Origin of the sequence: Collinsella sp. LCP19S3_B6, from assembly GCF_052121815.1 — a bacterium.
Classification (GTDB): domain Bacteria; phylum Actinomycetota; class Coriobacteriia; order Coriobacteriales; family Coriobacteriaceae; genus Collinsella.
This window is the reverse complement of record NZ_JBQKDN010000015.1, coordinates 1-54,030: the sequence shown is the minus strand read 5'-3', so window position 1 is coordinate 54,030 and position 54,030 is coordinate 1. Positions and strand designations below refer to the sequence as shown.

The following is a 54,030-nucleotide window of genomic DNA, read 5'->3' as shown; positions in this document are numbered from 1 at the left end:
CAGCAGGAGCGGCGGCCTCGCAAACGAAGACGACGCAGATGATGGTCGAAATGACCGTCAGGAAGGAAAGCTTTTTCTTTCCGTCACTCATATTTAATCCTTTGCTCAGTCTTGGACAGATTCGAGGCCCTAAGGTATTAAGGCAATTGCTTGGGCCTCGGTGAGCGGGCGACAGGAGACGAGCATCCACCGCCCGCAAACATGCTTTTAGAAGCCTTGAGGCTTAGAGCTGCTCGAGAGCCTCGAGAGCGGCGTGGAGCTCAGCCTTGGCGGAGTACTCGACACCCTCGTCGTTGAGCGGAGTGCGCTTGCCCAGGGCGGCAAGGAGAGCACGGATGGAGTGCTTGCGGTTCTCGGCCTCGACCCAGCACAGGGAGCGCTCGGGATCGTCCATGACCTCGTCGACGACTTCCTCGCCACGGGTGGCCGGCAGGCAGTGCATGAACTTGGAGTTGGGGCCGGCGAAGTTCATCATGTCCATGGTGACCTGATACTTGGGATAGAACACGTCCATGTAGTTCTCGCCCGAGACCTCCTCGTCGTACAGGCCATACCACACGTCGGTGTAGATGAAGTCGGCGCCCTTGATGCACTCGATGTCGTCAGAGATGACAACCGAGCCGCCGGAGACCTTGCAGTTCTCCTCGGCGATGGCCATCATCTGCTTGCCGAACTCGGCGCGCTCCTCGACGGTGCCAACGTGCAGGCCGCCGTCGGGGATCTGGTGGCCCTTAGGTCCAAACTGGACAAACTTCATGCCGACCTTGGAGGCGATGAACATGAGGGAGACGCAGACCTGGGTGGCATCGCCGATGAAGGCCAGGGTGCAGTCCTCGATCTTCTTGCCCTCGGGGAGGTTCTCGAGCATGGTCATGAGGTCGCCCATCTCCTGCGTGGGATGGTTGAACTCGGACATGCCGTTGATGACGGGCACAGCGGAGCCCTCGGCGAGGCCGACGACGTCCTTGTGACGGTCAACGCGAGCCATCATGATGTCGAGCAGCGAGCCCATAACGCGAGCGGTGTCGCCCAGAGACTCGTGACCGCCGAGCTGGATGGTGCCAGGGCCATAGAACTGAGCATGGCCGCCGAGGTCGGTCATGGCGGTCTCGAAGGAAAGACGGGTGCGGGTGGAGACCTGCTGGAAGATCATGCCAAGGCTCTGGTTGCGGAGCAGGTGCGGATAATAACCGTCAACCTTGATGGCCTTCTTCATTGCCAGGCCAAGATCCTCGATAGCCAGGATCTGCTCTTTGGTGAAGTCGTTGGTGTCGATGAAATCCTTAGGCAGTGCCATATCGATTTCCTTTCCGCCGGTCTTGCCGACTTATTTACTGTGAGGCGCTCGTACATCACACCTCGTGTTGACAAGACCATCATTCACCCGTGTGCAATTTTTACCTAGTTTATTCGGGATTAAAGACCGTTCACGGAGTTACACCCTCTATAAACCAATATAAACCCGCAGGCAGCGGGCTTGCAGGGGGTTTACCGTCTGGAACCGCGAACGGTATACGGCTATGCTATGTCTGGCGTCTAATCCGCAATGGAACGACCGGCTGAGACAAGTATACCCGTGGGATATAGCGGGCTCCATAAGAGTTTAAATGAGGCAGGACGGTGACAAATGGACACGCTCATGTTCTTCTATACCTTAGCGATACTCGTAATCTGTATTGTGACGGCAGTGCTTTCGCTTGCCGCCTACGCCTCGTCCCATCGACGCTTCTTTATCTATGGCAGCGGCGTTTTTATTTGCTACGCCATCGAGATGACCGAGATCTTCTTTTTTGAATACACGTTGCAAAACGAGACTTTTCCGGCCAGCGACTATTACGCAATTACCATGCCTGCGTTTCGGACCCTTGTGGCGACCACTTCACAGGCTTTTATTTGGCTGATTGCCATGGACTTGCTCGATAAGCATTCAAAAAAGCAGTTCACTATCCCCGTCTTAACGTTTTTGCTGTTAGAGTCGCTGACTATCGTCGCTGTCCCCTCCGGCCCCATGCGTCAGTGGCTCTACTACACGATGCGTCAGGTATTCCTTGTCTTTGTGGGACTGTATATCTTTTGGACGGCTCATAAAAGTACGGAGGTTGAGCTGAAGGCACGCGTTAACAACCAGCGAAAGCACCTGATTATCGGCGCTATTCTGGTCGGTTGCATCGTTGCCGAGGATTTCTACAACATCCTTGTCATCCCCATGAGTCTGGCACCCTCTTGGCTGCAGCTTTATCTATCCGAGCGCAACTTTAGCGAGAACGTCTTTGCGTGCTACTTTGCGATTCTGCTGATCATCTACTCATACCACGTGCTTTCAATTCGCATGGAGAAGGCGCCCGAGGAAAAGAACGTCAACGATCTTGATCGACACATCGAAGAGCAAATGCCCTTCTATCGCAACGCCTACAGGCTCTCCAACCGCGAGGCCGAGGTTTTGCGTCTGGTTGTGCTGGGCAAGTCGAACCAAGAGATTGCTGACGAGCTATTCCTTGCCGTGGGCACCGTCAAGACCCACATCCACAACATCCTGGTCAAAACCGAGCAGCAAAACCGAACCACGCTCATCCTCCACTTTTGGAAGCGTTAACCTGCCAAAAAGGGACAGGTTTATTTTGGTAGGTTTTATCTGGGCAAACGCCATCCGCCGCAAGAGAGCTGCTTTCCCTTGCGGCGGTCTTCTAGCAGTAAGACCAAGTGAGTAGACTTTTTGCAGGAGGCCGAGCACAGCCCTAAACGCCGCGGCTCTGACCTGCGATTTTATTGAACATTTGTCGCGATGTGCTCGGCATATCTAAATAAGTCTACTCACTTGCATCCGAGACGCACCAGATAGGCAAATAACCGCCGCGAAGGAAGGGTTACGCGGTTTTACCAAACCGCGTAACGGCTCGACGCTGCAAGCGCCCCTGAGCGAGCAATCTGACGTTCAGTCGTCGGTCGCGTACCGAAGTACGCTTCCCTCCTCTTTCACGTCACTTTACTCGCTTAGGGACGCTTTCGCTGACTTATGCTCAACCTACAATGATTCCAAACTGGATGAGTTACTCGCTGTAGCGGGTGGCTATGGCAGCTCGCACCATTCCGGTGCCCATGAGGTAGGTCACCAGGAAGTAGCCACCGTATGCTGCTAGGAAGATTGCACAGGTGAGGCCCACGGTGCCGCCGATGCTCATATTTCCGAATATGCTCACCAGCTCGATAATCACCTTAAGTGCCACAAAGGAGTGCGCCAGACCCACTGCCAGCGGGAACAGGAAGAATACCGCCTGCTGCGCCATCACCGAATGGCGAATCTGGCGGTCGTCGCAGCCGATCTGTGCCAGCACACGATAGCTGCGGCTGCCGTCGGCCGCGTTGGAGAGTTGCTGGATCGACAGAATCGCCGCGCATGCAACGACCAATACAAAGCCGATGTAGATGGCTAGGTAGCTAATAAGACCGTTCATTTGCGCTGCTTGCGTGTACATCTCGGAGCGTGTGATGAAGATTCCCCACGATCCCGGCTCCTTGCCGTCGACGAGCAGATTGTCGAGCACAGTGTATTCAATGCTCTCGTCTGCCTCGGTCGTATCCATCCCCTGTTTGTAGTTAACGAGCAGGCTACTGGAATACGGCTGCAGATTAAGTTGGGACAACAGCTCGTCGGCAACGACGACGGTACCCGGATTACTGCCCATCGCCGAGTTGGCGATGGCCGCCGTGTCCTCGTCCGACTTATCGGTTGCGGGCTTGAGCGTATGCCCGCCCAAGGTAAGGGCATGGCTGCCGGCCATATACTTGGTGTACAGGTCGATCAGCTCACCGCCCATATCACACGTAAGCAAGTACTGGTCGCGGCCAATGCTCACCGGCTCCTCGCCCATCATCTGACGCAGCTTGTTGTACTGGCTCGCCGGCGTCACAAACAGACCTATCGCATCGGGCTTGCTACCCCCGAACGCCTTGGGAAGCTTTTCGCCCATGGTCTTGCACATCTCACCCGCAGACACCGAAGGGCTCGAACCGCCAAACGGGTAACTTAGATACGAATCGATCTGCACATGCTCACCGGCAACATCGGCGATATTGACCTTCTTGCCGGTCTCGTCGTTGTTGTCCGCCGACTTGTCCTTACCGTGCCATGCGGGGTACAAATCGACCGTTGTATCGGCCAGCACCATGCGATCGGCCTCAGACGGATTGACATACTCTTTGTAGTAGTCGAGCGTATCGGGCGTGTAATAGACATACGTCTGCGACATATCGGCCGGCGTATAGCGCTCCAGATTCTCGTTCATCACATTGGCAATCGACATACCGCACGTCACCGAGGTGATGGCCAAAAACAGGAGCATCGCGATGACGCCCATCGAAAAGCACACCGTGTTGACCTTGGCCGCAAGCTGGCGCACGATAAACATGTTGAGGCCGCGCCAATACACGCCGCGCAGGCTCTGCAGCAGCTTGATAAGCATGCCCGAGAGTCCCCAGAACAGGGCAAAGGTGCCCGCGGTAACCATAGCGGTCGTAATGCCAAACTGGTTCATGGCCTCTTGCAGCTTGCTGTCCGTCGCGGTTAGCGGGAACCCATCACGTAGCAGACGGTAATAGGCCACGCCCACAAGCACCACGCCCACGGCAAAGATGGCAATCGCGATCCAGGGGTTGCGTGTCTTGATGCTCTCGTTGCGACGCTCGGCACCCATAAGCTCGATGAGTTTGGTACGACGCACGGCGCGAAGGTTCAGCAGTAGCGTGAGCACAAACATTACGAGCATGCAGGCAAGGGTCAGGTTGAACGCATGCACCGAGAAAAAGAAGTGGAAATTGGCGATCTGTGTCTTAAAGAGCGAGGCCGTAAAGAACGTCATGAGCTGGGAGAGTCCCACACCCAGCACAATGCCGGCGACAAAGGCCACAACCGATACTATCACGGTCTCGAGCGCCATGATCGTGGCGACGCGCCCGCGCCCCATACCGAGCACCTGGTACAGGCCAAACTCCTTCTTGCGGCGTTTCATGATGAAGTTATTGGCATACACCATCAAAAAGGCCATGACACCGGCCAAAAAGTACGTCAGGTAGCCGAGCATGCTGCCCATAACCTGCGCCAAGCCCTCTTCATCGATTCCGGCGATGTCGACCTGCATCGAGATGGTGTTAAAGGCATAGAAGACCGTGACGCCCAGGGTGAGCGTCAAAAGGTAGACGAGGTAGTCGCGGCCGGCGCGGCGGACGTTGCCCCAAGCGAGTTTACAGAGCATCGGAGCCCTCACCGCCCATCATGGCAACGACCTCCATAATGCGGTCGAAGAACTCGCGGCGGTCGGTGTCTCCGCGGCGCAGCTCGGTGAAGATCTTGCCGTCGCGAATAAACAGCACACGGCTCGTGTAGCTGGCGGCAAAGCTGTCGTGCGTGACCATGAGCACGGTGGCGCGCAGGCGGCGGTTAAGGGCCTCCAGGCTCTCGAGCAGCAGGCGAGCGCTCTTGGAATCGAGGGCGCCGGTGGGCTCGTCGGCCATGATCATGGTGGGGTCGGTGACGAGCGCGCGAGCCGCGGCAACGCGCTGCTGCTGACCGCCGGACATTTGGTAGGGATACTTGTCGAGCACCTGACTGATGGACAGGCGCGCTGCCACATCCTGCACGCGGGTCGAGATCTCTGCCGAGTTTGTGCGGGCGATGGTGAGCGGCAGGGCGATGTTCTCGCGTGCCGTGAGCGTATCGAGCAGGTTGGAGTCCTGGAAGATAAAGCCAAGCTCCTCGCGGCGGAACTGCGAAAGCTTAGCCTGCTTCATGCGCGTCACGTCCTGGCCGTTGATGCGGATCGCGCCACTTGTGGCACTATCGATGGTCGACACGCAGTTGAGCAACGTCGACTTGCCCGAGCCCGAAGCGCCCATGATGCCAACGAATTCGCCGCGGTTGACGGTAAAGCTGACGTCGTTGAGCGCGCGGGTCACGTTGCCCAGCGCTCCGTATACCTTTTCGAGATGCACGACTTCCAGTACCGGAGTCGCCATGTGCGTGGTTTGCATACCGAGTCCTTTCTTGCGATTAGTCTACGGCATCTATAGTCGCAAGAAGCCGAGTCGGCTACCATCGATATCGCTTACGCTTGCCTTACCGTTGCGTAAGGTAGGGGTAGTCTTTTTGGGACGGGGCTTTTTTAGCTACCCTATGTCAAATGCGGCCTCATGCTTCGAAGGCTACGGATAGGGTAGCTAAAAAAGCCCCGTCCCAAAAAGACTACCCAAATGAGCTGCCTTGTCATGTGTTGATGCTGAGAGAGGACTCCTGTTGAAGACTGTTCATGTTGCCGCTGGGATCATTCGCAAGGAAGGATCCGATGAGCTGCTTGCCGTGCAGCGCGGCTACGGCGACATGCAGGGACTTTGGGAGTTTCCCGGCGGCAAGCTCATGCGCGGCGAGACGCCCGAGGACGCCGTACGCCGCGAGCTCATGGAAGAGCTGCAGGTAAAAGTCACCAACCTGCGCGATTTTTACACCGTTGAATATGACTACCCCGATTTTCATCTCTCAATGGAGTGTTACTACTGCTCGCTGGCTAAAGAATCCGATGAGCCCCAGAAGCACGACCGCCAGCTCGATATCCGCTGGATTCCGCGCACCTCGCTTGCCACGGTGGAATGGATGCCCGCCGACAAGGGGCTTATCGATGCTCTGATTGAGTTGAAGGAAGATCGGCTTGAGGCCAACGGCGCCGCCGATGACGCCACGCCCAACACGGCCGACAAACCCGCCACCAAGCCCAAGCGCGCACCTAAGCGCCGCAGCAAAAAGCGTCCCAAGCCCGGCCTACTCGACGGCATCGATACCTCGGACCTCTCCGCTGACGAGCGCGAACTGGTGCGCCGTCGCGCCGCTATAAAAAAGTCCATGAAGGGCAACAAGCGCGCCAACACCAAACCCGAGCTGCTCGTTCGCCAGCGCCTGCGGGCAGCGGGCCTTACGGGATACCGTCTGGAATGGAAGGTACCCGGCAAGCCTGACATCGCCTTTCCCGGGCGCAAGATCGCCATTTTCGTCAACGGCTGCTTTTGGCATCGCTGCCCTAAGTGCAATCCGAGCCAGCCCAAGCGCAATGTTGAGTTTTGGGAGGCAAAGTTTCGCCGCAACGTCGAGCGCGACCGAGCCGCCATCGACGCGCTTACCCAAATGGGCTGGACGCCCATCACCGTCTGGGAATGTGAGCTCAAGAAAGACCGCATTGACGCCACCATGGAAAAGGTCATCGAACAGGTACGCGCCGCCGCACCGCAGCGCTAACAGCGATCATTCACACGCTCCGCACGTCCGCGCCACATCCGAGCCGCAAACCTTAGAAAGCCCTTAAGCTCAAAACCTTTCAAGAGTGTTATTCGATACCTTTGACCTGCGGTTTCATTGTTATATCAAACCTGATTAAGCCTTTCTTTAGTGCTTCTTTGCAGCAGCCGCGGCATAATACTGCCAACGCACGGGACCTAGCAGCACACCCCGTGCGCAACCTTTTGGTGGACATCGAGGAGGCCGCATAAGCATGCATTCTTCCAATGACGCAGCGCAGCAGCCATCCCTAAAACATGCAGACCTTTTCTCCTTCCCCCCGACACAGAGAAACGGCCTCCTCGACTCCCCCACCACAAAAGCCAAACGCTCAACCGATCAGAATCTCAACTTGCGAATATCCTTCGATAAGCTCCAAGCATCCCTAAACAAGTCATTCCCAAACCAAGCCCGGGCATACTAACCCCCACCAACAAAGAAGCCCTAACGCCCCACCAATTTCCGCCCCAACGCCACAAGGGCGATCGAGCAGGGCCGTCTGGAAACGGAAAAGGGCCTATCTCTCAGAACATTCCGCAGGACGGAGGAAGCCCCGCAGCGCGTAGCGCGCAGCGGGGCTTCCGACATATCCGAGGACGTTCTGAGAGATAGGCCCTTTTCCGTTTCCGGACGGCCCGGTGGGATCAGAGTACCCTTGCTGTTACTCTGCTTTGCCCACAGAGTTGAGGTTGGTCATGCGGATCTTAACCAGCTCGGTGATCTCACGCATGCCCTCCTTGGCCGGCTTCTTGGGATCGAAGCAGGCGGGGTTCTCGGCCATGTAGGCCATGAAGCCCTTGGTGTAGGCCTGACGCAGCTCGGTAGCGTAGTTAACCTTGCAGATGCCGTTCTTCACAGCCTCGGCAACCTGCTCATCGGGCACACCGGAAGTGCCGTGCAGAACCAGCGGCACGTCGACGGCGTCGCGGATGGCCTTGACCACGGACTGCTCGATGTGCGGATCGCTCGTGTACACGCCGTGGCTGGTGCCAACGCCAATGGCCAGCGAGGTGCAGCCGGTGCGCTCGACGAACTCCTTGGCCTCGGCAGGATCGGTGTAGGGGCTCTCGCCCTCAACCGCGGGACCGTCGTCCTCCTTGCCGCCAACCTTGCCGAGCTCGGCCTCGACGGGCACGCCCATGGCGCGGCCAGCGTCGGCGACGGACTTGGTCAGGGCAATGTTGTCCTCGAAGGACTCGTGCGAGCCGTCGATCATGACGGAGGTGTAGCCCGTGCGGAAAGCCTGCATGCAGCGGTCATAGCCATCGCCGTGATCGAGGTGCAGAGCGACGGGCACGGAAGCGCGCTCGGCAGCGGCCTTCACCATGCCGTAGAAGTAGTCCAGGCCAGCGGTCTTGATGGTGCCCGGGGTGGTCTGCATGATGACGGGGGACTTGGTCTCCTCGGCAGCGGCCAGAACGGCCATAACAAACTCGAGGTTCTCGACGTTGAACGCGCCGACGGCGTAGTGACCGGCCTGAGCGTCCTTGAGCATCTTTTCGGTGGTAACAAGTGCCATGAGCGTTTGCTCCTCTCCCTCGCCCGCATCTGGACATCGGGCGTAGTTGTTCACAAGGCGTTTTACCTTGCGTTTTACTGCGTTCATTGTATGAAATTCAGCGGCTTTGCACGTGCGAGATATTGAGTCCATGCAGGCCAATACAGTCGTTTTTGAAAAGTAAACGGAAGGAATCGGAACCGAGTGGGCGTGTTCGATATTGAATTTTGAGCGTTTAGCGTCTTTCTTTTATAGAAAAGATAAGTAATCGAAAGTTGTTTTCTTACTCAAAAAGAAAATGAACGAAAATAGAGTCAACACAATTCCTGCAAATATAGCCGAGAATGGAGCAAACATGGCCCAAGCTACCAACCGTGCTTTTGCTGACGAGCGCCGTACCGCCATTATGGAAATACTCGAGCATAACGCCTCGGTGCAGGTAGCAGAAATCGCCCAGACCTTTGGTGTGTCCTCCGTCACCGCCCGCGCCGACCTAGACGCGCTCGCCGAAGCAGGCAAGCTGCGTCGCACACATGGTGGTGCCGTATCGCTCCACAAACGCCTGACCGTCTCCACGCAAGATCGCCGCATCAATGTCAACGTCGCCGCCAAGCAGGCCATCGCGCAAAGCGCCATCGAGCTCGTTAATGACGGCGACACGCTGCTCGTCGACTCGGGCACCACGGCGCTCGAATTCGTCCGGCTCCTCGATCAGCGCGACGGCATCACCGTTATCACGGCCGACATTACCATCGCCGATTATATTGACGAGAGCATGCCCTCGGTCGATGTCGTCATGCTGGGCGGGGCACTGCGCAAAGGCCATCGCTATCTGTACGGCCCACTTACCATGCAGGCGCTCCAAATGGTCCACGCCGACCTTGCCGTCATGTGTCCTGGCGCTTTTGTTCCCGGCTGCGGCTTTACGACCGACTTTCCGCAGATGGCCGAGACCAAAGCGGCTATGGTCGGTGCCACCCGTCAAAGCGTCGCCCTCATGGATGCCAGTAAGGTCAACGGACGCGGCATGTACCGTTTTGCCGAGCTTGCCGACGTCGACATCATCGTGATGGACAGCGACCCCGACGCCGCCGTCGCCACCTCAATCGCCGAGGCCGCCGACAGCGCACGTCCAGCCCTCATCATCGCCGGCGCTTAAACAAAAACCACCACAAAGGGCCTGTCCCTTTGTGGTGGTTTTGCCCGTTAAAAGCGAAATATCGCTACTTGGAAAGCTCGTCGGCGAGGGCCTCGATCTGGGCGCGCGATGTGTCGTTGAGCGATCCCAGCACGGTCACCTTGTTCTCCGCCAGGGTGATGTCCTTCATGCCCTCGAGCTCCTTGGTCATAACCTTGGCAGCGGCGGGCGCCCAGGAACCGGCCTCGACGAGCGCCACGGTGCGGTTCTGGTAGGCATGCTCGGCAAGCGTGTGGATAAAGGTGCTCATGAACGGGAAAATCTCGCCCTGATAGGTGATAGAGGCGAGCACCAGGCGGTCATAGCGGAACGCATCCTCAACGGCCTCGGCCATGTCGTCGCGAGCCAGGTCAAAGACGGAAACCTTCTGGCCGCGAGCCTCGAGCGCTGCGGCGAGCTCCTCGACAGCGGCCTTCAGATGGCCGTAGACACTCGCATAGGCAATCGTGATGCCCTCGTCCTCGGGCTGATAGCTCGACCAGGTGTTGTAGGTGTCGAGGTAATAGCCCAGATTCTCGGTAAGGACAGGACCGTGGAGCGGGCAGATGATCTGGATATCCAGATCATCTGCCTTTTTGAGCACGGCCTGCACGAACTTGCCGAACTTACCGACGATGCCAAAATAGTAGCGGCGAGCCTCGCAGGCCCAGCCCTCGGGATCCTCGATGTCGTTGGCGCCAAACTTGCCAAAGCCGTCGGCGCTAAAGAGCACCTTGTCGGTGGCCTCATAGGAGAAGAGTACCTCGGGCCAGTGAACGTTGGGGGCGCCGATAAAGGTCAGGCTGTGGCCGCCCAGGTCGAGCACATCGCCCTCTTTGACAACCATTTTGCGCTCGGGGAAGTCGGTGCCAAAGTAGTTGACCATCATGCGGAAAGCACCCATGCTGGCCACAATCTGCGCCTGGGGATAGCGCTCCATAAAGGCGGCGATACCGGCGGAGTGATCAGGCTCCATATGATGGATGACCAGGTAGTCGGGCGTACGGCCATCGAGCGCGGCCTCGAGGTTGCCGAGCCACTCGTCGACAAAACCACCGTCGACCGAATCGGCGACAGCGATTTTATCGCCCAAGATAACGTAGCTGTTGTATGCCATACCGTTCTCGGACACATCGTACTGGCCCTCGAACAGGTCAATGTCGTGATCGTCGACGCCAATGTAGCGGATATCCTTGGTGATCTCCATCAGGCAAAGCCTCCTAGATAGACAAAATAACCTGTCTATCATAGCACTTGGCAGCATTCCAACTGTTATCTGCCGGCATCCTTACCGATTGTTATTAAAATACGATAAATCGCCGTTTACCTGCGCAAACTATGAGCGTGGCATCGCCGTGCTATGTCGAATAATGAGCTGGCCGGGAATACGAATAGCAACGGTTTTGCCCGCCGTACCCGCCTCGGGAACCGCGTGCTCAAACACCTCGCGTCCACGCTGATGTAAATCGAATCGAACGGTCGTGAGCTCGTTATGCGCGACAAAGTCGTCGAGCGAATCGTCGACGCCCACCACGCTTACGTCCTCGGGCACGCGCAGGCCGCTATCACGCAACGCGGCAATCGCGCCATTTGCCATCTGGTCGTTTGCCGCATAGATCGCCGTCATGGTGCGATCGTGCTCGGCCAGGTACCTGCCGGCCTCGTAGCCGCTGTTGGCAGACCAGTCGCCCTCGAGCGGCGCCTGCGGCTTAATGTGCTTATGCTCGAGCGCATCCTGCCAGCCGGCGCGACGAAATTGCTCGTCGACCGAGAACGACGGGCCGCCAATATAGCGAATTTGCTCGTGCCCCAGCTCAAACAGATGATCCATAAGCAAGAGCGAGCAGCCGTAATGGTCGGAATCGACCGTGGTCACGCGCGGATGCGCGTACATGGTAACAATAACCGTGCCAATGCCCAGCAGCGGATCAAACGTCTCAAAATCGGGCGCCATGCGGCTCATGCCGATGATGATGCCGTCCACCGGCAGCGCAGCCATACGACGCGTGGCCTCGGCAAGCGAAAACTCCTCGGTCTTGGACATCTCGACCAGCGTGATGGCGCAATTATGCTCGCGAGCAGCGCTGGCGATGCCGTCGATCATTGAGAGGTTGCCAAACTTGGTGATATCGTTGACGCACAGACCGACCGAATGGTAACGGCCGTCGCGCAGCGAGCGGCCGGCATAACTCGGACGAAAACCGAGCTCTTGCATAGCGGCCTGCACGCGCTGGCGCGTCTGCTCGTTAACGTTGGGCAAGCCGTTGGCGACGCGCGAAACCGTCTGCTGCGAAACACCGGCAGCGCGGGCGACGTCGGCCATGGAGACCGGACGCGTACCTGTATCGTTGGACGAGTGCCTTGCCACAGAATCACCTTCACCCTTGCGAGATCTGAATAGCGTGCATGCCGGCCCGGGCAGAAATACACCCCGCGCCGAGGCCCGCTATCGTCGGACGCATGTTAACGTACTCTACTTTTTCTATCTGCATCTCTTCTGCTTTATAAGTCCATACGGCGGTACCGTTCACGGCTGTAATTCTACCGACTACCGGATTCTCAAAAAGTGGCAAGCGTTGTGTTATGAGTACGTTAACATAGCCCGTAACGTGCGGCATCGTGAACACTTGTTTCATGCCGCTTCAAGTTGTTAACGTACTCATAGCGACGCAAAACTCACCCGTGCGCGCCAAGGAAAGGACTCCCATGACCACCCCCGACGAAAAGACACTCACCATGCTCACCAGGCTGTTTGAGGAGGAGTTTGGACCCATCGGCGACCGCCAGGTGCTCTACGTGCACGCGCCCGGCCGTTCCGAGATCAGCGGCAATCACACCGACCACGAGGGCGGCCATGTTATCGCCGGCTCGCTCGATGTCGCCGTTGACGGTATCGCCGTGGCAACCGACTCCAACAAGATCCGCGTCGCCGACGAGGGCTATCCTACGTTTGCGATCACGCTCGACACGCTGGATATTCAAGAGCCCGAGAAGGGCACGTCCGCTAGCCTCGTCCGCGGTATGGCCCACGAAATCGCTGCTCTGGGCGTTGAGCCCCAGGGCTTCGACTTCGCCTTCACCTGCTCCGTTCCCTCGGGCGGCGGTCTTTCGAGCTCCGCTGCTGTCGAGGCGGCGTACGGTCGTGCCATGGAGGCGCTCTGGGGCGCACCCGCCATCGAGCCCGTCGCGCTCGCCCAGATGAGCCAGCGCACCGAGAACAACTACTATGGCAAGCCCTGCGGTCTTATGGACCAGGCCGCCGTTTGCTTGGGCGGCCTCGCCTACATGGACTTTGAGGACCAGGCTCAGCCTAAAACCCAGAAGCTCGAACTCAACTTTGAGGATCACGGCTATGCGCTCGTGCTCGTTAAGGTTGGCGCCGACCACGTGGCCGCCACCGACGACTACGCCGCCGTTCCGCGCGAGATGCAGGACGTCGCCGCCGAGTTTGGCAAGACACGCCTGTGCGAGGTAAACGTGGCGGATTTTGACGCCAAGCTCCCCGAGCTACGCGCCAAGCTGGGCGACCGTGCCTGCCTGCGCGCCGTTCACTACTGGTACGAGAACGGCCTGGTCGATAAGCGTTGGGCAGCCCTTAGCGCCGGCGACATCGACCAGTTCCTGGTCCTGACGCGCGAGTCCGGTGCCAGCTCTGCCATGTACCTGCAGAATGTCGTCGCCAAACTGGGCTCCGAGCAACCTTCCATGTATGCCTTGGCGCTGGCCGAGCATGTGCTCGACGGCCGCGGCGCCGTCCGCATCCACGGTGGCGGCTTTGGTGGCACTATCCAGGCCTTCGTGCCGCTCGACCTGGTCGACACCTTCATCACCAAGATGAACGGCTGGCTGGGCGAGGGCTCTGCCCGCCACTACGCAATTTCTGACAAGGGGGCTTATGCGGCATGGCTGTAATGACTGATGTGCGCGAGGCCGCGCAGGGCCTGATTGAGTATGCCATCCATCGATCCATGATCGGACTGGATGACCGCATCTGGGCCTACAACACCATTCTCGAGTGCATCGGCGCCACGGGTCCTGCGCTCGACATGGCTTGGGCGATGCAGAACGAGAAGCTCTCGCTCTTGCACCCCGATACGCTCCCCAATTTTGACCTGGAGGGCACGCTTGCCGCGCTTTCCGAGGACGCCGTTGCCAACGGCGCTGCCGAGGACACGGCGTCGGGCCGCGACCGCATCGCCATGCGCATCATGGGCGCGCTCATGCCGAGGCCTTCGGTTGTAAACGAGGAGTTCAACGGACGCATGGGCGTCAACGAGCCCCGCGCCGCAACCGACTGGTTCTATGGTCTGTGCTGTGACGCCGGTTACGTGCGCCGCGCCGCCATCGCGCGCAATATCAAATGGAGTACCCCCACCAACTGGGGCGACCTGGAAATCACCATCAACCTGTCGAAGCCCGAGAAGGACCCACGCGACATTGCCGCGGCCGGCGCCGCAAAGAACACGGGCGAGAAGTATCCCGCCTGTCAACTGTGCATCGAGAACGAGGGCTACCCTGGACGCTCCGCCGCAGCCGACGGCGGCGCCCATCCCGCTCGCCAGAACCTGCGCGTTATCCCCATCCAGCTCAACGGCGAGCGCTGGGGCTTCCAGTACAGCCCGTACGCGTACTTTAACGAACACTGCATTGCTATGAGCGCCGAGCATCGCCCGATGCACGTCGACCGTAAGGGACTGACCTGCCTGCTCGATTTTGTGGACCTGTTCCCGCACTACTTTATTGGCTCCAACGCCGACCTGCCCATCGTGGGCGGCTCGATTCTGTCGCACGACCACTTCCAGGGCGGCGCGCACGAGTTCCCCATGATGCATGCCACCGAAGTCTCGAAGTTTAACGTGTCCGGCTTTGACCAGGTCAGCGGCACCGTGTTGCAGTGGCCGCTTTCGGTGCTGAGACTGCGCTCGCACGACCGCGCCCAGCTGCTCGACGCCGCCGAGAAGATTATCCTCGCCTGGCGCGAGTGGACCGATGAGTCTGTGGGCGTCATCGCACACACGGCCGACGGCGTGGCCCACAACACCGTGACGCCCGTCATCCGCCGCGTCGACTCTCGCGGCAATGCCGGCGGCGCGATCTACGAGGCCTACCTAGCGCTTCGCTGCAACATCACAACCGACGAGCATCCGCTGGGCGTATTCCACCCGCATGCCGAGTACCACCACATCAAGAAAGAGAACATCGGCCTGATCGAGGTCATGGGCCTGGCCATTTTGCCGCCGCGCTTGGTTCCCGAGCTCGGCGCTGTCCGCGAGCACTTGCTGGCAGCCAAGGTCGATGCCAGTTACGACCTTGCCGGCGCGCTCGAGGGCGACGACCTTTGCCGCAGCCACGCCGCATGGGCCAAGGATGTCTTTGCCCGCCGTGCCGACGAGCTTACGGTGGATAACGCCATCGATATCCTGCACGAGGAGGTCGGCATGGTGTTTGGCCACGTGCTCGACAACGCCGGCGTCTTTAAATGGGACGAAGCCGGTCGCGCCGCCCAGCAGCGCTTTATCGACTCGCTGTAGCATGCGAGCTCGAACGCACGCACTCAACAAATAGCTCTACACGACAACGGCGCCCGCCGGCAACATCGCCGACGGGCGCCGTTTTTGAGTGCTCGGTGTCGCGACTCCTAGAGTTCAGTCACGACAACGCTGTTGTAGACCTCGTCCCAGCGGTCCATGACCAGGTGGCCGGTCTTGGGATCCATGGCGTTGAGCTTGCCGCAGGTATTGGCGGTCTTGAGCACCGTGACGTCGTCGGCACCAGCAGCAATGGCATGCGCAAAACCGGCGATGGTCGAGTCACCGGAACCCGTCGCGTTTACAGCCGCAATCGCGGGCGTCTTGGCGCGGAACGCGCGACCCTCATGGAAGCCAACCGAACCGGCAGCGCCCATCGAAACGACAACCCAGGGGATACCGGCAAAACGGTCATCGGCGGCAAGCGCCTCGCGCAGGGCATCGACATCATCGGTCGTAAAGGACGTACCCAGTAGGCCGTTAATCTCGGTCAGGTTGGGCTTTACGAGCTCAGGCTTAGCGTCGGACTCCAGCGCGGCCTCCAGCGATGCACCCGAAGTGTCGAGCAGCACCTTGGCACCCGCCTCCTCGGCGATCTTGACGAGCTCGGCATAGTAGCCGGCATCGACGCCACGCGGCAGCGAGCCCGAAAGCGTCACAACGTCCGCCTTCGCTGCAAGCTCGGCAAACTTGGCCGTAAAGGCCTCGAGCTCGGCCGGAGCGATCTGCGGGCCGCTCTCCAGCAGCTCGGTCTGATTGCCCTCGTGCAGAATATTCAGGCAAATGCGCGTCTCGCCGGCAATGGGCACAAAGTCGTTCTTGACGCCGTCGGCATCCATAAGCTCGGCCATATAGGCACCCATGTGACCGCCAAGCAGGCCAGTCGCGAGCACGTCGTCGCCCAGCTGCAGCAGCACGCGGCTCACGTTGAGGCCCTTGCCGCCAGCGGTCTTTTCGGGCGTCACACGGTTAACATCGTCGATGACCAGCTTATCGAGCTGATAGCGCGTATCAATCGACGGGTTCATGGTAACAGTCAAAATCATATTGAACTCCTGTTTCCGGGGCACGACACGCGCGACCCCAAACATACGATAGCTCGTTAAAGGATCTCGATCTCAAAGCCGCGGGTGACGGTCTCCCCCGGCTTGGCCACCAGGCAGCCGCGCTTGTGCTCCAGAATATCGTCCTCGTCGGAGCAGGTGGACAGGCCGCCCCACGGTTCCACGGCCACAAAGTCACCCTCGGGCTTGCTCCACACAATCAGGTACGGCATATCGGGGAACGTCAGGCGCACGCCCTTGTCCTCGGTCTTCTTGGTCAGCGTAACCACGCGGCTCTCGAGCACGTCAAAGATGGTCTCCGCAAAGTCAAAGAGTTCGTGGGTCAGCGGCAGGTCATGGCCAACCATCGGGTTCTTGCTGCGATGCTCAACATCAATCAGGCCCGTCGAGGGAACGGCAGTGCAGAGGTCGGTGGCCTCACGCTGCTCAAAACGAAGCTCGTAGTCGTCATAGGACTCGCCCTCGTCGAGCGGGCACTTAAAGCCGGGGTGACCGCCCACAAAGAACGGCATGTCCTCGGTGCCCTCATTGGTCACCTCGTACGACACGGCAACCTTTTCCGAATCGATCGTGTAACGAGCAACGATCTTAAACGGATACGGGTACTGCTCGAGCAACTCGGCATGGTCGGCAGAGCTTAAGCTCAGCGCAACCATGTTGTCGCTCTGTTCCTCGAGCTTCCACTCCTGCTTGCGCGCAAAGCCGTGGCGGGCGAGCTTTACCTCGCGGCCGCCCATGGTCATTGCGTGGCCGTCACGAAGGCCACCGCAGATCGGGAAGCAAATGGGGGCCTGGCCCGACCAGACTGCCGGATCACCCTGCCACAGGTACTCACGGCCGTTGGCCGCAATAGAAGTGAACGACCCGCCCGCCGTGCTCAGTGCCACGCGGATAGAACCGTTATCAAGAACAAACTCCATAGGAGCCTTCCCTTTCTTACGACAGCCCACCAAGTCAATAGGGCAGATAGAAAACCGGCCCGCGCCCCCTCACAGAAACGCGAGCCGTCAATTGAAAAGCTGCAGAATGCCGGGTACCGCCAAGAGCGAAGCACTCAAGCCAAGCAAGCAAACGTGTTATCGGAGCAGCTAGCCCGCCAGATGGCTTCGCAGCGTCGGCCGGTCCGGCGTTCGGCAGAACGCCGGAATCTCCTTAGTCGTGGTATTCGCCGCGGTCCCACTTCTCCAGGAACTCGTCAAAGAAGTGTGGGTCAGCCTGAGCCTCGGCGTCGGCCTTATTGCAGGCATCGATCTTGGCGATCAGGGCATCGTGCTCGGGGGTCTTCTCGTAGGGCTCCTCCAGGAAGGCAAGCATGATATCGGCCATCAGGAACTCACCGGTGATCTTGCCGCCAAAGCCCACGATGTTGGCGTTGAGCTCGCGACGGGCATACAGGGCAGAGGTCATGTCGCGAACCAGGGCACAGCGGGCGCCGGGAACCTTGTTGACGGCGTTGGTGATGCCGATGCCGGTGCCGCACAGGGCCACGCCAAAGTCGGCCTTGCCGCTGGCAACAGCCTCGCCCACGGCCTTGCCGTAGATGGGATAGTGCGTACGGGTGTGGCTGTAGGTGCCGCAGTCGAGCACCTTGTAGCCAGCCTGCTCCAGGCGGTCGGCCAGATAGATCTTCTCGTCCGTAACGATATGGTCGCAACCGATTGCGATGGTCTTCTTCATCAGAACGTCCTTTCGTCTGAATTCACAAGTTGAGGTAGAAGTTCGAGTTCTCGGTGGCTCTCGTTAGGCCATCTTGTTGAGCATGTCGACACGGATCTGGTGACGGCCGCCGGCGTACTGTGCACGCAGGAACTCGCGGGCGATCTTCTTGGCGACCTCGGTGCCCACAACGCCCGGGCCCATGGTGACCATGCGCGAGCCGTTGTGCTCGCGGGTCATGTAGGCGGAACGCTCGTCGGAAATGTTAGCGACGACCATGCCCTTGATCTTGACGGCGGCCATATAGGAGCCGACACCGTACTTATCGAATGCGAAGCCCTGGGAATCCTTGTGCTCCAGCAGGTCCTTGGCAACGGCGGTAGCGGAATCGACAAAGTCCGCGGCAGGGGTCTCGGAATAGTCGACGACCTCGTGACCATCGGCGATGAGCATCTCCTTGATGGACTCCTTCATCGACATGCCGTCGGCATCGGAAGCGATTACAACCCTCATGACATCCTCCTTGAGAGATACGCAGGTGCGTTGTTTCTGTTTGGAAGTGTTGAATCTCGTTCAGGTCCGGGCATCTGAATGTGCGATTCTTCACTGTTCATGTTTATTTGAACACATTCGAACAGTAACTGCAACAACTTTTTGTTTATCTTTGTTCTTTTTTGAACAAATACCGTTCACGGATGATTGCTGACCGTTTGGACCGGGCGCGGGCGTAGCGACCATGTGTTCAACAAACAAAAGGGCGGCCGAGAACGTGTCTCGGCCGCCCTTCGGCGGTATTCCCCGGTATATACAGCTGTTTTAGCTACTAGGACTGCCCGCCCTTCTTGGCATGCTTGGACGGAGTGCCCAGAAAGCGGCCCGTCAAATAATTCGTCGGCCCGGAAATATCAATCCCCAGCAGTGTGTGCCCCAGCCACAAAAACGCCGCGAGCACCAGCAATGGGATAACGCACGAGGTCACTATCATCACAATGACGCCTTCGATCAGATCGGTCACCTGCTGCACAATCTCATCGGTCATCTGCTTGGCGCCGCTGGTCACCGTCGTGACGAGACCCGAGGCACCGTCGGCAAGCTGTTCAAGCACGTTCTTGGACTCTGCGGACTCAGTCTTTTTCTTGTTTGCTTTGGAGCTATCGCTATCTGCCGCACTCGCAGCGTCAGTCGCCTTTTGCTCGGCCGCCTCGATGCTCACTCGATACGTTTCATCAACCTTCTGCGACACCCATACGCTCGCGGGCACCAACACCATGCTAATTATGGCGACCACCAGCACACGCGTTGCCACGCGACGAATGACCGTGCTCGTGCTCCAGCGTCCGTGAATGCCAAGCGACGCTGCAAAGAGCACCAGCGCAAACGGGATCAGGATGCCCAGGCCAACCGACCACAAAATCGTGAGTAAATATTTCTCTAGGTATAGCACGGCAAGCACGATACCAAGATTACCCGAAAGCTGAGCGAGCTGCTCAGCAACCGGCGTTCCCGTATCGCCCGGCAGCGCAGTGATACCCGCAGATAGGGCGACGCACGAGGTCGTGAGCGCCAATACATTGCCCTTCTTTTGATCGATGACCTCGATGGTAGAGTCCCAAGTCTTGGTATCGGCAAAATGCGGACGAGCCACAAACCCCGACAGCAGCGCCAGTGCCACGAGCGCAACGATGAGGCCAATCTGCAGTTTTTTGTTTGCGCACACGACATCGGATAGGCTGGGCTGCAGCTCGGTCACCGTTGTTTGCTCGGTTATCTGGACAGGACGCCCATGAGCCATCTCGCTCGCGTCTCTCTTTTGAATCGATCCGTTGTCCGGCATTTGGATACCTCCTCATTCCGGCCTGTATTGCGGATGGAAGTATACCCACCCAGCGAAAAACCGAACGGCAAGAGGCGCAACAGACTGCTGCATGGCCTGCCCGCCATGAAATGGGCCCATCTACTACGTTTAACCGCCTATCTCCGACCATGCCCCGTGGCGTAAAAACAAAACCACAGGTAGAACGCTTGCAGTTTTTCATGAAACGCAGGTGTGTTCGGGGGTATCGGGTTAAACGTAGTAGATGCGCCAGTTTCGTGGCGACGCTGCTAACCGATCCCCTGGGGACGGAGGAGAACGGATCATTTTGGGCCGTCAGCCCCTATTTCACCGCAACTTGGAGGAGGACAGAAAAAGCCCTGCTGCGGGTAGCGGCAGGACTTTTGGAAGGGGCTTGGTTGTGAGGGCTCGTTAGGCGAGCTTGGCCTCGAGCTCGGCGATGCGCTTGTAGGCATCGATGGTAAAGCGGGCCTGCTTCTCCAAGATCATAGTGGTCATGAGGGTGTCCTGAGCGTGAGCCATGATGAAGGTCATCTCCATCTCGCCGCCGCCGGCCTCCTGCGAAAGCAGCTTGGTCTGCGTGTCGTGGGCGCCGATAAGTGCATCGCTGGCATCCTTGTGCAGCTGTTCGGCCTTCTCAAAGTCACCCTCGCGAGCAGCATCGAGCGCTGCAAGCAGATCGGTCTGGGCGTCACCTGCGTATGCGACAATCTCGAATCCAACCATCGAGATTTCTTCTTTGGTTGCCATATTGCGTTCCTTTCACATATGAACCAACGGAGAGCATCGCGTCCGGGCATCCGCGCTGCGCTGTGTATGACAGAAACATTAACATTCAAACAATAAAGAACAATACAAAACGTAATTTCGAGCTATGAACGGTCACTTTTAACCCGCGAACGGTTTCCAAACCATTTCGAACAATATCAAACATGATTATCGGAAACCCAAACAGGACCGCGCCCTAACGCAAATCGCGCACCGTATCGCCCTCTACGAGCACGCCGGGGATCAGCATGTGCTCCACGCCAGACGCAACTCCCTCGGCGCCGGCGATCTTGTCGACTGCCCACATGCCGACACGCTTGTTGTCAAAGCGCACGGTGGTCAGGCGACGATCGGGCACGATGTCGCCCAGACTATCATCAACCCCCACCACGCTCACGTCCTCGGGCACACGCCTTCCGCGCGACTCGAGTCCGCGAATGCAGCCGTAGGCCATGGCGTCATTGGAGGCATAGATGGCAGTACAGGTCGGATCGTCCGCCAGAGCCTGGCCTGCGGCATATCCACTCCGCGCCGTCCAGTCGCCACGGATGAGTCGCGGCAGTTCAATACCATGCGCGCGCAATGTCTCGCGCCAGCCCTCCTCGCGCTGCATGCCCGAAAGCGAGCGTTCGGGACACGAGATAAAGTGCACGGTCTTGTGCCCCTGCCCCAGCAAGTACTCGACAACCTGGCGCGAGCAATCGAACTGATCGTTATCGACCGTCGAGCACAGCGGGTGCTCCAGCATGGTAACGAGCACCGTCTGCATACCAGGCAGCGGCTCAAAGGTGCCAAAGTCCGCCGGCATGCGATTCATGATTACGACCATGCCATCCACCGGCAGTGCGCTCATGCGCGACGATGCGCTCTCGAGGGTATACGGATGTCCATCTACTTTAGTGAGGGTAATGGCGTAGCCGTGCTTATCGGCGGCGGCGGCAAAGCCCTCCATACGGTCGAGGTTGCCGGTACCGGTAATGTTGAACATGGCGACGCCGACGGTCTTAAACTTGCCGCGGCGCAGCGATCGACCGGCAAAATTGGGGCGATACCCCAGCTCGCGCATGGCGGCACGCACGCGCTCCTTGGTCTCGGGGCGCACGCTGGGTGAATCGTGGACGGTGCGCGAGACCGTCTGTTCTGAGACGCCCGCGAGGAGCGCCACATCCTTAACGGAAACCGATTTTTTAACAGCGGCCATAGGTCGATCTTTCTATGTCAACGATGCCATTGGTGGCACCCTACGCAGTCAAATGAAACGTCTTCAAGTATATCTAACGCCTCCCCCACCATACGCTCACCACCCAAAACCTACCGTTCACCGACATTTTTGCTTCGCCGAACGGCTTTTATCGCCCAAATGTTAACGTTGCCATTGTGCAAACACAGAGCCACCGGGCGGCTCAAACGTTTGCGCGCAAGAAATCGACGGTCCGCAGGCACAGGGGCCATCGGTTCGCGTCTTATTTTGTGTCACAAAATGGCAACGTCAACATTTTGGCAACCAAACGTCAAAAGCTGCTATCGTTGCTAACCCACCGACTCTTAGGAGCTTTGCATGGAGCAACTCATCGCCACCATCGAAAAGGGCCAGCCCTTTTTCAACGCGATCGCCCGCAACAAGTACCTCAAGGCGATCCGCGACGGTTTTATCTCCGTCATCCCCATCATCATCTTCTCGTCCATCTTCTGCCTGGTAGCCTCGGTCCCCAACATCTGGGGTTTCTACTGGCCCGATGACATCAACAACGCCCTGTGGAAGTGCTACAACTACTCCATGGGCATCCTGGCCATCGCCTGCGCCGCTACCACGGCCAAGCATTTCGCCGACGCCCAGAACCGCGATCTGCCCAAGAATAACCAGATCAACTTTATCTCGTGCATGTGCGCGGCCATCATCGGCTTCTTGCTCCTTTCGAGCGACACCATCGCCACGGATGCCGCCAGTGGCTTCAACACCACCTACCTTGGTTCCAAGGGCCTACTGACCGCCTTCATCGCTGCGTTTGTGACCGGCATCATCTACAAGTTCTTTATCAAGCGCAACATCACCGTCAAGATGCCCGAGCAGGTTCCGCCCAACATCTCGCAGACCTTTAAGGACATCATCCCCTTCTCCGTCTGCATCACCGTCTTTTGGGTCTTTGACATCGTCTTCCGCGCTGCCTTTGGCTTCTGCTTTGCCCAGGGCGTCATCCAGGTGTTCCAGCCCCTGTTCACCGCTGCCGACGGCTACATCGGCCTTGCTGTGATTTACGGCGCCATGAGCCTGTTCTGGTTCGTGGGCGTCCACGGCCCCTCGATCGTCGAGCCCGCCATCGCCGCCGCCCTCGTTTCCAACATGACCGACAACCTGGCTGCGTTCCAGGCCGGCCAGCACGCTTCCGCTGTCCTGACCCAGGGTGCCCAGTACTTCGTCGTCTGCATGGGCGGCACCGGCGCCACGCTCGTCCTGGTCTTTATGTTCTGCTTCCTGGCCAAGTCCCAGGAGATGCGCGCTGTCGGTAAGGCCGCCATCGTCCCCGTGTGCTTTGCCGTCAACGAGCCGCTGCTGTTCGCCGCGCCTATCGTGCTCAACCCCGTCTTCTTTGTCCCGTTTGTCTTTGCCCCGATCGCCAACATCTGGATCCTCAAGATCTTTATCGACTTCTTGGGCATGAACGGCTTTATGTACACCCTGCCTTGGACCGTCCCCGGCCCCATCGGCACTATCATGGGCCTGGGCTTCCAGCCGCTCGCCTTTGTGATGCTCGCCCTTATCCTGGTCGTCGACTTCGTTCTGTACTATCCGTTCTTCCGTGCCTATGACGCCCAGAAGTGCGCCGAGGAGGCCGAGATTTCCCAGGAGGAGCTCGCCGCCAAGAACGCCGAGAAGGCCGCCAAGCTCAACGATGCCTTCCAGGGCAAGGCCGACGCCAAGAGCGTTGCCGCCGGCGCTGCTGCCGAGGCCGTGGAAGCCGGCGCTCCCGCCGCTTCCGCAGCACCCGCTGCCGAGGCAACGGCCACCAGCGACCTCAACGGCAAACGCGTGCTCGTGCTCTGCCAGGGTGGCGGTACCTCGGGCCTGCTCGCCAACGCGCTGGCCAAGGCCGCCAAGGAGCGCGGCATCAATCTTGAAACCGCTGCCGAGGCCTATGGCAACCACGTGGACATGCTCCCCGACTTCGATCTGGTCGTCCTGGCCCCGCAAGCCGCAAGCTACCTGGCCGACCTGCAGAAGGACTGCGAGCGCGTGGGCAACAAGTGCGTCGCCTGCCGCGGTAAGCAGTACATTGAGCTTTCCCAGAACGGCGATAAGTCTCTCGCCTTCGTAAGCGAGCAACTCTCGAAGTAAGTAACGCACAGGGCCAGCCGACCATCCAAGACCGGCTGGCCCTTCGATTTAGACGATTGGATCATCATGTCCGTTAACCCTGCTAGCGTCACCAACCCGCCTGCGCAGTTTCCCGAGGACTTTGTCTTTGGCGGCGCCACTGCTGCCTACCAGGTAGAGGGCGAGACCCGCACCCACGGTAAAGGCAAGGTTGCCTGGGACGACTTCCTGGAGGCCCAGGGGCGCTTTTCCCCCGATCCCGCTTCGGACTTCTACAACCAGTACCCCGTCGATCTGGAGCTGTGCGAGGAGTTCGGCATCAACGGCATTCGCCTCTCCATTGCCTGGAGCCGCATCTTCCCCAACGGCACCGGCGAGATCAACCCCGAGGGCGTGCAGTTCTACCACGATCTCTTCGCCGAGTGCCACAAGCACCACGTTGAGCCGTTTGTCACGCTGCATCACTTCGACACGCCGCTTGCCCTCTTTGAGAAGGGCGACTTCCTCAACCGCGAGACCATCGATGCCTTTGTGGACTTTGCCACCTTCTGCTTTAAGGAGTACGCCGACCAGGTGACCTACTGGTTCACCTTTAACGAGATCTGGGCCGATGCCTCCAACACCTACATCGAGGGCACCTTCCCCGGCGGCGTCAAGGCGCATCTGGCCGAGGCTTTCCAGTGCGAGCACAACATGATGCTCGCCCACGCCAAGGCCGTACTGGCCTTCCACAACGGCGGTTTTAAGGGCAAAATCGGCGTCATTCAGTCGTTGGAGTTTAAGTATCCGCTCAACGAGAACGACCCCGCCGACATCAAAGCCGCCAACAACGAGCACGTGTTGCAGAACCAGTTCTTGCTCGACGCCACCTTCCGCGGCGACTACGCGCCCGACACCCTCGAGTGCGCCAACCGTCTGGCTGCCGTCTCGGGCGGCACCATCGAGATCCTGGACGAGGACCTCGAGATTATGCGCGAGGCCGCGCTCTACAACGACTACCTGGGCGTCAACAACTACCAGTGCCGCTTCTTGAAGGCTTACGACGGCGAGAACGACCTGCACCACAACGGTACGGGCGAGAAGGGCACCGGCCGCTGGCGCGTTAAGGGTATTGGCGAGCACGTGAACAAGCCTGGCATCCCCACCACCGACTGGGACTGGATCATCTATCCCGAGGGCCTGTTCGATCTGCTCGTCTACATTAAGCAGCGCTACCCCAACTACAAGCAGATCTTCATTACAGAAAACGGCATGGGCTACAAGGACCCCTACAAGGACGGTTTTGTGGACGACCAGCCGCGCATCGACTACATCGAGCAGCACTTGCGCTGGCTGCTCAAGGCCATGGAGGTGGGCGTCAACGTGGGCGGCTACTTCCTGTGGAGTCTGCAGGATCAGTTCTCCTGGACCAATGGTTACAACAAGCGCTATGGCTTCTTCTACGTTGACTTTGAAACCCAGAAGCGCACGCCCAAGGCAAGCGCCTACTGGTACAAGCACGTGGCGCAGACCCGTCGTCTGGACTAGCGGCTGGCGACCGGCGGAATTGCCCCGCTCACATAACCTGTCCCCATTTCTCAGCCGGGGGTGGCACGTCACACGGCGCGCCGCCCCCGGCCTTTTGTTTTGTTCGGCTGGGGGGCCGTTTGTCTCGATCTGTAACATCTAGCCGAGTTTTTGGTCCCTAGCTGTTACAAATCAAGACAAACCGGGAAGACGGGGCCGTTTGTCTAAATCTGTAACACTAAAACCGGTTTTGGACGTCTGGTTGTTACAGATTGAGATAAACGCACAGGACAATCCTCTCAATCTCGATCTGTAACATCTAGCCGAGTATTTCGGTCCTACCTGTTACAGATTGAGATGAACGAGCTGAGCACGTCTACGCCCGCAGGTCTTTCACGCTGGAACGCTCGATCAGCACGCCCGACACAAGCGTACGGCTTCTGGAGCTCGGGGCTTCCAGACCTGCGACGACCTCGTTAAGTGCACGGATGCCCAGCTCGCGGTGGCGAAACTTCACCGACGTCAGAATCGAGTTGGGAATCGTCTTGTAGAGCTCATCGTCGAAGCCGATCACGGACACGTCGTCGGGCACACTCAGACCCTTGTCACGTAGAGCCATCATAACGCCGTTTGCCATGCAGTCGTTAGCAGCGAGGACCGCCGTGCAATCGGGTTTATCGGCAAGCACAAGGCCCGCGGCATAGCCACTATCCGCATTCCAATCGCCTTGCAGAGGCTCGGGCGGCTCAATGCCACGCGCCTCGAGTGCCGCACGCCAGCCTTTCATACGGCACTGGCTCGACAGCGCCTCTTTCTTACCAGAGACGAAGTATACGTTCTTGTGCCCACGATTTAAGAAGTACTCGCACGCCATGCGCGCACCACCCTCTTGATCGTCACTAACGGTAGAGCAGGTAGGATGTTCCATCGGTGTGATAATCACCGTCTTGAGGTCCTTCGGCGCCTCAAAGGTATCAAAGTCATCGACCATCTGGCGCAGATTGAAGATCATGCCATCAACAGGCAGCTGCGACATCCTGCGCGCGGCTTCGGCAAGGGTCATCTTCTCCCCCGCCCGCTTTTTGATCATCGTAAGAGCAAAGCCGCGTTCTTCGGCGGCATCGGCGATGCCGTCAATCATGTCCACGGCGCCGCCCGACAAGTGGAACAGCACCACGCCGATGCACCCGTAACGGCCCAGCTTGAGCGAACGCGCGGCAAAGTTGGTTCGAAACCCGAGCGCCTCCATTGCGGAATGGACCTTATTGCGTGTCGACTCTCGCACGCTATCGGGCTCGTTGATCACGCGCGAAACCGTCTTGAGAGAAACACCCGCGGCAATCGCCACATCGTTCATCGAAACGTTTTTCTTGTCCATCGTTGCCACTACTTCTCCAGTCGGTTTTTCATCGCTTGTTTTTGCGTTCTAGCATACACTACCTGCCCGACTGATAAATCAGCCGTTTATCGGACGATATCGACCGTTCACCTGTAAATCCTTGTTGCTCTTCCAAAAATGTCTTACGTTGTCATTAACGAAATGACAACGTTGTCATTTCACAATGCCTTCCTTAAGCAGGAAGGTTTCCGGGCAGTCCTGACCATCCATCGACGACCAGTTCCATCCACATGCATCGCGCATCAAGTAGCAAAGGAGCTCTATGGACGCCATCGTAAAGATGCTCGAAAAGCATCAACCGTTCTTTGAGAAGATCTCGAGGAACATCTACCTCCAGGCCATCAAGGACGGATTCCTTGGGTGCATGCCCATTGTCCTCACCTCTTCGATCTTCCTGTTGATTGCCACCCTTCCCGGCGTAGTTGGCATCACGCTGCCCCAGCCGCTCATCGACTGGTGCAACAAGCTGTACAACTTCACCATGGGCGTCATGGGCATCATGGTCGCCGGTACCACCGCCAAGAACTTTACGGCTTCCATGAACCGTCGCATGCCCGCCGGCAAGGTGCTCAACGACGGCTCCACCATGGTGGCCGCCCAGTGCAGCATGCTTTTGCTCGCCGTTACGCAGTTCACCACCAAGCTCAACGGCTCCGAACTTTCGGTCTTCGACTGCACCAGCATGGGCACGCGCGGTCTGTTCTCGGCCTATATCGCCGCGTTCATTACCGTGTGGGTCTATAAGTTCTGCGTCTCGCGCGATCTGACCATTAAGCTGCCCAAGGAGGTCCCGGGCACCATCGCTCAGAACTTCCGCGACATTATCCCCTTTGGCGGCGCCGTCATCATCTGCGGCATCATCGATGTCGTCGTGCGCAACCTCATGGGCGTTCCGTTCTCCGAGCTGCTCATCAAGCTGCTCTCCCCGCTCTTCACTGCGGCAGAAACCTACCCCGGACTCATCCTTATCCAGGCAGCCACCGCGTTCTTCTGGTTCATCGGTGTCCACGGTCCTTCGATTGTCCAGCCGGGCATCGACCCCATCCGTCTTGCCAACCAGGCCGAGAACCTGCAGGTTCTGCTGGCAGGCGGCCACCCCGCCCACTCCCTCACCTTTAACATGTCGCTCGTGGGTGAGTTCGGAGGCACCGGCGCCACGTTCATCGTGCCGCTTCTGCTGATTCTCTTTATGAAGTCCAAGCAGCTCAAAGCCGTCGGTAAGGCCTCGATCGTACCGGTCGCCTTTGCTGTCAACGAGCCGCTGCTCTTTGGCGCGCCGATGATCCTTAACCCCTACATGCTCATCCCCTTTGTTGCCGCCGGCTGCGTCAACGTAAGTGTTGCCAAGTTCTTTATCGATAACGTGGGTATGAACGGCTTCTCCTTCGTGGTGCCTTGGGCCACCCCCGCCCCCATCGGCATTTTCATCACCACGAACTTCCAGCTTATCGCCCTAGTATTTGTCGCGATTATCATCTTGCTGGATGCCATCATCTACCTGCCGTTCTTGAAGGCATACGATAAGCTGCTCTGCGACCAGGAGGCCGAGCGCGCCGCCGAGCTGGGTCTCGAGTCCGACGGTGCTGCCACCATCGCCGCCAGCACCTCTGAGCCCGCCGTCGAGCCGACCGCCGCTGCCACCGACAGCAAGCCTGTCGCCGATCAGCCCGAGCCCGTCGTCGAAGCATCCGCCAAGAAGGATGTCGATGGCCTGAAGGTCCTCGTCCTGTGCGCCGGCGCCGGCACCTCTGCCATGCTTGCCAACGCCATCAAGGAAGGTGCCGCGCAGACCGGAGAGAACATCGCTTCCTCCGCGGGCGCCTATGGCCAGCACACTGCCATCATGGATCAGTACGACGTTATCGTGCTTGCCCCGCAGGTTCGTAGCTACTACAACGACATGAAGGCCGACACCGATCGCCTGGGCATTAAGCTGCTCGCCCCGCGCGGTAAGGAATATATCGACCTTACCCGCGACCCCGCTGGCGCCATCAAGTGGCTCCGCGAGAACCTCGACTAGTTCCTCCCTCTGTTGGTGCCCGGATCCCCAGTTCGGGCACCTCTCCCTATTCGTATCCCACAGAAAGGATGCCTCATGAACAACCCCATGCAGTTCCCCGACGGCTTCGTGTTTGGCGGTGCCACCGCCGCTTACCAAGTTGAGGGCGAGACCCGCACGCACGGCAAGGGCAAAGTGCCCTGGGACGATTTCCTGGCCGCTCAGGGTCGCTTCTCCCCCGATCCCGCAAGCGATTTCTACAACAAGTACCCGGTCGATATCGACCTGTGCCAGCGCTTCGGCATCAACGGTATCCGCGTCTCCATCGCTTGGAGCCGTATCCTCCCCAACGGCACCGGTGAGATTAACCCCGAGGGTGTTGCCTTCTATCACGAGCTCTTTGCCACCTGCAACAATGCCGGCGTTATCCCCTATGTCACGCTTGATCACTTCGATACGCCCGAGGCCTTTTACCAGAACGGCGGCGAGGGTTTCCTGACGCGCACGACGATCGACGCCTTTGTCGAGTACGCCAAGTTCTGCTTTGCCGAGTTCACCGAGGTCAAGCACTGGTTCACCTTTAACGAGATTCCCGCGACCGCCGAGGGCAGCTTTATCGTCGGCAACTGGCCGCACGGCGAGAAGTACCGCCTGGACAAGGCCTTCCAGCTCATGCACAACATGATGGTGGCCCACGCCAAGGCTGTCGTCGCCTTCCATGAGGGCGGCTTTGAGGGCGAGATCGGCATTGTCCAGAACCTGGAGCCCAAGTATCCCCTCGATCCCAACAGCGCTGCCGACTGCGAGGCAGCTCGCATGGCCGACGTCATCAACAACCGCTGGGTACTCGATGCCACCTTCCGCGGCCACTATGCAGCCGACACCATGGAAGCCGCGACCAAGCTTGCCCATATCGCCGGCGGCGAGCTCGACGTTCGCGACGAGGACATCGCCGCGCTGACCGCCGCACTCCCCTACAACGATTGCCTGGGCGTCAATACCTACAAGTGCCAGTTCCTGCGTGCTGCCGAGGGCGAAAACGACATCAACCACAATGGCACCGGCGACAAGGGCTCCTCGCGCTGGTTCCTCAAGGGCGTGGGCGAGGCATGCGTGCGCGAAGGCGTACCCACCACCGATTGGGACTGGATCATCTACCCCGAGGGCCTGTACGACCTGCTGCTCCGCATTAAGAACGATTACCCCAACTACAAGAAGATCTACATCACCGAGAACGGCATGGGCTATAAGGACGACTTCGAGGATGGCTTTATCGATGACGCCCCTCGCATCGACTATATGCGTCAGCATCTCGCATGGATCCTCAAGGCGATCGACGGCGGCGTGAACGTCGACGGCTACTTTGTGTGGTCGCTGCAGGACCAGTTCTCCTGGACCAACGGCTACAACAAGCGCTACGGCCTGTTCTACATCGACTTTGAGACCCAGAAGCGCTATCCCAAGGCGAGCGCGTACTGGTACAAGAACGTCGCGGAGACCGGCCTGCTCATGGCCTAGTTTCCGCCGCATATCCCCTGTCGGCCGCATACGAATCCCTCCACGGGTTCGCATGCGGCCTTTTTGTTTTGGTGGGCCCGAGCAGGTCGTTTGTCTCGATTTGTAACATCTAGCCGAATATTTCGGCCCTAGCTGTTACAAATCGAGACAAACAGAACGCCCGAGCAGAAATATCTCAATCTGTAACATCTAACTCGCTTTTAACCGTCTAACTGTTACAGATCAAGACAAAGGTGATGGCTGGATAGACAAAATCTCGATCTGTAACACCTAGTCGAGTTTTTGGGTCCTAGCTGTTACAGATTGAGACAAACGGAATAGGCCGGGCCAAAAATCTCGATCTGTAACATCTGACTCGCTTTTGGCCGCCTAGATATCACAGGTTGAGACAATTTGATAGCGAAGTCCCCATTTGCGCGTCATATCGCATAGCGCTGACGCGCCGATTCCCCACAATGGCAGGGGGGGCAAAAGTCCTCACACAGCGCTTACTAGCAATCCTGCAGCGCTAGCTAGCAGATGATCTGCGTATGCTCCTCGATGGCGGCGCGATCCTCGGCGGTAATACCCGGCTCGCACACCACGGCATCCAAGCTGTCCAGGCGGCAGAAGGTGTAGAAGTCGCGCTTGCCGATCTTGCTGGAGTCGGCGATCAGATAGCGCGAGTCTGCCTTGCTAAAAGCGAGCTGCTGGATACGGCCCTCGTCCATGTTGGACGTAGATACGTCACCGTCCAAGATGCCGTTGGCGCCGATAAACGCCGCATCGATCCCCAGTGCGCGCAGGGTATCCTCGGCCGTTGGTCCCACAAAAGCGGCGGTGCGGCGACGATACATGCCGCCCACGAGGCACAGGTCGCAGTCTTCGCGCGCCTCGAGCAGGCTAAACACCGAAAGCGAGTTGGTCACAATGCGCAGGCGAAACGCCGGCAGCATCGAGGCCATCTGCTCCACCGTAGTACCCGTGCCCAAAAAGATGGTCGAGCCTTCCTCGATAAGCTCCACAGAACGGCGCGCAATCTGCAGCTTTTCCTCGGCATGCTTGGTGCGCTTTTCGCTGTGCGAGTACTCGTGGCGCAACATAGCGTGGGGACGACCCTGCGCACTGCGGGCGCCGCCGTGCACGCGCTCGATCTCGCCCAGGCTCGCAAGCTCCTCAAGATCACGGCGGATCGTCATATCCGAGACGCCCAGTGCATCCGAAATCTCCTTGACCGAGACCGTGCCCTGCTCCTCGAGCAGCTGACGAACCTTATCCTGTCGCTCCGCTTTAATCACGATGAATCCTCGCCGTTCTTTGTGCGCATATCATTCAAACAGTAACGAACAAATTGTATCAGACTCGCGCGCGTCAAAAATGAACGCCCGCACGGCTCCAATCATCACTTTTTTGAGAAAAATACCCCCTGCTTTAGTGGGGTGTAGTGATAATCTCGCCTGTTCGCGCTACAGTTTGTCGGAAATACCTCGATGTTAGGAACCAAATGATCACTTCTGAGCTTTTCGGCACCGCGCCGTGCGGTACCCCCGTTCATCGTTACACCCTCAACGGGCCCGAGATCTGCGTTCGCATTATGGACTATGGCGCCACCGTGCTGGGTATCGATGTGCCCGACATTCCCGGCAACGTGCGCGATGTGGTGCTGGGCTTCGATAAGCTCGAGGATTACTTTGACAACCCCGCCTGCTTTGGCGCGACCATCGGCCCCGTGGCAAACCGCACTGCGGGTGCAACGATCACCATCGACGGTACGGACTGGCATATGCCCGCCAACGAGGGCGCCAATAACCTGCACAGCGATCTTGAACACGGCCTGCACAAGCGCGTGTGGGATGTTGAGCTCGACGAGGCCGACAACGCCGTGCGCATGACCACCTCACTTGAGGATGGCGAGTTGGGCCTGCCCGGCAACCGCACCTTTACGGCCGTGTTTACCGTGACGCACACCGGCCGCTTCCGTATCGAATATGGCTGCGAGAGCGACCGCGCCACGTACGTGTCCATGACCAACCACACGTACTTTAACCTTGCCGGCCATAACGCCGGCATGGACTGCGAGCACTTCTTTGTTGCCAACGCCGCCCACTACCTTCCCATTGACGACCAGAACATTCCTACTGGCGAGATTACTCCGGTCGAGGGAACACCGTTTGATTTTCGCGAGTTACGCCCCATCGCGCCTGGCATGGAGGCCGACCATCCGCAGATTAAGCAGGCACGCGGCTACGATCACTGCCTGTGCATTGGCGGCTATCAGTACGGCCGCAATCTGCGCCGTGCCCTGCACGTCGAGGAGATGTGGACCGGCCGTGAGCTGGACTACTACACCACCGCCCCGGGCGTGCAGCTCTACACCGGCAACTGGCTGGGCGACGAGCACGCCAAGGACGACGCCAACTACGGCTGGGGCGCCGGCTTTGCCCTCGAGGCCGAGATGTACCCCGACACGCCGCACCAGCCGCTGTTCCCGCAGGGCATTGTGGGCCCGGGTCACCCCTACAGTAATGTGATCGAGTACCACTTTATGAGGCACTAAGCCTGCAACGCGACATATCGCACAGCAACGCCCGCCGGCACACCGCCGACGGGCGTTTTTCTACCTAGTTGTAGGCAACCAGGCACATCCCGGCTTGAGTGATTAGTGCATTTAACGTGAGAAAAGCCGTCAGAACACTTGCGCGGATTTGCGATGTCCCGTATCATAGACAGCCGTTGACGCCTCAGCTGCGTCACCACATGGTCGCCAGCGTAGCTCAGTTGGTAGAGCACCGCTCTCGTAAAGCGGGGGTCACCGGTTCGAGCCCGGTCGCTGGCTCCATCGCACAAGACAGCCGCCTTCGGGCGGCTTTTTTGTTTTCGATTTTGAGTGCGCGCGCCCACCCACGCATCGCAACAGCGTCAGCTCCCCTATTCAAAAACAGAAACCCCGTTAATCGTGATTCCCCTAGGGAAAACACGATTAACGGGGTCGTAGCGTGCTTCCCTTAGGGACAACACGCCAGCATACGAACAGCTCAGTCGGGCAGTTCGCTACTCCTCCCAGTAAGCGTCTGCAAGCAGCTTAAAGCAGATCTTCTTGACCGGCTGTGCGCCATCGCCCGGGAACTCGAGCGTGGGTATGTGAGGCTCGCCGGCAACGAACAGCGCAAACTTGTCGTCGGCAAGATCGCCGGCGATCGAGGCGTCGGAATCGACCAGGTCGTAGTCGTCCTTCTCGTCAAACTCCTGGACCAGCGTCAGGCTGCCCGTAGCAACCTTAAAGGCCTCGCGACCCTCGACGTCGATCTGCAGGTCGTGATAGCGCTGATGAGTCTCATAGTGAGCCTCGGCCTCGGGACGCGTCGTGGGAGCCATGACGTTCGCAAAGACCTTGTCGCCCAAAATCGGATGGCTGCCGACCTCGAGCTCCGCCGGGTCGTTCTCCTCGAGCCAGTCGATCAGCACGTCGAGGCCCTTAAGCATTCCGCGATACTCCTCGATATCGCCCAATGCACCGTAAATCATCTAAATCCCCTCTCGAATCGTTTCTTTGGCGGCTACTCGGCAAACGCGTTACCGACGCTGTTGCCACCCACATACGTCTCGACCAGGGTAAGGTCGGGATTGAACACGACAAAATCGGCATCGCGGCCAGGCATAATGCTGCCACATTTATCCTCGACGTGAGCAGAGCGCGCGGGCACCTCGGTCGCCATGCGAATTGCGATATCGGCGCTCGCGAGACCCCAGTCGACAATGTTCTTGACACCCTGTGCGAGCGTGAGCACCGAGCCGGCGATAGCAGAGCCATCGGCAAGCCAGCAAAGGTTGTCCTTCATAATGACATCCATGCCACCGCTGGTGTACTTGCCCTCGGGCATGCCGCCGCAACCCAGGCAGTCGGTGATCAGCACTGTGTGCTGCCAGCCCTTGGCCTGCAGCAGCGCCTTAATAGCAGCAGGGTTCACGTGTTTGCCGTCGCAAATGATCTCGGCATAGGTGTTGGGCGTGGTCATAGCGGCCCCGACGACACCGGGCTCACGGTGATGCAGACCGCGCTGGCCGTTGTAGGTATGCGTAAAGCAGCTGGCGCCAGCATTGATGGCGGCAGCACACTCATCATAGGTGGCATCAGAGTGGCCGATGCAGGTCACGACGCCCTTTGCGCTCAGAGCCGCGGCGTAAGCGGCGGCGCCGTCACGCTCGGCCGCCATAGCGCTCTTGACGATTCGACCGCCGGCGGCCTCCTGCCACTCGTCAAAAACTTTCTCGGACGGACCGATCAGATAAGCAGGGTTCTGGGCGCCCACATGCTTCATGGTAAAGAACGGACCCTCCAGGTAGATGCCCTGAATACGAGCACCGCAGAACTCAGGTCCGCGCTCCTCGTCCGCCTGTGCAATGGCAGCGCAGGCGTCCTTGATCTGCTCCACGCCGTCGGTAAAGGTCGTAGGCAGCCAGCTGGTGGTGCCACGACGAGCGAGCTCGGTCGAGCTGATGTTGATACCCTCGGCATCATTATCAGTCGTGGCATGGTTATAGAAGCCATGAATGTGGGTGTCCACCATGCCCGGCGCAATCCATGTACCCGAATAATCTTTGATCTCACAAGCGGGCTCATCGGCCTGCCAAGTGCCAAAGACGCCATCTTCGACCATGAGGTAGCCGCCCAGCTGCGGCCCCGCCGGCAAAAAGAACTTGTCGGCCTTGATAGCATACGTGCTCATCTATGCTCCCGTACCCGCAGTGCGTTTTAGGGCGGATCAAAAACCACTGCATTGTTAATTCGAGCGATTGTTCGTTGCCTTCTACCGCTTGGCGCATTTTGCACCCGCCGCAAAACATACCAAGCCGTTTATACCCAATAACTCTAGACTGCGCGGTTGTGGTAGACCTTGTATTTAAACTGGTCGGCGCGCGCAACCGAACGCGTATACTCGATAACCTCGTTGTCCATGTTGTATGTGGTACGAATCAAATCCAGGACCGGTGCGCCTTCGGCAATCTCGAGCAGACGGGCGTCGGAATGGCGGGCGATACTCGCGTAGAATTCTTCCTCTGCCACGCGAACTTTCTCGTGAAAGTCCTGCTCGATCATGTCGTACAGCGATTTGTTCTCGATCATGGGGCGCTTAAGCGCAAAGAACTTGCGACTCGGCAGATATGTACACTCAATCATCAGCGGCACACAATCGGCAATACGCAGGCGCTTGATCTTGTACAGACGCTCGCCAAGACGCGCGTTCATCTCTACGGCAATATTCTTGTCAGCCTCGACCTCGGTAAACTCAAGAATCATCGTCTTGGGCACACGGCCGATCGCCTTCATCTGCTCGGTAAAGCTATAGATTTGCGAGAGGTTTGCCGTTTGCAGAGAGCGGTCGCACACCATGGTTCCACGGCCGCGCTGACGAACCACCAGGCCCAGGCGCTCAAGCTCCTGCAGGGCAAGGCGAACCGTCGTACGCGAGAGCCCGTAGCGTTCCGACAGTTCACGCTCGGACGGCAAATAGTCGCCGGGTCGAAGTTCGTGATCGATTTTATCGGTCAGCAAATCGACGAGCTGATCGTACAGAGGCTGTTTGCGCGCTCCCATTGCCATGATGATACCTGCCGGATAAATGACTCGAAATTGGTTGCAACCAGACACCACGTACTATAGCAGTTTTAACGGAATAACAGCAGGTCAACCAGCACATTGCAATATTGTTTGCCGGTTATTTGCCCGTGTACTGTAATACCAATCGCACCGCCTCATCAAGTATCGAGGTAGCAAAAAGGGCCGCCCCCGCGGAGCGGGACGACCCTTTGCAAGACACGTACGTCTCTAAGGCTTAGAGAAGCTTCTTGAGCTCCTCGGCAACAGCCTGGACCTGCGTACCGATGATGACCTGGGTAGCACCCTTGTCCATCTTCATAACGCCCAGAGCGCCAGCCTTCTTGCAGGCAGCCTCGTCGACCAGAGCGGAATCGCCGAGCTCGAAGCGAAGGCGAGTAGCGCAGCAGTCAACGGTCTTAACGTTCTCCTTGCCACCGACGGCAGCGAGAACAGCGGCGGCCAGAGCGGCGAACTTGTCGTCGCCAGCAGCGGCGGAAGCGGAGGTTTCCTCGACATCCTCATCCTCGCGACCAGGGGTCATGAGGTTGAACTTGGTGATGGCGAAGCGGAACACGAGGTAGAAGACCAGGAAGGCAGCGATGCCCATCGGGATGATCATCCAGGTGTTGGCAGCAGCCGGGAGGCTAGCGGAGAACAGGAGGTCGGTAGCGCCAGCAGAGAAGCAGAAGCCAGCACGGAAACCAACATAGTAGGTGATGATGGTGAAGATGCCGTACAGGGCAGCGTACACAACGTAGAGCGGGAAGCACAGGAACATGAAGCCGAACTCGAAGGGCTCGGTGACGCCACAGACGAAGGCGCAGATGGCGGCGGAGACAACCAGGCCGATAGCAGCCTTCTTGTTCTTAGCGGTCTGAACCATAGCCAGGGCAGCGCCCGGGATACCGAACATCATGCAGGGGAAGAAGCCAGACATGTACATGCCGAGGCTCCACTTGACGTCGGCAGAGGTCTCGCCAGCCCAGAAGTGGGTCAGGTCGCCAAGGCCGATGGTGTCGAACCAGAACACGTTGTTCAGAGCATGGTGGAGACCAGTCGGGATGAGCAGGCGGTTGAGGAAGGCGTAGATGCCAGCGCCGATGCCACCCATAGCAGCGATACCCTCGCCCAGAGCGACGAGCGCACCGAAGATGAGGGGCCAAGCGAAGAGCAGGACGACGGAAACGACGATGCAGATGACAGCAGTCATGATGGCGACGCAACGCTTGCCGGAGAAGAAGGCCAGCCAGTCGGGAAGACGGGTGTCCTTGAACTTGTTGTAGCAGGTGCCACCGATGATGGCGGACAGGATACCAATGAAGGAGTTACCAGCGATCTTGGAGAACGCGATGCCCTCGGTAGTGGCGAGCCAAGCGGTCTGGGCGTCGGCATCCATACCACGGATAGTGCCAACAACGGCAGGGTTCAGGAGCTGCTGAATCATCAGGAAGGCGACGAGGCCAGCGAGGCCAGCGGTGCCATCGTGATCGTCGGCAAGGCCGACAGCGGCGCCGACTGCGAACAGCCAGGCCATGTTATCGATAAGAGCGCCGCCTGCCTTGATGAGCAGGAAACCGGCGGTATAGGCAAAACCGGTAGTGTCACCGGCAGCACCCATGACTGCGGGAGCGAGCAGGTAGCCCACGCCCATAAGAATACCTGCGACGGGAAGCGCCGCGACGGGAAGCATCAGCGCTTTGCCGAGCTTCTGGAGGTACTTCATCATATGGTATCTCCTCCAACCTTTCTTTCGTTGTTCACCAACGAGTTCCATGTCCGCGCCTTGTGCATACCGGCTTCTCCGCTTGCCGACATTGGCGCGCAAACTTAGACAACCCAGTCCCTATTTGGGGTTGCTGGTATGTACGGTAGCACACACTCAATTCAAACGTCCACCACATTTCGTTCAAATTACTATTTCGTTGCCAAACGGTTATTTTTGGCCCGTAAACGGTAATTTACGCAGGTAGAAGTGCTGCGTTTCTTTCATTACCAAACTAATTCTTAGCAATTTTCATTCGATTTCGAATCAAAATTGGTTACTACCAGATGAACAGTGGTACCACATTGTTACTACCAGTTTGGCCGAAATCGTTTTCACTTTACATGAATAAAGTCTCCAAGAATTTGTATATTAAACCCCTCCTACTCTCTCTTCCCCGCCCTTTCCTCCAACGCAAAAAGCCCCCTAGAACGATTTCCGTTCTAGGGGGCTTCATCAGATATTTCGGCTTCGTACTCGAAGGCTCAGGCAATCTTTACGCAAACAGGCCGTAGATGCTGATATTGGCCTTGGCGTAGAGGCCGTTGGCGTACTCGGTCCACTTGGAGCTGGCGCTCGAAGCCTGCGAAGAGTACTGCTGGTAGGCGGTGTAATAGGCGGTCATGGCCTGCTTATAGGTAGCGCTATCGGCCGTAAAGGCATCGTCGGCAAAGGCCTTAGCGTAGGTGCTGTCCTTGTCCTTCCAGGTGCCCTTCTTGCTATCCCACTCGTCACCGGCAAGGTTGATGATGTAGTCGGCGTAGTCCTTGCTCGCGGTGTCCTCGTTGCCGTCAGAAGGCTCGGTCGGAGCGATCGGCATGCTTGCGGAGCTATCGCCCACCTTCTTCTTGTAGAGCTTCTGCAGCGTTGCGGACTGGCGGACGATCTGCTTGGCCTGGTCCTTGGACACGCCATACTGCGTGGCCATGGTCTTGTAGTCCGAAGTGCCGATAGAATCCTCGGCGTACTTCTTCATCTCCTTAGAAGAGACGGTGATGCCCTCATCCTCGGCGGCGTCGAGCAGAATCTGGTTGCGCACGTAGGACAGGATGACATCGGCAGAGGGAGCGGTGTAGTTGCCATCGCTATCCTTGACGGTATCAAGGCTGTACTGGCTCTCGATGGCCTCGCGCGCGGTGATGTCGCTCTTCTTGCCGTTGTAGCTGTAGCTTGCCACGGTCGAATCGAGCTGGTCCTCGGTGAGGGTCGCCGAGCCGACGCCCTTGCCGCCAAAACCACCGTTGCCGATAAAGAAGCCGACCACAGCAGCGATCACGATGGCGACCACAAAGGCGGCAATCATCGTCTTCTTGTGCTTGGATGCGCTGTCGTCCACGTCGGAGTCATCGTCCTCGTCCTGCTCCTCAGGCATGAGGTTCTCGTCGGCGGCATCCGCGGCAATCTGAGCCTCCAGGCGGGCGTCCTCCTCCTCGGCGGTCGTGCCGGCAGCAATGTGCTCGGCAGACGTACCTGCGACCAGATCGATCTTCTCGTCCTCGTCACCGTCGGGGCCTTCGCCGCGCTCGATGATCTGGATGCCGTCGATCTCGTCCTTTTCGTCCTTCTTTTGAATCAGACCCATATCAGTTACTCCTTGTTAAGAAACATAGTCCTCAATAGAATACGCCCGACAGAGCGCCGGGCGTATTCATTCTCAGGTTATCCGCAAACGTATAAGTACCGCTTAGGCGTTTGAAGCCGTATCCCCTTAGGCAAGATGCGCGATAACGGCATCGGCAAAGGCCTGCGTGCCCACGGCGCCCTCAATGGAGCCGGTCTGGGCACGACGCACGTCACCGGTAACCTGCTCGCCCTCGTCGAGCGTGGCAGATACGGCGGCGCGAATGCGATTGGCAGCTTCATTCTCGCCCAGATGATCGAGCATCATGGCGGCAGACAGAATCTCGGCCGTGGGGTTAGCGATATCCTGGCCAGCGATATCGGGCGCGGAGCCGTGCGTTGCCTCAAAGATGGCACAGTCGGCTCCGATATTGGAGCCGGGGGCCATGCCAAGGCCACCTACAAGACCGGCGCACAAGTCGCTGACGATATCGCCATACAAATTGGGCAGGACCAGAACATCGAAGTCGTTGGGGTTCTGAACCAGACCCATGCAGGTGGCGTCGACGATCTTGTCGTTGAACTCGATATCGGGATAGTTGGCAGCCACCTCGCGAGCCACGCGCAGGAAGAGGCCGTCAGTCGCCTTCATGATGTTGGCCTTATGCACGGCCGTCACCTTTTTGCGGCCGCAGCGGCGAGCATACTCAAAGGCGTACTCCACAATACGGCGGCTCTTGGCGATGGAGATGGGCTTGATCGAGATGGCGGAATCCGCGGCGAAGGTTTTCTGACCCGAGCGCTCGACAAGCTGTGAAAGCTCCTCGACCTCGGCAGCGCCTTCGTCGAACTCAATACCAGCGTAGAGGTCCTCGGTGTTCTCGCGCACGATAACCAGGTCGACATCGCGGAAGCGCGAGCCATCGCCCGGTTGCGACAGGCAGGGGCGCACGCAGGCGTACAGGTCGAAGTACTTACGCAGGGCAACGTTGACGCTGCGGAACCCCGTACCGACCGGCGTGGTGATGGGGCCCTTGATGGCAACTTTGGTCTGGGCGACGGCATCGAGTACATGCTGGGGCAGCGGCGTGCCAAACTCGTCCATGACGCCGGCACCGGCCTCCTGGACGTTCCAATTGATCTGGACACCGGCGGCCTCGACCACGCGGCGCATGGCCTGCGTAATCTCGGGACCGATACCGTCACCGGGAATCAGGACTACATCGTGCGCCATAATCTGTTACTCCTCGTCTTCGGCGTCGTCAGATTTTTTAACGCTAGCACGCTTCTTCTTTTTGGAGAGATCCAGGCCAAAACGTTTAACAAGCATTTCGCAAATCTCGCTCGAACGGGCCTTGAGATAGCTGCCCTTGCCGTTCTCGGCATCGAACTTAAGGCGCAGCGCAAGCTTCTCGGCGATCTCGGCATCGATCTCGCCTTTGCCAAACTCGTACAGGCAGCCGAGCATATCGCGATACTCGAGGTCACCGTGGTAGCACTGGATGGCCTCGTCCAGGATGGGCCAAGCCTCGCGCGAACGCTCGACGCTCGTGGCACCCCACACGCACAGCAGGCGGAAGGCGGCATAGCGCAGCGTGGAGGAAATCTCGTCAAACAGTGCGGTCTCGGCGCCCTCAAAGGCATCGCCCAGCTGGTCGGGGCAGGTGGTGGCGAGCGCCGCCAGGGCATCGAGGGCCTCCCAGCGAGTCTGAGCCTCGGGGCGGTCGAGCGCCTCGATCAGCGCGGGCACGCAGGGCACGACGCGCTGCGGATCGCGCTCGGCAAGCAGGTGCAGCACGCGGGCGGCAAACTGGCGGATACGGCGCGTGGGGCAGCCGAGCTCCTGGACCAAGCGGTCGACGGTGTTCTCGTTCTCCTCTGCCAGCTGAAGCTGTGCCAGCTCCTCGTCGGTGAGCTGTTCGTCTTTGTTTTCTGCCATAGTTACCTCTTCTTACTATTTCTTAGTGTGCCTGCCAGCACCCTTGCTGTCATCGGTGACCGAGACGAGCTGTCGGTCAGCCGCGCCATTGCGACGCGCGCGGCGGCGCTCCTCGGCGTCGCCTGCGTCGGCGGCGGCGCGATGAGCCTGGTTGACGTTAAAGACCTCATCGTGCTTGCGCCACGGACCAACGGACTCGCCAAAGCTCATCTTAAGGCCGGCGATAAAGCCGCCAAGCCAGCCGATCGGCGCAAACTGCACCAGCGGGAACAGCGAGAACACCCAGGTCAGCAGGACGACTGCCGCCGCTCCTGCAAAGTTGGCAATCCAGTAGTCGCGCTTGGTGACGACGCGCTTTTCGCACGCCCACTGGCCGCACAAAAAGCCAATGTAGATCGCAAAGAGAAAGAGCACTAGTGCAAGCACCACGAACGTCCAGCTCATGGGCGCTACTCCTCGTGATGGTGGCCGCAGCAGCACTCGTGGCCGTCGTCATGGCCGTGACCGCCGCAGCACTCGTGGTCCTCGCCATGGTGGTGGCCACAACCGCACTCGTGGTCGTCGCCATGCTCGCCGCAACCACAGCCTTCCTCGTGAGCACCATGCTCCTCGGGACGATACTGCGACCAGTCCAGACCGGCGGCAATGGCGTCGGCCTCCTCCTTATAGAGAACATTGATGGCCTGGGTACCCAGCTTGGCACCACCGATGGCGTCGAGCATGTCATAGAGCGTAAAGGCCACGTCGGCGCCGGGCAGCGCAAGCTCGCGGTCGTCGGCATAGGCGAGCGCCAAGCGCAGGTCCTTGATGAAGTGCTCCACCATAAAACCGGGCTTGTAGTCGCCGTCGAGCGCCTTGGGCGCCAGGCTCTCCATGGCACCGGACTTGCCGGTGCCGCCCAGGATCATCTGACGGGTCTTCTCCATATCAAGGCCGCTCAGCTCGGCAAACGCCAGCGCATCGGCCATGCCGACCATGCAGGCGCCCAGCGACACCTGGTTGGCGAGCTTGGCAGCCTGGCCCTTGCCGGCGCCGTCGAAGCAGCAGATGGTTGCCGCAAAGGTGGAAAGGATATCGCGGACCGGGGCAATGTCGTTCTCGGTAGCGCCCACGATAGCCGTAAGCGTGCCGGCGATAGCACCCGACTCGCCGCCGGTGACGGGGCAGTCAAACGCCATGCGGCCGGAAACCTGGGCGGCCTCGGCAATGTCGCGCGCCAGCTCGGGCGAGCTCGTGGTGAGGTCGATCAGGACCGCACCGGGCTTAGTGCACGCGAGCAGACCGTCGCCCGCCAGGTAGAGCTCCTCGACCTCGGAGGGATAGCCCACCATGGTAAAGACGACGTCGGCGTTCGCCGCGGCATCTGCCGGCGTATCGGCCCAGACGGCACCGCGCTCAACAAGCGCTGCAGCCTTGGACTTGGTGCGGTTGTTGACCGTGACGGGATAGCCAGCGTCCAGAATGTGGACGGCGATAGGGGCACCCATGATTCCGGTGCCGATAAATGCGACAGAGAGCTTGTTTGCCATGAAACCTTTCCTTTTGGGTTGGGTGTTATTACCAGGTTGAATACTCGTTGCCAGCGTTTGGGCTGTGAGTCGAGGGCGATTACGGACGCAGCGCTTGTCTACTGGCCGCGCACGCGGCGGGCGATGCGGTCGGAAAGCGACGCCTTGTCGGTGCGGTTCTTGCCCCAAAACGCGCAGGCCACCATGCCGGGGCCCACGTGCGAGCCGATGGTGGGGCCCACGGAGCTGCGAATGATCGTGACGTCGGCGCAGCCCTCCTCCTTGCGGATGGCGGCTTCGAGCCAGTCACCGTCCTTTTCGGCATCGGCCGTCATGATGGCGATGGGCATGGTGCGATCGGGCACGTAGTTCTCGCGGAACGACTTGAGGATGGACTTGAGCGCCTTCTTGCGGCCGCGGTTGACGCCGATCAGCGACAGCGAGCCGGCAAGGTCGTAGGAGAGCTCGGGCTTGACGTCGAGCTTTGCCGTGAGCTGCGCCGCCGCGGGCGGAATGCGGCCGCCGGCAGCCAGCGCATCGAAGCTCTCGAGCGTAAAGTAGCCGTGCACGTAGGTCTTGGCCTCGTTTGCCCAATCGACCAGCTGCTTGGCAGTCAGTCCCGCCGAACGCTGGCGCACGGCCTCAAGCGCCAGGAGCTCGCCGGTCGCGCAGGGCAGAGCGTTGTCGACCACGTAGAGCTCAAAGTTGGGATACTCGGCGCGCACGGCATCTGCCGCCTGGCACGCGGAGTTGTAGCTCGACGACAGCGCCGAGGTAAAGCACAGGTAAACCGTGGGCGTGCCCTCTTTGGCGCACTCGGTAAAGAACTCGATATAGCGACCGAGCGACACAGCCGAGGTGGACACGCGGGCACCGGCGCGCATGCGGTCGTAGAACTCCTTAGGGCTCATGCTCGACCAGATGTCGTCCGTGCGCTCCTCGCCATCGATAATGAAAGGGAAGCCCAAGATATCGACATCGAGGTTCGCGGCGACCTCGGGGTTAAAGTCGCAGCAGGTATCGACGACGATACGGCAACGGTCCGAATGACCGGCGGATGCGGCCTTGTCCATCAAAGCGACTCCTTACGTAAAAAAGGCGGCCACCCGCATGGGATGGCCGCCAACCGTTAACTCATGCAAGTTAACGTATTTTACTCGTCAAGTGTTTCGATGCGGGGCTTGATGATGCCATATCCACCATTCTTACGGTGATACACCACATTGATGAGGCCAGTCGTCGCGTTCTCGAACACGTAGAAGTCGTGGCCGAGCAGATCGGTCTGCACCAGCGCCTGCTCCTCAGTCATCGGGGTGACATCGATGACCTTCTCGCGGACGAGCAGGTCGTCGTCCTCCTCGGGCAGCAGCAGGTCGGCCAGATCCTCGACGCGCTCGACCGGTGCGACATCCGCGGCGCTGGCACCGCCCTGGCGGTTGTCCACAACCTTGGTCTTGAACTTGCGCAGCTGGCGGGTGACCTTATCGGCGGAGAGATCGATGGCGGCATACATATCTGCGCCGTGCTCGGCGACGCGAATCACAGAGCCGCGGGCACGAACCGTGACCTCGACGATTGCCGGGTTGGGGTTCGAGGGGTTCTTCTCATAACGAAGCACGACGTCGACTGTCATGGGCTCGATATCGAAAACCTTGAGCGCCTCGCCGACCTTCTCGTCCACATGCGCACGCAGAGCATCGGTTACCGTCGTCTTGCGTCCAGAAACCTTGATATCCATACGTGGCTCCAATCTGCCTCGGGGACTTACTGTACTGGCTATGTACCCATTGCCGTGCATTTAATCACCCGAATTCCCAAAGGCCCGAATAACGACTGCTTGATACCGCATACCGAAGTCTCGCACTTTTCCGCGTCAAAGTGCGCTATATGAGGGCGTCGACGGAGTTGGTTTTTCTCCTGGAAATTGCCCTTGAGCTGCTGGTTTTATCAAAATTGAAAAGCCGGGCTCCCCTATGGGGGAGACCCGGCCATGCGTGTTGAAACCGTGAAGAAGCGCCTTGTTCAATGTATGGCAGGCGCCACCCCTACCAATAACTAGCTATTGAGCTTGTTGATGTCATCGTCGGTGATGGCGCCCTCCTGGCTAGACGAGGGGCTGTCGCCGTTGTTATCGGAGGTGTCGCCATCGGAGGACTCGGTCTCGTTGGACGTAGATTCGGATGCCTGCACATTGGCCCCCGAAACAGTCTTGGCGGTAAGGTCATAGGGCATTTGGCCGTACCAGACGCAGTGGACCGCCTCGAGCGTGCCGTCGACCGTGATGTCGTCGAGGGCATCGCTCACGGCACGGCACAGCTCATCGTTAGAGCTAAGGCCTGCGACACCAAGCGTGGAGGGCGTCTCGAGCGTGCCGACACAGGAGATCTGGCTCATCAGGCGCGCGAGGTAACCACCGGCCGTGGAATCACAGATCACGTAATCGACCTCGCCCGACTCGAGTGCCTCGAAGCACTCGTTGATGTTGGAGAAGGTCTTTTGGTTGGCCGTGATGCCCTGCTTGGCGAGCGCTTCCTGCGAGGCCGAGAAGGTCTGAACGCCCAGGGTAGCGGTGTTAAGGGTTTCGGTGGAAACGCTCAACGACTCGCCGTCAGTGCTCTTGCCGAATACGGCGGGGGCGTCGTACAGACAGGTGCCAAGCGAGCTGATATCGCCGTCCGTAGAGCTGACGTCGCCAATGAAGATATCGGCCTTTTTATCGCTGAGCGCGGAATCGGCCGAGGACGCATCGACAAAGGCGACCTTGAGACCCATGCGGCATGCGAGGGCACGAGCGGCATCGACCGCATAGCCCGTGAGGTTTCCGTCGGCATCCTGCATGGCTTGCGGGGCATCGGAAGTATCGAGGGCGACCGTCAGGGTTCCCGGCGTGACCAGGGCATCGTCCGATACCGTGGGGGTAACGGTCTCGTGCTCGATCTGGTCGATCGTGGGCGTCGTGAACGTGGACAGTGGATTGAACGCGCATCCACTCAGGCCCAAAACGGCAATGACCGCCGCGGTCCCAGCACCCAACCGAGCTGCATGCATCAAGCTGCCCCTCACCATGTCCGCTACCCTGCCTTCTGTGTCGTATACGATCCGTGCCCTGCACGGAATATCGGGTTGTTCCCACCAGCTGACCTGGTATTTGACCCCACACTTGCGCACCGGGGCGTTTGCTCGGGAGGCCGCAGCCACCTTCACGACTGGCCCGCTCGCCCGCGAGGCGGTATTGCCCCAAAGAAAGTAGAACGGACGGTGCGGCTTACATCTAGGACGCGCCATGATCGCGCCGCGCGCACGCGGTCGCTTACGTGGATCCCTTTGACCGCGTCTGTCTTGGACTTGGATGGGCGCATTGCCCGTCCGCAACCACAGCCTGGCGGGAACGTAGCGCATTATAACTAAGTTCAAGCTAAAGTTTAAGGTTAGGGCGTCATTCGCACCGCGAGTACAGATTTCTCAGGTCGAGGCGGGCAGCACACGGCGCTCTTTATCGGGATGGAAGTCCCTCCAACTGATGTGACCCAAATGCCGGCGCTCGGCGCGCATCATGCGTAGCGCCGAGGCGCCGGTCAGGATTACAGAGGCTGCCAGTTGCTCGCCTGTCGGCTCGACGCGCCGCGCAATCTTCACTGCCACAAAACCACCCCTACCAAACGCGTGCGATAGCGAGGCCATCGACGGCTTTGGCGCCGGCGCGCTTAAGCTCCGCCGAGGCTGCTGCCATTGTTGCGCCCGTGGTAATGACATCGTCGATGAGCAGCAGACGACAGCCACGTACATCCTCGACCGTCTCGTACATGTCCCGGGCATGTTCCCGGCGCTCGGCGCGACCGAGTTCGCGCTGGTCGCCATGACCGTATTTGACCAAGGCGTCCACCAATGGCACGCCCGAAAGATCGCAAAACGAGCGCGCGATTGCTTCCATGTGATCAAAACCACGCCGCCGAAACGCCGCCGCAGTCGCGGGCACAAATACCACCGCGTCGGCACCGGACAGCACGCCGCCATAACGGTCGGGGGCTGCTACCTGGGCATGCAGGGCGGTGTCGTAGAGCAGCTCTGCCAGATACGGTGCCAGACGGCGCTCGCCCGCATCCTTGTATGCCTTGATGATGCGCGGCAACGGATGTGCATAGACAGCGCACACCAGGCAGCGATCGAGGGCCTTAGCCACCGTCGAAGACGCACCCTCGACCGAGCACTCGGTACACAGCAGGTCTCCAAACGGAGCGCCGCACCTCGTGCAGCTGTGGCGCGGATCGACAAGCGTGAGCGACGCCAGGCACTCCCGACAAATAAGCGCACCGGCACGCTCGCAACCGGCGCATCGCGTGGGCGAAAGAACCTCGAGTGCCTCATGCGCCGCGCGCTCGGCAAACGGTAGCAATTCATCCGCAAACGGCAAGATGTCGGCACTCCGTAAGCGGCTCAAACCATTCAGATAGTTATTTATGACAAAACCCTCCCTACGCTTGGGCGAAGGGAGGGTTGTCGATTCAGTGCCATGATACCCCGTTGCACTTGGGGTCAGACAAGTCGAATCCGCTTGCGGGCGCTATTCGCCGGCAGGCGGTTGCGGTGCGGACGAGGTGTGGGTCGAGCCTTCGCCACCATCCTGGCGCGGCTTGCGGGAACGGCGACGGCGGCGGCGCTTCTGACTCTGGTCGGCCGAACCCTCGCCACTGCGATCCTCACGCGGTTCGCGCTCGTCGCGAGCACCGCCGCGCGAAGCCTTGGCGGCAGCTCCTCCGCCATCGCCGGGGCGACGGCGCGTGACCTTGACTTCACCATCCGAAACCTGATCGGCCACAGAAGGAACCGAGGGTTTCTGCTGCGTGCCCGAGGAATGGCGACGGCGCGGACGCGGCGCGCGCTCCTCCTCGCCACGTGGCCTGCCAGCCTTGTCGGCAGGCGCGTCGGAGGCCGAGGCGCCCTTGGGAGCGGCACCGGCCTCGCGAGCGGCTGCGGCGCGGAAGGCGTCCTCGCGCTCCTCGCTCGACAGGTGGCGGCGACGACGGCGCGTGGGGTTCATGCCGCCGCCGCGGTTTTGCTGCTGGGGCTGCTGAGCCTCGCGCTCGCGAGAGGCGTTCTTGCCCGCGGTCTCGCCGTTGTCGACGGACGCCGCGCGCTTGCGGCGACGACGGCCGCCGGCCGCCTCCTCGGCCTCGGAAGCCTCGGCCTTGCCGCGGCCCTTTCCGCGGCCACGACCCTCGCCCTGGCCCTGACCGACACAAGCATCGGATTCGGCATCGCGACGACGGCGCTTGGGCATCGACGTGCCGGCCAGACGGTCGGCACTCGACAGGCCATCGCCCACGTCGACGCCGTTCTCGCGATCGAGCTCCATGAGCGCCAGGCGCATCTCGGGCGACTCGATGCGCTCGAGCACATCGCGCATCACGCAGTCGGGGCGGCAGCTGCAGCCCTGCTCGGCGGCCTTCTTTTTGCAGCCCTCCGAGCACGTCATATCGGCCAGGTTGACCTTAAAGACTTTACCGTTCTCCAAGCGCAGCACCAGCTGCTCACGCGGCGTGTCATATTCCTGGATACGCGCCTTGCCGAGCGGCGTATCGATGAGCGTCTTCTTTTTGGGCGCACGGCTCTTAAAGTCCTTGTACGCCTCGAACTCATAGCGCAGGCAGCACATCAGGCGGCCGCACACGCCGCTGATCTTAGACGAATTGAGCGGCAGGTCCTGCTCTTTTGCCATGCGAATCGAGACGGGCTCAAACTGTCCGCCAAAGCGCGTGCAGCAGAGCTCCTGTCCGCATTGGGCATAGCCGCCCACCAAGCGGGTCTCGTCACGCACGCCAATCTGGCGCATGTCAACGCGAATGTGCAGCGTCGAGGACAGATCCTTGACGAGCTGACGAAAATCGACGCGCTCCTCGGCCGCAAAGTAGAACACGGCTTTCTCGCCGCCAAACAGGTATTCGACACCCACCGGCTTCATCTCGAGGTCGAGATCTTTGACCAGACGGCGGAAATCGACCATGGCCTCATCGCCCTGGATGGCCAGGTCGTCGGCAAGCTGCAGGTCGATATCGCTCGCCACACGCAGCACGGGCTTGAGCGGCTGACCGATCTCGTCTTGCGGCACCTCGAAGGGATCGGCCGTGACCAGGCCGATCTCGGTTCCGCGCTCGGTGGAGCAAATGGCATAATCGGCCTCGAGGATATCCAGATCCTGCGGGTCAAACCACAGGTCGCGCGAGGCGTAGGTAAACTTAACGGGTACGACTAACGGCATTTCAGTGCCTTCCTGATATCGAACAGCATGACCTCGATGGCCAGCTGGGGAGTAACGTTTCTGGCAATGTTGCGCTCGGCGGTCGCGACCGCCTCGAGCGCCCGGGTGGCACCCGCAACATTCGTCGCGGCGGCAAGCCGCCCGATCGTGTCGCGCACGTCCTCGTTCACAATGTCTGCCGCCTCATCCTGAAGCGTCAGCAGCACGTCGCGCATGAGCGTCCGCGCGCTCGCCAGCGCTTCCATGATACCCGAACGCTCGCGCGCATTGAGTTCGCGCTTGTTGCGGTCCTCAAGCTGCTTCAATGCTCCACGCGACAGATAATCGGCGTTTTGCTCGAGCACCTTTTCCTGCGTGGACTTGACCTCGGCGAGCGGAGCCTTAACGGCGACGATGAGCGACTTGGCGCGGCTGAGTACATCGGCCTCGTCGGCGGCGATGAGCGAATCGATGGCGCGGATCATCTGGCGGCGAGCATCCTGGCGCTCGGCGCTCTTAAGGAACTCGATGCCGCGCGTGGGGCTCCCCGCCACGGCGACCGCCATGCGACAGCGTGCGAGATCCTGGCCCGTCGCGCGGCTCACGGCCTTCGTGGCCACGGCGGGCGACACCAGCCGAAACGGCACGCACTGGCAGCGGCTCACGATGGTGGGCAACATCACGTCTGCCGAGGTGCCCAGCAAGATAAACATAACGCCCTCGGGCGGCTCCTCGAGCGTCTTGAGCAGTGCGTTGGCGGTGTTGGCGCGCAGCTGCTCGGCACGGTCGATGATGTAGACCTTGGCCTTGGCACGGATGGGCGCCAGCGGCACGTCGTCGAGCAGCTCGCGGGTCTGGGCGATGAGGTAGCCCGTGGCGCTCTCGGGCGTGTAATAGTGCACGTCGGGGTGCGTATGGCGGGCGACACGCACACAGCTATCGCATGAGCCGCAGCCGTCCTGTTCGCACAGGAAGGCTTGGGCGAGCGCCCAGGCGGCATCGAGCTTGCCGGCACCGGGAGCGCCCAAAAACAGGTAGGCGTGCGATGCGCGGCCGCTGGCGACGGCGTTGGTCAAAAAATCGCGTACGCGCTCTTGGGTGTCGAGCTTGGCCAGCAGGCTTGCCTGAGCGGGGGCCATGTTACTCGGCCTCCTGGGCAAGCGTGGCGGTGACGGCGTCCTGGGAAATGTCGAGACCGTACGCGCGAACCTGCTCGACCGTCTGCGCGAAGACGTCCTCGATGGAAGCGGTGGCGTCGATGAGCTTCACGCGATCTGGCTCCTCGGCGGCAATGGCACTAAATCCCTGGTAAACGCGCTCCTGGAACGCCATGCCCTTGGCCTCCATGCGGTCGACCGCACCACGGGCGGACATGCGCAGCGCCGCCTGCTCGGGCGTGATGTGATAGACGAGCGTGAGCGCCGGGTGCGTCCCCGCGACAGCAAGGTTGTTGGCGTCGCGTACCATCTGGCGATCGAGGCCGTCGGCAAACGCCTGGTAGCAGGTCGTGGAATCGTAGAAGCGGTCGCACAGGACCACCTTACCGGCCGCAAGGGCGGGAGCTATGACCTCGTGCACCAGCTGGGCGCGTGCGGCCTCGTAGAGCAGCAGCTCGCAGGTATCCCCCATCGCCGTATTGGCGGGGTCGAGCAGCAGGGAACGGATCTTTTCACTAATGGCGGTACCACCCGGCTCACGCAGGGTCACGACCTGGTAGCCAGCGAGCTCGAGCGCACGGGCCAGCAGGCGCGCCTGCGTGGACTTACCGGCACCATCGACGCCCTCGAGCGTGATAAAGCTATGTTGAGCGGGCTCAAAAGCCATGGGCGCAGTCCCTTCCTACAAGGCGCGTAAATGCAAGTTATAGCAACCAAGCCATGATACCCCAGCGTCCGGCGCACCCCAAATCGGACCTAGTCATTGGGGACGTTCTTTAATGACTAGTCGTTTAAGAACGTCCCCAATGACTACTTAGGTGACAGTTAGAGACGTTCCTAAAGTGCCGGCAGAAAAGGAACGTCCCTAACTGCCGACCCTCTAAGTTGCGGTGAAATAGGGACTGAATACGCCTTCTAGCGGCAAATACAATCCCTATTTCACCGCAACTTAGGAGTGGGCGCGGGCGTTGATGGCGAAGGAAATGTCGCGCTCGAGGGCTAGGGCCTGCTCGCGTTCGAGGTCTTGGGTGAGGATTGCCAGCACGTAAGGGCGCTCGGCGTAGACGATTGCGGCATCGTGCTGAGCATTCGCCAGGCTGCCCGTTTTATGCGCGGCCAAAACGCCGCCGGGAACGCCCTCGACAATACCGCGCGCGTCTTCCTGCGCCAGCAGATACCCGCGCGCTCGCTCGCACAGCTCGGGCGTCGCGATTGTCCCCGCCGCCAGCCGCTGCAACACGGCCGCAGCATCACGAGCGCTCGCGTAGTTCTCGCGACCTTGTGCCTGGGCCTCGGCGTCCATCATCAAACGAGCGAGCACGGTCTGGGTCAGCCCCAATGCGGCACACGTTTCGTTGACCGTATCCATGCCAAGCCTGCCGATAACAAGGTTCGCTGCCACGTTATCGCTCTGGGCGATCATGGCGTGCAGCAGCTCGTCAATACTGTACGATACACCCGCGCCGCGCGACTGAATGTTGCCGCTGCCACCCACGATATCCTGTTGCGTTACCGTTATCTGCTCGTCGAGGGACAGCTCGCCCGCCGTCACGGTCTCGAGCGCACAAGCGAGAATGGGAAGCTTGATGATGCTTGCCGCCACACGTCGCGCGTCCGGCGCCACGGCGACTTCGCCATCGAGCGACGCGAACGTTTGAGGATCAAGCGCCACAGCATAGACCGAGGTAGACCCACCATATGGCTCGACAAGGGCTTCGACATCTTGCTGGAGGCCGGCAATCCAAGAAGCCCGGGAGACAGCCTCCATCTTTTGAGCGGACGGATGATTCGCCTTTTGTTTGGCAGGGACAGCGGAACTCCCAGCCTCGTTGCGGCGCGCGGCACAACCGCCGAGACTCATCACCGAGGCAAGCGCTCCGGTCAACATCCCGGCACAAAACACTCGACGCGAGCAATCGCGCGCAGCGAGGGGCGCATCCCCCGGCGGGAACCGGAACGCCTCCACGTTGTCGCCGCCATCCCGGCCTTGCTCGCCGCAGTACACAGACTCACTCCCCACCATCGCATTCTACCGAGCCGTCGATAAACGGCCGCGCCGGACACCCAGCACGCCGCACTCATTGTGACGCATGCGACAGGGCTTGCGCGGCACGGCTATCCTCACACAACCAGTTGGGTCGGCGCGGCCCAACCGCACCTGAACCACCTTATAATCTAGCCAACACATCGAATGGAAGGAACCATCATGCCCCGGTTTTGCACCCATTGCGGCAAGCTTCTGAAAGACGACGAGCGTTTTTGCACCAGCTGCGGAACGCCGGCAACCGATGATGGCCAGGTCTCTCAGTCGCAAGAGGATGCGCAGGCGGCCGAACATGCCGCCGCGTCCGATGCCGCCTTCGACACCGCCGCGACCACGGTTCAGTCTACGCAGCAGCCCACGGAAACTCAGCCCCAGCAGGAGGACGTGACCGTGCAGTCCGCCCATCAGCCCGCGCCCGCTCCCCAGCCGGAAGCCGGCACGACGCAGCAATGGGCGGCGGCCAACGCCGCGGCTCAGCAACCCATTCCAACCGCTGCTCCGCAGGCCGGTGCTCCCGTCGCGCCCAAAAACAACAACGCTCTGTTTATCGGCATCATCGCCGTACTGGTCGTCGTGATTATCGCGCTGGTCGCATTCTTTATGATCGGACTGTTCAACAATAACGCCGACGATTCCAAGGGCACAACCATCGAGAAGGTCAAGATCGACCACGACGACGATGACGTCTCCGTCAAGGGCGACCCCAACAAGCTTGACGATGATGACGATGACGCCCACGATGCCGCCACCATCAGCGAGCAAAACGTCTACGACCAGCTGAGCTCCTACTACAGCAGGCTCTCTGATCTTGACCAGCAGGTCCGCGACTGCGCCACCACATTCAACACGTATTACCTTAAGGATGACCGCAGCTCGCGTCAGTCGGCCAGCGACACCGCCGAGGCACTCGAGGATCAGATAGACGACCTCAAGGACGAGGTCGAGGACCTGGACGTTCTCATCGACTCGCAGAACTACAGCTCGTGGAAAGACATCATCACGCTCTACGACGACCTGGAGAATCGCATTGACGTCATTTGCGATGCCTGGGAGATCAGCCTTGAGTACTCCAGCCCCGCCAACCACAAGGACGAGATCGTGGCGCCGCTGGCGCGCGACAACGTAGCGGGCACCAACGACAACAAATACCGTCTGGACTTTGAGGACCGCTACCCCGGCGCCGCACCCGTCGAAGTGAACTAGTCGCATGCGACGTCCTTAAACGACTAGTCATTAAAGAACGTCCCCAATGACTACCCAATCTGCCGGATTTGCCCAACTAAAAGTTTACGCCCACGCGCGAACAGGATTTGATTTTTGGAATATGGACAAATTCCTCGTCAGGAGGGTAAAATGGTGCCGACGGCAGCCCAAGTTGTAGAGAGCTGGGCAGAGCCGTTGCTTAATGAAGTTGGGTCATCGTCTTAGCGACGGTGGCCTTTCTTTTTGGGCTTCGAGCCCTGCTAATATGAGAAAGCCACTGTCAATAGGCGTGTTTGTTCGAGCCCGGTTTTAAACCGGGCTTTTTCGTTTCCCGTCGGGAGGGCCCGCGCACGTTGCACGTTTAGTCGACGCTTGCCTGGCAAGCTAATATCCGCGGGCTCTTGCGGGCGCGCTGCCGGCGGTCAGCCCGGTATGTCCGCGCACCCCACCGCATTTCGATTCTCCGTCC

General features: G+C 59.5%; 44 protein-coding genes and 1 tRNA gene. 12 read left to right on the top strand and 33 right to left on the bottom strand.

Translation table 11 applies throughout. From position 1 onward, the window contains the following. Nucleotides 1-223 precede the first annotated feature (223 nt). Nucleotides 224-1,297, bottom strand: coding sequence for a putrescine carbamoyltransferase (gene ptcA, locus ACTQWD_RS06675; RefSeq protein WP_427728553.1), 1,074 nt, complete (start codon nt 1,295-1,297; stop codon nt 224-226). Between the two features lie 330 nt (nt 1,298-1,627). On the opposite strand from ptcA, the gene ACTQWD_RS06670 reads away from it, so the two are divergent. After that, nucleotides 1,628-2,593: a response regulator transcription factor gene (locus ACTQWD_RS06670; protein ID WP_441555041.1), complete on the top strand. Its 966-nt coding sequence runs from the start codon at nt 1,628-1,630 to the stop codon at nt 2,591-2,593. 454 nt (nt 2,594-3,047) lie between these two features. Here ACTQWD_RS06670 and ACTQWD_RS06665 read toward each other — a convergent pair whose 3' ends face one another. Next, nucleotides 3,048-5,249, bottom strand: a complete 2,202-nt coding sequence (locus ACTQWD_RS06665) for an ABC transporter permease (protein ID WP_441559579.1) — start codon at nt 5,247-5,249, stop codon at nt 3,048-3,050. Beyond that, the gene (locus ACTQWD_RS06660) at nt 5,239-6,024 is read right to left on the bottom strand and encodes an ABC transporter ATP-binding protein (protein WP_154514962.1); all 786 of its coding nucleotides are present in this window, start codon (nt 6,022-6,024) and stop codon (nt 5,239-5,241) included. The genes ACTQWD_RS06665 and ACTQWD_RS06660 overlap by 11 nt, the downstream gene beginning before the upstream one ends. Nucleotides 6,025-6,286: 262 nt before the next feature. Between ACTQWD_RS06660 and vsr the strand changes: the two genes are divergently transcribed. Further along, nucleotides 6,287-7,276, top strand: a complete 990-nt coding sequence (vsr, locus tag ACTQWD_RS06655; protein WP_229770601.1) for a DNA mismatch endonuclease Vsr — start codon at nt 6,287-6,289, stop codon at nt 7,274-7,276. Nucleotides 7,277-7,976: 700 nt separating this feature from the next. On the opposite strand, the gene ACTQWD_RS06650 is transcribed toward vsr, so the two are convergent. Continuing rightward, nucleotides 7,977-8,834 carry a class II fructose-bisphosphate aldolase gene (locus ACTQWD_RS06650; protein ID WP_022095149.1) on the bottom strand — a complete coding sequence of 286 codons (858 nt, stop codon included), beginning with the start codon at nt 8,832-8,834 and terminating at the stop codon, nt 7,977-7,979. A 334-nt stretch (nt 8,835-9,168) separates the two neighbouring features. Here ACTQWD_RS06650 and ACTQWD_RS06645 point away from each other — a divergent pair, with 334 nt between their 5' ends. Next, nucleotides 9,169-9,972 (top strand): DeoR/GlpR family DNA-binding transcription regulator, encoded by an 804-nt coding sequence (locus ACTQWD_RS06645; protein WP_441054961.1) that lies wholly within the window; start codon nt 9,169-9,171, stop codon nt 9,970-9,972. A gap of 64 nt (nt 9,973-10,036) precedes the next feature. Here ACTQWD_RS06645 and ACTQWD_RS06640 read toward each other — a convergent pair whose 3' ends face one another. Further along, nucleotides 10,037-11,197 carry an FprA family A-type flavoprotein gene (locus ACTQWD_RS06640; protein WP_441546429.1) on the bottom strand — a complete coding sequence of 387 codons (1,161 nt, stop codon included), beginning with the start codon at nt 11,195-11,197 and terminating at the stop codon, nt 10,037-10,039. Between the two features lie 129 nt (nt 11,198-11,326). Continuing rightward, nucleotides 11,327-12,313 (bottom strand): LacI family DNA-binding transcriptional regulator, encoded by a 987-nt coding sequence (locus ACTQWD_RS06635; protein ID WP_441559581.1) that lies wholly within the window; start codon nt 12,311-12,313, stop codon nt 11,327-11,329. Between the two features lie 383 nt (nt 12,314-12,696). On the opposite strand from ACTQWD_RS06635, the gene ACTQWD_RS06630 reads away from it, so the two are divergent. Together ACTQWD_RS06630 and ACTQWD_RS06625 are read left to right on the top strand one after the other, a co-directional pair. Beyond that, nucleotides 12,697-13,902 (top strand): galactokinase, encoded by a 1,206-nt coding sequence (locus ACTQWD_RS06630; RefSeq protein WP_441559578.1) that lies wholly within the window; start codon nt 12,697-12,699, stop codon nt 13,900-13,902. Further along, the gene (locus tag ACTQWD_RS06625; RefSeq protein WP_441559577.1) at nt 13,893-15,521 is read left to right on the top strand and encodes a UDP-glucose--hexose-1-phosphate uridylyltransferase; all 1,629 of its coding nucleotides are present in this window, start codon (nt 13,893-13,895) and stop codon (nt 15,519-15,521) included. Before ACTQWD_RS06630 ends, ACTQWD_RS06625 begins: the two co-directional genes overlap by 10 nt. A 107-nt stretch (nt 15,522-15,628) precedes the next feature. On the opposite strand, the gene ACTQWD_RS06620 is transcribed toward ACTQWD_RS06625, so the two are convergent. From ACTQWD_RS06620 to ACTQWD_RS06590, 7 genes are all read right to left on the bottom strand, one after another. Further along, a complete protein-coding gene (locus tag ACTQWD_RS06620; RefSeq protein ID WP_441559576.1) occupies nt 15,629-16,564 on the bottom strand; it encodes a hexose kinase in 936 nt (311 codons plus the stop codon). A 56-nt stretch (nt 16,565-16,620) separates the two neighbouring features. After that, a complete protein-coding gene (locus tag ACTQWD_RS06615) occupies nt 16,621-17,502 on the bottom strand; it encodes an aldose 1-epimerase family protein (protein WP_427748000.1) in 882 nt (293 codons plus the stop codon). 232 nt (nt 17,503-17,734) lie between these two features. Next, nucleotides 17,735-18,259: a galactose-6-phosphate isomerase subunit LacB gene (gene lacB, locus ACTQWD_RS06610; protein ID WP_006234831.1), complete on the bottom strand. Its 525-nt coding sequence runs from the start codon at nt 18,257-18,259 to the stop codon at nt 17,735-17,737. Nucleotides 18,260-18,322: 63 nt separating this feature from the next. Further along, nucleotides 18,323-18,751, bottom strand: coding sequence for a galactose-6-phosphate isomerase subunit LacA (lacA, locus tag ACTQWD_RS06605; protein WP_006234830.1), 429 nt, complete (start codon nt 18,749-18,751; stop codon nt 18,323-18,325). 310 nt (nt 18,752-19,061) lie between these two features. After that, the gene (locus ACTQWD_RS06600) at nt 19,062-20,072 is read right to left on the bottom strand and encodes a hypothetical protein (RefSeq protein WP_441559575.1); all 1,011 of its coding nucleotides are present in this window, start codon (nt 20,070-20,072) and stop codon (nt 19,062-19,064) included. A 411-nt stretch (nt 20,073-20,483) separates the two neighbouring features. Further along, nucleotides 20,484-20,822, bottom strand: a complete 339-nt coding sequence (locus ACTQWD_RS06595) for a PTS lactose/cellobiose transporter subunit IIA (RefSeq protein WP_055252615.1) — start codon at nt 20,820-20,822, stop codon at nt 20,484-20,486. Between the two features lie 214 nt (nt 20,823-21,036). Further along, entirely contained in the window at nt 21,037-22,041 is a 1,005-nt protein-coding gene (locus ACTQWD_RS06590) for a LacI family DNA-binding transcriptional regulator (RefSeq protein ID WP_441016752.1), read from the bottom strand. Nucleotides 22,042-22,398: 357 nt separating this feature from the next. Here ACTQWD_RS06590 and ACTQWD_RS06585 point away from each other — a divergent pair, with 357 nt between their 5' ends. Further along, complete coding sequence (locus tag ACTQWD_RS06585; RefSeq protein WP_427718986.1) at nt 22,399-24,174, top strand: PTS lactose transporter subunit IIBC; 1,776 nt, start codon at nt 22,399-22,401, stop codon at nt 24,172-24,174. A 66-nt stretch (nt 24,175-24,240) separates the two neighbouring features. After that, nucleotides 24,241-25,680, top strand: coding sequence for a 6-phospho-beta-galactosidase (lacG, locus tag ACTQWD_RS06580; RefSeq protein WP_154514977.1), 1,440 nt, complete (start codon nt 24,241-24,243; stop codon nt 25,678-25,680). Between the two features lie 355 nt (nt 25,681-26,035). On the opposite strand, the gene ACTQWD_RS06575 is transcribed toward lacG (ACTQWD_RS06580), so the two are convergent. Next, a complete protein-coding gene (locus tag ACTQWD_RS06575) occupies nt 26,036-27,037 on the bottom strand; it encodes a LacI family DNA-binding transcriptional regulator (protein WP_441559574.1) in 1,002 nt (333 codons plus the stop codon). Between the two features lie 283 nt (nt 27,038-27,320). Between ACTQWD_RS06575 and ACTQWD_RS06570 the strand changes: the two genes are divergently transcribed. Both ACTQWD_RS06570 and lacG (ACTQWD_RS06565) read left to right on the top strand, forming a co-directional pair. Then, entirely contained in the window at nt 27,321-29,078 is a 1,758-nt protein-coding gene (locus tag ACTQWD_RS06570) for a PTS lactose transporter subunit IIBC (protein WP_441559573.1), read from the top strand. A 75-nt stretch (nt 29,079-29,153) separates the two neighbouring features. Then, entirely contained in the window at nt 29,154-30,575 is a 1,422-nt protein-coding gene (gene lacG, locus ACTQWD_RS06565) for a 6-phospho-beta-galactosidase (RefSeq protein WP_441559572.1), read from the top strand. Between the two features lie 512 nt (nt 30,576-31,087). On the opposite strand, the gene ACTQWD_RS06560 is transcribed toward lacG (ACTQWD_RS06565), so the two are convergent. Further along, nucleotides 31,088-31,852, bottom strand: coding sequence for a DeoR/GlpR family DNA-binding transcription regulator (locus tag ACTQWD_RS06560; RefSeq protein ID WP_441559571.1), 765 nt, complete (start codon nt 31,850-31,852; stop codon nt 31,088-31,090). Between the two features lie 206 nt (nt 31,853-32,058). On the opposite strand from ACTQWD_RS06560, the gene ACTQWD_RS06555 reads away from it, so the two are divergent. Together ACTQWD_RS06555 and ACTQWD_RS06550 are read left to right on the top strand one after the other, a co-directional pair. After that, on the top strand, nt 32,059-33,111 hold the full coding sequence (locus ACTQWD_RS06555) for an aldose epimerase family protein (RefSeq protein WP_441559570.1): 1,053 nt from the start codon (nt 32,059-32,061) through the stop codon (nt 33,109-33,111). A 206-nt stretch (nt 33,112-33,317) separates the two neighbouring features. Beyond that, nucleotides 33,318-33,393: transfer RNA gene (locus tag ACTQWD_RS06550), tRNA-Thr, on the top strand. A gap of 212 nt (nt 33,394-33,605) precedes the next feature. Here ACTQWD_RS06550 and ACTQWD_RS06545 read toward each other — a convergent pair. The 18 genes from ACTQWD_RS06545 to ACTQWD_RS06460 form a co-directional block, all read right to left on the bottom strand. Beyond that, entirely contained in the window at nt 33,606-34,079 is a 474-nt protein-coding gene (locus tag ACTQWD_RS06545; protein ID WP_441559569.1) for a YhcH/YjgK/YiaL family protein, read from the bottom strand. A 32-nt stretch (nt 34,080-34,111) separates the two neighbouring features. Beyond that, entirely contained in the window at nt 34,112-35,281 is a 1,170-nt protein-coding gene (nagA, locus tag ACTQWD_RS06540; RefSeq protein WP_441559568.1) for an N-acetylglucosamine-6-phosphate deacetylase, read from the bottom strand. A gap of 143 nt (nt 35,282-35,424) precedes the next feature. Further along, complete coding sequence (locus tag ACTQWD_RS06535) at nt 35,425-36,156, bottom strand: GntR family transcriptional regulator (protein WP_441559567.1); 732 nt, start codon at nt 36,154-36,156, stop codon at nt 35,425-35,427. A gap of 232 nt (nt 36,157-36,388) precedes the next feature. Then, on the bottom strand, nt 36,389-37,879 hold the full coding sequence (locus tag ACTQWD_RS06530) for a PTS transporter subunit EIIC (RefSeq protein ID WP_427728598.1): 1,491 nt from the start codon (nt 37,877-37,879) through the stop codon (nt 36,389-36,391). A gap of 532 nt (nt 37,880-38,411) precedes the next feature. Continuing rightward, nucleotides 38,412-39,497, bottom strand: coding sequence for a hypothetical protein (locus tag ACTQWD_RS06525; RefSeq protein ID WP_441547671.1), 1,086 nt, complete (start codon nt 39,495-39,497; stop codon nt 38,412-38,414). A gap of 126 nt (nt 39,498-39,623) precedes the next feature. After that, nucleotides 39,624-40,709 (bottom strand): isocitrate/isopropylmalate dehydrogenase family protein, encoded by a 1,086-nt coding sequence (locus ACTQWD_RS06520; RefSeq protein ID WP_441559566.1) that lies wholly within the window; start codon nt 40,707-40,709, stop codon nt 39,624-39,626. A 6-nt stretch (nt 40,710-40,715) separates the two neighbouring features. Continuing rightward, nucleotides 40,716-41,414 carry a hypothetical protein gene (locus ACTQWD_RS06515; protein WP_427718960.1) on the bottom strand — a complete coding sequence of 233 codons (699 nt, stop codon included), beginning with the start codon at nt 41,412-41,414 and terminating at the stop codon, nt 40,716-40,718. A gap of 15 nt (nt 41,415-41,429) precedes the next feature. After that, nucleotides 41,430-41,858 carry a hypothetical protein gene (locus ACTQWD_RS06510; RefSeq protein WP_441559565.1) on the bottom strand — a complete coding sequence of 143 codons (429 nt, stop codon included), beginning with the start codon at nt 41,856-41,858 and terminating at the stop codon, nt 41,430-41,432. 5 nt (nt 41,859-41,863) lie between these two features. Beyond that, nucleotides 41,864-42,943 (bottom strand): NAD(P)-binding domain-containing protein, encoded by a 1,080-nt coding sequence (locus ACTQWD_RS06505; RefSeq protein WP_441559564.1) that lies wholly within the window; start codon nt 42,941-42,943, stop codon nt 41,864-41,866. Nucleotides 42,944-43,041: 98 nt separating this feature from the next. Continuing rightward, nucleotides 43,042-43,995, bottom strand: a complete 954-nt coding sequence (locus tag ACTQWD_RS06500) for a DegV family protein (protein WP_427718953.1) — start codon at nt 43,993-43,995, stop codon at nt 43,042-43,044. Nucleotides 43,996-44,075: 80 nt separating this feature from the next. Beyond that, a complete protein-coding gene (hpf, locus tag ACTQWD_RS06495; protein WP_441559563.1) occupies nt 44,076-44,660 on the bottom strand; it encodes a ribosome hibernation-promoting factor, HPF/YfiA family in 585 nt (194 codons plus the stop codon). Between the two features lie 317 nt (nt 44,661-44,977). Further along, a complete protein-coding gene (locus ACTQWD_RS06490; RefSeq protein WP_441559580.1) occupies nt 44,978-45,970 on the bottom strand; it encodes a substrate-binding periplasmic protein in 993 nt (330 codons plus the stop codon). Between the two features lie 414 nt (nt 45,971-46,384). Further along, nucleotides 46,385-46,564 (bottom strand): hypothetical protein, encoded by a 180-nt coding sequence (locus tag ACTQWD_RS06485; protein WP_441559562.1) that lies wholly within the window; start codon nt 46,562-46,564, stop codon nt 46,385-46,387. A 10-nt stretch (nt 46,565-46,574) separates the two neighbouring features. Continuing rightward, entirely contained in the window at nt 46,575-47,333 is a 759-nt protein-coding gene (locus ACTQWD_RS06480; RefSeq protein ID WP_441559561.1) for a ComF family protein, read from the bottom strand. Between the two features lie 150 nt (nt 47,334-47,483). Then, the gene (locus ACTQWD_RS06475) at nt 47,484-49,178 is read right to left on the bottom strand and encodes a PSP1 domain-containing protein (protein ID WP_441559560.1); all 1,695 of its coding nucleotides are present in this window, start codon (nt 49,176-49,178) and stop codon (nt 47,484-47,486) included. Beyond that, nucleotides 49,169-50,296 (bottom strand): ATP-binding protein, encoded by a 1,128-nt coding sequence (locus ACTQWD_RS06470; protein WP_427794013.1) that lies wholly within the window; start codon nt 50,294-50,296, stop codon nt 49,169-49,171. Before ACTQWD_RS06470 ends, ACTQWD_RS06475 begins: the two co-directional genes overlap by 10 nt. Before the next feature lies 1 nt (nt 50,297). Further along, a complete protein-coding gene (gene tmk / locus ACTQWD_RS06465) occupies nt 50,298-50,981 on the bottom strand; it encodes a dTMP kinase (RefSeq protein ID WP_441559559.1) in 684 nt (227 codons plus the stop codon). 282 nt (nt 50,982-51,263) lie between these two features. Beyond that, the gene (locus ACTQWD_RS06460; protein WP_441559558.1) at nt 51,264-52,175 is read right to left on the bottom strand and encodes a serine hydrolase; all 912 of its coding nucleotides are present in this window, start codon (nt 52,173-52,175) and stop codon (nt 51,264-51,266) included. A gap of 345 nt (nt 52,176-52,520) precedes the next feature. On the opposite strand from ACTQWD_RS06460, the gene ACTQWD_RS06455 reads away from it, so the two are divergent. Continuing rightward, complete coding sequence (locus tag ACTQWD_RS06455) at nt 52,521-53,561, top strand: zinc ribbon domain-containing protein (RefSeq protein ID WP_441559557.1); 1,041 nt, start codon at nt 52,521-52,523, stop codon at nt 53,559-53,561. Nucleotides 53,562-54,030 lie beyond the last annotated feature (469 nt).

Coding starts and splice junctions, on each gene's coding strand:
- ACTQWD_RS06570 (WP_441559573.1), top strand. CDS start 27,321: ATGGACGCCATCGTAAAGATGCTCGAAAAGCATCAACCGTTCTTTGAG.
- ACTQWD_RS06630 (WP_441559578.1), top strand. CDS start 12,697: ATGACCACCCCCGACGAAAAGACACTCACCATGCTCACCAGGCTGTTT.
- lacB (WP_006234831.1), bottom strand. CDS start 18,259: ATGAAGAAGACCATCGCAATCGGTTGCGACCATATCGTTACGGACGAG.
- ACTQWD_RS06520 (WP_441559566.1), bottom strand. CDS start 40,709: ATGGCGCACGATGTAGTCCTGATTCCCGGTGACGGTATCGGTCCCGAG.
- ACTQWD_RS06595 (WP_055252615.1), bottom strand. CDS start 20,822: ATGGCAACCAAAGAAGAAATCTCGATGGTTGGATTCGAGATTGTCGCA.
- ACTQWD_RS06545 (WP_441559569.1), bottom strand. CDS start 34,079: ATGATTTACGGTGCATTGGGCGATATCGAGGAGTATCGCGGAATGCTT.
- ACTQWD_RS06625 (WP_441559577.1), top strand. CDS start 13,893: ATGGCTGTAATGACTGATGTGCGCGAGGCCGCGCAGGGCCTGATTGAG.
- ACTQWD_RS06475 (WP_441559560.1), bottom strand. CDS start 49,178: ATGCCGTTAGTCGTACCCGTTAAGTTTACCTACGCCTCGCGCGACCTG.
- ACTQWD_RS06615 (WP_427748000.1), bottom strand. CDS start 17,502: ATGGAGTTTGTTCTTGATAACGGTTCTATCCGCGTGGCACTGAGCACG.
- ACTQWD_RS06650 (WP_022095149.1), bottom strand. CDS start 8,834: ATGGCACTTGTTACCACCGAAAAGATGCTCAAGGACGCTCAGGCCGGT.
- ACTQWD_RS06455 (WP_441559557.1), top strand. CDS start 52,521: ATGCCCCGGTTTTGCACCCATTGCGGCAAGCTTCTGAAAGACGACGAG.
- ACTQWD_RS06665 (WP_441559579.1), bottom strand. CDS start 5,249: ATGCTCTGTAAACTCGCTTGGGGCAACGTCCGCCGCGCCGGCCGCGAC.
- tmk (WP_441559559.1), bottom strand. CDS start 50,981: ATGGCTTTTGAGCCCGCTCAACATAGCTTTATCACGCTCGAGGGCGTC.
- ACTQWD_RS06660 (WP_154514962.1), bottom strand. CDS start 6,024: ATGCAAACCACGCACATGGCGACTCCGGTACTGGAAGTCGTGCATCTC.
- ACTQWD_RS06505 (WP_441559564.1), bottom strand. CDS start 42,943: ATGGCAAACAAGCTCTCTGTCGCATTTATCGGCACCGGAATCATGGGT.
- ACTQWD_RS06555 (WP_441559570.1), top strand. CDS start 32,059: ATGATCACTTCTGAGCTTTTCGGCACCGCGCCGTGCGGTACCCCCGTT.
- nagA (WP_441559568.1), bottom strand. CDS start 35,281: ATGAGCACGTATGCTATCAAGGCCGACAAGTTCTTTTTGCCGGCGGGG.
- ptcA (WP_427728553.1), bottom strand. CDS start 1,297: ATGGCACTGCCTAAGGATTTCATCGACACCAACGACTTCACCAAAGAG.
- ACTQWD_RS06470 (WP_427794013.1), bottom strand. CDS start 50,296: ATGGCCCCCGCTCAGGCAAGCCTGCTGGCCAAGCTCGACACCCAAGAG.
- hpf (WP_441559563.1), bottom strand. CDS start 44,660: ATGGATATCAAGGTTTCTGGACGCAAGACGACGGTAACCGATGCTCTG.
- ACTQWD_RS06500 (WP_427718953.1), bottom strand. CDS start 43,995: ATGGACAAGGCCGCATCCGCCGGTCATTCGGACCGTTGCCGTATCGTC.
- ACTQWD_RS06525 (WP_441547671.1), bottom strand. CDS start 39,497: ATGGGTCTGATTCAAAAGAAGGACGAAAAGGACGAGATCGACGGCATC.
- lacG (WP_441559572.1), top strand. CDS start 29,154: ATGAACAACCCCATGCAGTTCCCCGACGGCTTCGTGTTTGGCGGTGCC.
- ACTQWD_RS06635 (WP_441559581.1), bottom strand. CDS start 12,313: ATGGCCGACGTCGCCCGCGCTGCCGGTGTTTCGCAGCAGACGGTTTCG.
- ACTQWD_RS06640 (WP_441546429.1), bottom strand. CDS start 11,197: ATGGAGATCACCAAGGATATCCGCTACATTGGCGTCGACGATCACGAC.
- ACTQWD_RS06530 (WP_427728598.1), bottom strand. CDS start 37,879: ATGATGAAGTACCTCCAGAAGCTCGGCAAAGCGCTGATGCTTCCCGTC.
- ACTQWD_RS06460 (WP_441559558.1), bottom strand. CDS start 52,175: ATGAGTCTCGGCGGTTGTGCCGCGCGCCGCAACGAGGCTGGGAGTTCC.
- lacA (WP_006234830.1), bottom strand. CDS start 18,751: ATGAGGGTTGTAATCGCTTCCGATGCCGACGGCATGTCGATGAAGGAG.
- ACTQWD_RS06510 (WP_441559565.1), bottom strand. CDS start 41,858: ATGAGCTGGACGTTCGTGGTGCTTGCACTAGTGCTCTTTCTCTTTGCG.
- ACTQWD_RS06590 (WP_441016752.1), bottom strand. CDS start 22,041: ATGGCCGCTGTTAAAAAATCGGTTTCCGTTAAGGATGTGGCGCTCCTC.
- lacG (WP_154514977.1), top strand. CDS start 24,241: ATGTCCGTTAACCCTGCTAGCGTCACCAACCCGCCTGCGCAGTTTCCC.
- ACTQWD_RS06575 (WP_441559574.1), bottom strand. CDS start 27,037: ATGGACAAGAAAAACGTTTCGATGAACGATGTGGCGATTGCCGCGGGT.
- ACTQWD_RS06585 (WP_427718986.1), top strand. CDS start 22,399: ATGGAGCAACTCATCGCCACCATCGAAAAGGGCCAGCCCTTTTTCAAC.
- ACTQWD_RS06645 (WP_441054961.1), top strand. CDS start 9,169: ATGGCCCAAGCTACCAACCGTGCTTTTGCTGACGAGCGCCGTACCGCC.
- ACTQWD_RS06620 (WP_441559576.1), bottom strand. CDS start 16,564: ATGATTTTGACTGTTACCATGAACCCGTCGATTGATACGCGCTATCAG.
- ACTQWD_RS06670 (WP_441555041.1), top strand. CDS start 1,628: ATGGACACGCTCATGTTCTTCTATACCTTAGCGATACTCGTAATCTGT.
- ACTQWD_RS06600 (WP_441559575.1), bottom strand. CDS start 20,072: ATGCCGGACAACGGATCGATTCAAAAGAGAGACGCGAGCGAGATGGCT.
- ACTQWD_RS06515 (WP_427718960.1), bottom strand. CDS start 41,414: ATGGCAGAAAACAAAGACGAACAGCTCACCGACGAGGAGCTGGCACAG.
- ACTQWD_RS06535 (WP_441559567.1), bottom strand. CDS start 36,156: ATGGCAATGGGAGCGCGCAAACAGCCTCTGTACGATCAGCTCGTCGAT.
- ACTQWD_RS06490 (WP_441559580.1), bottom strand. CDS start 45,970: ATGCATGCAGCTCGGTTGGGTGCTGGGACCGCGGCGGTCATTGCCGTT.